The organism is Pseudomonas sp. PICF6 (assembly GCF_009831705.1).
GTDB classification, from domain to species: domain Bacteria; phylum Pseudomonadota; class Gammaproteobacteria; order Pseudomonadales; family Pseudomonadaceae; genus Aquipseudomonas; species Aquipseudomonas rhizophila.
Genome location: NZ_WUUD01000033.1, coordinates 203,147 through 260,817, shown reverse-complemented (window position 1 = coordinate 260,817; position 57,671 = coordinate 203,147). Strand labels below are relative to the sequence as shown.

Here is a 57,671-nt window from a genome sequence, read left to right as displayed (position 1 = left end):
CTGTACCAGGCGATCCGCGCCGAACCGGAAGTGGACTGGGTGCCACGGGTGAAAATCTTCGCTGGCAAGGCCGCCGCCAGTTATCACCAGGCCAAGTTGATCATCAAGCTGACCAACGATATCGCCCGTGTGGTGAACAACGACCCGACCGTGCGTGGCCTGCTCAAAGTGGTGTTCCTGCCCAACTACAACGTCAGCCTGGCCGAGAGCATCATCCCGGCGGCGGACCTTTCCGAGCAGATATCCACGGCCGGTTTTGAAGCGTCAGGCACCAGTAACATGAAGTTCGGTCTTAACGGTGCGCTGACTATCGGCACCATGGACGGCGCCAACGTGGAGATGCATGAGCGCGTGGGCGGTGAGCACATGTTCATTTTCGGCCTGACGGCCGAGCAGGTGGAGGCCCGCAAGCAGAACGGCGAGTTCAGTGCCGCGCCGGACATTGCCGCGTCCCATCGCCTCAACGATGTGTTGCAGGCTATTCGCGGCGGGGTGTTTTCGCCGGACGATCCGATGCGCTACACCGGGCTTGTCGATTCGCTGGTGGATTACGATCGCTTTCTGGTCTGCGCCGACTTCGACTCTTACTGGGATGCCCAGGCCAGGGTCGAAGAACGTTGGCACGACGCCCAGCACTGGTGGCGTTCGGCGGTGCTCAACACCGCGCGCATGGGCTGGTTTTCCTCCGACCGGACCATTCGGGAATACGCCACCGACATCTGGAAAGCCCTGGAGTAGCAGTTGCAGGAAATGTGAGCGAAGCCCAACGGTGGTTGGGCTTGGTCGATATACTACGCGCCAGTTTCGCCGGGCTGTGTGGCCGGTTTAGTGCTTGAGGCGCCAGCAATCCATTGTGGGAGCGAGCCTGCTCGCGATAACGGTGTGTCAGCCAACCTGTTTGGTAACTGACGGACCGCTATCGCGAGCAGGCTCGCTCCCACAAGGTTTGTGTGGTTCCACTAGACTGAACCAGGCACCGCTTCACCCCGGTTACGCCCGCAAAGGGCCGCTTAGGGATATCGACCATGCAATGGATTTTGATGCTGTTGGGCCTGGCATTTGGCTGGGTGGTGGATGAGTCGTTCGCCGATGCGCTGATAGGCGCGTTGCTGGGCCTTGGCATCGTTCAGGGGATTGGTCTGCGTCGCCTCGGTGTCCACGCCGCCGAACAGCAGAACCAGTTGCAAACGGCCCAGCGCACCTTGAGCGCACTGGAGCAGCGGCTGATCGCGCTTGAGCGCAGCACGGTCGCAGCCTCCGAACCGCCGCCATCGCCCGAGATCGTCGTGGCCCAGGCACCGGAATCCGAAATTCCACCTGAACCGGAGCTGGTCTGGGAACTGCCGCCTGACCTTGAAGCCCTTCCGGCGATGACCACACAAGCCAGCCAGCCGTTGCCCGACGACGTATGGAAGTCTGCGCCGGCCGCCCCCAAACCGGTCCAGCCGGAACCGGCTGCCCCTCGTGGTCCGAATCTGTTCGAGCGTGCCGTCGCGGGGGCGCGTAACTGGCTGTTTGGCGGTAATACCGTATTGCGGGTCGGGGTGGTGCTGTTGTTCCTCGGCCTGGCGTTTCTGCTGCGCTATGCCACTGAAGGCATGGTCGTGCCCATCGAGTTGCGTTATGCCGGCGTCGCGGCCAGTGCGTTGGGCCTGTTAGGCCTGGGCTGGTGGCTGCGCCAGCGCAACAGCAACTACGCGCTGATGTTGCAGGGCACCGGGATCGCCGTGCTGTACCTGACCGTGTTCGCCGCCATGCGCCTGCATCCGCTGCTCGACTCGAAAGCGGCCTTGGGCTTGCTGGTGGCGGTCACGGTGTTCTCGGCGATTCTGGCGGTCACCCAAAATGCCCTCGGCCTGGCTGCGGTGGCAGCGTTGGGCGGGTTTGCCGCGCCGATCCTGACGTCCACCGGCAGCGGTAACCATGTCGCGCTGTTCAGCTACTTCATCCTGCTCAATGCCGGCATTCTGGCGATTGCCTGGTTCAAGGCCTGGCGCCTGCTCAACCTGATTGGTTTTGTCGGCACCTTCGGCATCGGTTTCGCCTGGGGCTTGCGCTCTTATGGGCCGGAAGTGCTCTGGAGCACCGAGCCGTTCCTGATTGTTTTCTTCCTGATGTACCTGGCGATCGGCTTGTTGTTTACCCGACGCAAGCTGCTGGAAATGGGCGACGGGCCCGAGGACGAAGGCCGCGATGCGCTATTGCGCTGGTCGGCCCGCAAGGGCGACTACGTGGACGGCACCCTGTTGTTCGGCCCGCCCCTGGTGGGGTTCGGTCTGCAGTTCGCGCTGGTGCAGCATCTGGAGTTCGCCGCAGCGTTCAGCGCCCTGGCCCTGGGCATCATCTACATGGGGCTGGCGCGGGTATTGATGGGGGGGCGCGCCGTCCTGTTGGCCGAAACCTGCCTGGCCTTGGGGGTGATTTTTGCCAGCCTGGCGATTCCCCTGGGCCTCGATGCTCGGTGGACCGCGGCGGCATGGGCCGTGGAAGGGGCGGGGATTTTCTGGCTGGGCCTGCGTCAGCAGCGGCCTTTGGCTCGGGCTTTTGCCTTGCTGCTGCAACTGGGCTCGGCGTTGGCTTTTGTCAGCGAGTTGCGTCAGGGCGACAGCAGCCTGATCGATGGCGCCCCGCTGGGGGCGTTGATGCTGGGTGGCGCCTTGCTGTTCAGTTTCTACCAGTTGCGCAAGACCGCGCCTGAGCACGCCACACGCTGGGAGCGCCAAGGCCTGCCGGTGCTGGCAGTGCTGGGCTTGAGTTTTCTCTATCTGCTGGCGCCGTTGTTCTTCTTCACTCACGGCACTGCCATCGCTTGGGCCTTGGCCGGTCTGGCGACGCTGTTCGCGGGCCTGCGCCTGCAATCGCGCAGCTTCCTGTTTACGGCGTTCGCAGTACAACTGCTGGGTGGCGCGTTGTTTCTGTTGCGTTTGCAGGGGGCCGAAGGGGATTCGACCGCCGTGTTCAGCGCTGGCTGGAGCGGTTTGCTCAGCGCCTCCCTGATCGGCCTGGCGCTGATTGGCGGCATGCTGTTGGCGGCACGCGATGACATGGTGCGCAACGATGTCCGATTGCTGCGCGGGCTGTCGGTGGTGCTGCTGGCTGGGTTGGTGCTGATCAACCTTGCCGTGCTCTTCGTCCTGCCCTGGCAAACGGCGAGCGGTGTATGGGCGGCCAGCGGCCTGCTGATCATCTGGCTGAGCCTGTACCTGAAGCAGCGCGTGAGTTTCGTGTTTGGCCTGTTGTTGCAGTTGATCGGCGGCGCGGCGTTTCTTGCCGCCGGGTCGGCGCTGCTCGGGCCGCTGAGTGCCGAGGATCTGCGGCCCCTGGCCCACAGCGGGTTCTGGACGCCGCTGGTGCTGGGACTGGCGGCACTGGTGGGCGCATGGCGATTGCAGCGCGGCCATCCGTCGGCGGTGTTCCAGGCCTTGAGCTTGCAGCGGTTGTCCGAGTTGCTGCTGGTCTGGGGCGCAGGCTGGTGGGCACTGGCGTGGGGCAGCGAAGTGCTGCGCTTTGCACCGCAGCACCTGCAAGGTCATTTGATGCTGATCGTCGCGGCAATCAGTGTGGCGCTGTGGGCATTGCTGGCCCTGCGTTTGAAATGGCCGGCGATGGGGTTGCTATGCACCTTGCTGATACCTGTGGCCGGCTGTGTGCTGGTCGCGACCGGGCACAGCCGTTATCACCCGGCGGCGGATTTCGGCTGGCTGGCCTGGTTGGCCGTGTTCGCCGTGCATTTGCTTTCCCTGAAACGTCTGGCACCGCTGCTACCGACCCGGGCGCGCAGCACCGCCCATGTGCTCGGTTGCTGGCTGCTGATCGGTGTGCTGGCGCTGGAGGTGCGCTACGGCCTGCTGCTGTTGTCCGAGCAGTACAACGCCTGGCGCTGGCTGGGTTGGGCGATTCTGCCGAGCCTGTACCTGGTGCTGATGGCCGCGCCGCGGGCCTGGCCGTGGCCGGTCTCGGCCCATTCGCGCGAATATCGTGTGTACGCGGCGGCACCCCTGGCCCTGTTGATGCTGGGCTGGTTCTGGCTGGCCAACACCTTCAGCGACGGCAGCGCCGAGCCGTTGCCCTATGTGCCGCTGCTCAACCCGTTGGAGCTGGGCTTGCTGTTCGCCTTGTTTGGCGTCTACGCGTGGGCCCGCAGCGCGGTGGCGCAACTGGCAATCCGGTGGGGTCATGCCGGACACGTCGCCCAGTTGATCGCTGGCGTGTCGCTGTTCGCGTTCTTCACCGCCGTGGTGATGCGCAGTGCCCACCATTGGATCGGCGTGCCGTTCGAGCTGGATGCGTTGCTCGAATCCATGTTCGTGCAGGCCGGGCTGTCCATCGTCTGGACCCTGATTGCCCTGGGCCTGATGATCGGCGGGCATTTGCGCCATCGTCGTGAGGTCTGGCTGATCGGTGCGGCGTTGATCGCCGTGGTGGTGGCCAAGCTGTTCTTTGTCGAATTGAGTAACCGTGGCGGTCTGGCACGGATCGTGTCGTTTATCGGCGTGGGTGTATTGCTGTTGGTGGTGGGCTACTTCGCGCCGCTGCCGCCAAAACGCCCGGAAGGGGGCTCGCGGACCGAGCCGCCAATACCTGTCAGTGAGGGAGTGTCGTCTTGAGTCACAAGTTGAGTCGCATCGGGTTGGGCGTGGTGGGGTTGTGGGTGGCCTTGTCGGTGACGGCCCAGGAACAGCCGGCGGACTTTGCCCATCAGGTGCCATTGGCCTTGAGCGGCGAGGGGCCTTGGTATCGCCTGGCGTTGCCCCTGGAGATTCAGTTGCAAGCGCGCCAGACCGATCTGAGCGACCTGCGGGTGTTCAACGCCGCCGGGCAGGCCCAGGCCTACGCATTGGTTCGCGAGACGGCCCGGAGCCGGGAAAACAGCACCACCGACGTGAAGTGGTTCCCGTTGTACAACGCCGCCGATGACAACGAGCGCGCGCCCAGCGTACGGGTGCAATCGAGCGCCAACGGCACGCTGGTGCAGGTGCAACCGTCCAGCCGGCTCGAGGCGGGGGAGGAGGAACTGCGCGGCTGGCTGCTGGATGCCAGTGCGATCAAGGCGCCCTTGCAGCAGCTGATCCTCGACTGGACCAGCGAGCGCGACGGCTTCCAGCGCTTCACCATCGAAGCCAGTGACGACCTGCAACACTGGCAGGCGTGGGGCGAAGGCCAGGTGGCGCGGCTGACCTTTGCTGATGAGCGGGTGGAGCAGCATGAGGTCAGCTTGCCAGGACAGCCGGCGCGTTATCTGCGGTTGTTGTGGGAATCGCCGTCATCGGCGCCGGTGTTGACCTCGGCCCAGTTGCAGAGCGGCAGTCGCGAAAGCCTGCCGTTGCCGTTGGTCTGGTCGCAGCCTTTGGCCGGTAGCACCACGAAGGCTGGGCAATACACTTGGCAGTTGCCCATGGGGTTGAATGTCGAACAGGTGCAGGTCGAACTGAGCCAGGCCAACAGCCTGGCACCGGTGACCCTGGCCGGACGGCGTGAAAGCAGCCAGCCGTGGCAATCGCTGGGCAGCGGCTTGCTGTATCGCCTGACCCAGAACGGCCAGGATGTGCTGCAAAACCAACTGCAGCTGTCGGGGCAGACCGTGCAGCAATTGAAGCTGACGGTGGACGAGCGAGGCGGCGGCCTCGGTGCCCAAGCGCCAGCCTTGCGTTTTGCCGTGCGCCCGACCCAGGTGGTGTTCCTGGCGCGTGGCGAGGGGCCCTACAGCCTGGCGCTGGGCAATGCGACGGCGAAAGCGGCCAGCCTGCCACTGGCCACGCTGGTGCCCGATTACAAACCGTCACGCCTGGCGACGCTGGGTACGGCGAAGACCGATGGTGTGGCGACCTCGGCATCGGCTGCCGCAACGCCCTCTGCGACCGTCGAGACCAACTGGAAGAAGATCGGCTTGTGGGCGGTGTTGCTGATCAGCGTACTGGTCCTCGCGGGGATGGCATTGAGCTTGCTGCGCAAGCCGCCGGTCAAAAACTGAGGTGCTGCACACCCATCGCGAGCAGGCTCGCTCCCACACTGGATTTATGTCGTATACAAAAACTGTGTCCGCAGAAGATCAAATGTGGGAGCGAGCCTGCTCGCGATAGCGTCCTATCGACAACAGAAATACCCAAGCGAGGCGCGACCCCGTGAACTCAATCCTCCATTCCCCGTCTCATAGGAGGAATTAAGTCCCGACTCGCGCTAAACTGCGCAGGTTTTTCCGCCCCCTATTCTTCGGAGCCGTCCATGTCCCGCGTTACCTTGAGTCGCTATTTGATTGAGCAGACCCGCAGCAACAACACCCCTGCCGATCTGCGCTTTTTGATCGAAGTGGTGGCGCGTGCATGCAAGGAGATCAGCCACGCCGTATCCAAAGGCGCCCTGGGTGGTGTCCTGGGCAGCATGGGCACCGAAAACGTGCAGGGCGAAGTGCAGAAGAAGCTCGACGTGCTCTCTAACGAAATTCTGCTCGAAGCCAACGAATGGGGCGGCCACCTGGCCGGCATGGCGTCCGAGGAAATGGACAACGCCTACCAGATCCCAGGCAAATACCCCAAGGGTGCTTACCTGCTGGTGTTCGACCCACTGGACGGTTCGTCGAACATCGATATCAACGCGCCAGTGGGCACCATCTTCTCGGTATTGCGTTGCCCGAACGAATACCTGAGCCAGAATGAAGCCTTGAATGAAAAGGCGTTCCTGCAGCCAGGCACCGAACAGGTCGCCGCCGGTTATGCCATCTATGGCCCGCAGACCATGCTGGTGCTGACCCTGGGCGACGGCGTCAAAGGCTTCACGCTGGACCGTGAGATGGGCAGCTTCGTTCTGACCCACGAAGACATCACCATTCCTGAAACCACCCAGGAATTCGCCATCAACATGTCCAATCAGCGTCACTGGGAAGCCCCGGTACAACGCTACGTGGGCGAATTGCTGGCCGGTGAAGAAGGTCCGCTGAAAAAGAACTACAACATGCGCTGGGTCGCCGCGATGGTCGCGGACGTACACCGCATCCTGACCCGTGGCGGTCTGTTCATGTACCCGCGCGACAGCCGCGAGCCGTCCAAGCCGGGCAAACTGCGTCTGATGTACGAAGCCAACCCGATGTCGTTCCTGGTGGAACAGGCTGGCGGTGCGTCCACTGACGGTCACCAGCGTATTCTCGACATCCAGCCCGAAGGCCTGCACCAGCGTGTGGCGGTGTTCCTTGGCTCGAAGGAAGAAGTCGCCCGCGCCACGGCCTACCACAAGGAATAAATCATGGCCCAGCCCTGGCAGCCGTTGCTCGATTGGTGGTTTGGCTCAGCCAAATCGCCGGACGAAATAGCCGCTGACAAGGGCAAGCTGTGGTTCGGCAAACGGCATGATCGCCAAGCGCACGAGCGCTTCGGCGATCAGGTCGAGCAGGCACTGGCCGGCGGATTGACCGACTGGGCGCAACGCCCCGAAGGCTGGCTGGCTCTGGTGCTGCTGCTTGATCAGCTCCCGCGGATGATCTTTCGCGATTCCCCCAAGGCTTTTTCCGGTGACCTGCGTGCCCAAGCGCTGGTGGCCCAAGGCATGGCGGCGGGTTTCGACCGGCAACTCGAACCTATCCAGCGGGTGTTCATCTACCTGGTGCTCGAACATTGCGAAAACCTGGCGGTGCAGAATGAAGCGGTGTCCCGTTTCATCGAACTGACCCGCGAGCAGCCCGAGGCGGATCGGGCGGTGTTCGAAGACAACCTGGATTACGCCGAGCGGCATCAGAAGATCATTGCGCAGTTTGGACGTTTCCCCCATCGCAATGCGGTGTTGGGGCGTGAGTCCACGGCTGATGAAATCGAGTTTTTGAACAGGCCTGGGTCCAGGTTCTAGATTGCGTTGCGGCTACTATCGCCATCGCGAGCAGGCTCGCTCCCACAGTTGATCTTTGGTGATCGCGGATTTTGTGTCCGGCAGAGATCGGTGTGGGAGCGAGCCTGCTCGCGATGGGCCCGCCCGGGCACTAGATTCGGAAACTACCCACCAACTGCTTCAACCGCGCCGCTTGCTGTTCAAGGTCGGCACAGGCCCGCAATGTCGCTTGCAGGTTTTCCACGCCTTCCTGGTTCAGCGTGTTGATTTCGGTGATGTCGACGTTGATCGATTCCACCACGGCGGTCTGCTCTTCTGTGGCGGTGGCCACGGACTGGTTCATGCCGTCGATTTCACCGATGCGCTGGGTCACGCTGCCCAGGCGTTCGCCGGCCTGGTTGGCGATGCCGACGCTGCTTTCGCTCTGGCGCTGGCTGTCGGTCATGGTCAGGACCGCTTCCCGGGCGCCGACTTGCAGCTCCTCGATCATCTTCTGCACCTGCTGCGCCGAATCCTGGGTGCGATGAGCCAGGTTGCGCACTTCATCGGCCACCACCGCGAAGCCGCGACCGGCTTCACCGGCCCGGGCGGCTTCGATGGCGGCGTTCAGGGCGAGCAGGTTGGTCTGCTGGGAAATGCTGGTAATCACCTCAAGGATCTGGCCGATGTTCACCGTATTGTTGTTCAGGGTTTCGATGTTGCCGCACGAATCGCTGATCTTGGCGGACAACTGCTGCATGGCGGTGATGGTTTTATCCACCACGTGTTGACCGTCTTCGGCCAGGCTGCGGGCATCGCTGGAATGTTGCGAGGCGAGGGCGGCGTTCTGGGCGATTTCCTGGGCGGCGGCACCGAGCTGGTTGATCGCCGCGGCCACGCTGCTGGTGCGTGAAGCCTGCTGATCGGAATTGACCATCGACGAGTTTGACGCGCTGACCACACGCAGTGCGACTTCGTTGACCAGACCGGTGGCCGAGGCCACTTCGCGGATCGACGTGTGAATACGCTCCACGAAACGGTTGAACGACGTGCCCAGAGCGCCGAATTCGTCCTGGCCGTGGATGGTCAGACGGCGTGTCAGGTCGCCTTCGCCTTCGGCGATGTCATGCATGGCGCGGCCCATGGTCAGCAGCGGTTGCATCAGCACGCGGATCAGCATGCCCAGCAGGGCGATGATGAATACCACGGCAATCACCATGGCGATCAGCGCCGAAGTACGGAACTCGCTGAGCATCGCCAGGGCAGTGTTCTTGTCGAGCACCAGCGCCACGTACCAGTCGGCCCCCGGTACGCCGTTGACCCGCGTGAAGGAGAGGTATTGAGTCTTGCCGTCGAGCTCGACTTCTTTCATGCCTGGGCTGACGTGCAGTGCGCCGTCAGGGTAGGCCTCGGCCAGGGTCTTGAGCACGCGCTTGCTGTCGGGGTGGATGAGGATCTTGCCGTCGGCGCTGACGATGAACGCATGGCCGTGGCCGCCAAAATTCAGCGAGTTGATGATGGCGCTGACGCTGGACAGGTCGATGTCCGCACCGGCCACGCCGATCATCTGGTTCTGATGTTGTACCGGGGTGGCGACGGTTATTACCAGTTTGCCCGACGAGGCGGCGATGTAGGGTTCGGTGACGATGGTTTGTTGGGCGCTGTTGGCGGCCTTGTACCAGCCACGGGCGCGGGGATCGTAGTCGGCCGCACGATTGCCGGCCGGTACCGAGAACATCACGCCGTCGGTGCCACCGAAATAGCTGAGCTGGAAGTTGCCGGTGTAGGCCGGTAGGCCCACGGCGCGCTTGAGACTATCGGCACTGCTGCCGTCCACGGCAATCTGCTGGGCCAACGATTGCAGCAATTGGGTGCGGCCTTCGACCCAGGTTTGAATGTTGCGGCTGGTCAGGCTGCCGAGCTCCTGCATGGAGGTCTCGGTGCTGGCTTGCAAGCCCTGGCGCTGACGGTAGTCGTTGAACAGGATGAAGCAGGCGAATGCAACGGCTACCACGAGCGCAGCAGCCAGCAGGATTTTGTGGCTGAATTTCATGTTTCTGGTCATTAAGAACGCTACCGCAGAGGAGCTGGTCAGGAAGGGGCGTCAATTTGCCATAACACCTGGCATCGCGCTGCTCTTTTTATCGGCTCCAAAGCGCTTTGAATCAGGCGCGTGCAGGCTAATCCCGACGAAATACACGACGGCGTCACAAACGGGTTGATTCATCCATGAAACACCGGCCCAAAGCCCAACAAATACTGGGTCTGTCGGGGAACCAGATAGGGGTTTTCTCTTCTAAGGTTCTGGTTGGCACCCTGCCACCCCCTTCCGTTCCAGGAGTTACACCATGTCGCTGCGATCTATCGCCCTGTTGTCCTTGTGCGTCTTGTTGACGGCATGCAGCAAGGTCAACCAGGAAAACTATTCGAAACTGTCTGCCGGCATGCCCAAGGCCGAAGTCGAAGCGTTGTTGGGGAAACCGACCGATTGTTCGGGCGCGCTCGGCATGTCCAGTTGCACCTGGGGCGACCAGAAGAGCTTTATCAGCGTGCAGTACGCCGGTGACAAAGTGTTGATGTTTTCCGGCCAAGGCCTGAAGTAAACCGGGGCCACCGGCCCGCGGGAGAAAAATAATGATGCGGTTATTGTTAGTGCTTTTTGCCGGCCTGGTATTGGCTGGCTGTGCCACTTCTGGCGAAGACCCGTTGGCGCCAAAGACTGTCAACAGCGTCGACCTCAAGCGTTACCAAGGGACCTGGTACGAGTTGGCCCGTCTACCGATGTACTTCCAGCGCAACTGCGCGCAATCGGAAGCCCACTACACCCTCAAGCCTGACGGCAATGTGGATGTGTTCAACCGCTGCCTGACCTCGGACTGGCAGTGGGAAGAAGCCAGGGGCACTGCAACGCCTCAAGTGCCGGGCAAGACCGACAAGCTCTGGGTCGAGTTTGATAACTGGTTTTCGCGGATCGTGCCGGGTGTGGCGAAGGGGCAATACTGGGTCCTGTATGTCAGCGATGATTACAAGACCGCCATCGTCGGTGACCCGAGTCGTCGCTACATGTGGTTGCTGTCCCGAACCCCGACGGTCAATGGCGTTGTGCGCGAAGAACTGCTGAGTAAGGCGCGCCAGCAGGGTTACGACACAACACGGTTGATCTGGCGTGCCTCGGATCGGCAGATGGCCAAGACTTCGGATTGATAGTCACCGATCAAATGTGGGAGCGAGCCTGCTCGCGATGAGGTCGTCACATTCAACACAGATGTTGACTGATAGACCGCCATCGCGAGCAGGCTCGCTCCCACAGTTTTGTGGTCAACCCAACAGTTCGCGCAAGACTTGAGTAAACGCCCGCGCACTGTCCTCCTCCCCGGCATGATGCCCGTCACGCACGACCCATTGCCCGCCAACCATCACATCCCGCACCTGACGATCTGCGCCGGCAAACAGCCAGCGATTGAGAATCCCATCGCCGTTGGCGCTGGCCAGGTACGGATCGTTGCCATCGAGCACCAGCCAGTCGGCGCGCTTGCCAACTTCGAGGGCGCCGACCGGTTGTCCCAACGCCTGGGCACCCCCTTGCAGCGCGGCATCGAACAAGGTGCGCCCGACCATCGGTTGATCGGCCCGATACAAGCGGTTGCGCCGTTGATCTCGCAGGCGCTGGCCGTATTCCAGCCAACGCAGCTCTTCCACCACGCTCAACGACACATGGCTGTCGGAACCGATCCCAAGACGTCCGCCCTGGGCGAGGAAATCCACGGCCGGGAAAATCCCGTCACCCAGGTTGGCTTCGGTGGTCAGGCACAGGCCGGCAATCGCCTGGCTCCTGGCCATGAGGCTGACTTCGTGAGCATTGGCGTGGGTGGCGTGGACCAGGCACCAGCGCTGATCCACCTCGGTGTTTTCGTACAGCCATTGCAGCGGTCGGGCGCCACTCCAGCTCAGGCAGTCGTCGACTTCCTTTTGCTGCTCGGCAATGTGGATGTGCACCGGGCAATGGCGGTCGCTGGCGGCCAGCACTTCCTGGATTTGCCCGGGGGTCACGGCGCGCAGCGAGTGGAAACACAAACCCAGCGCCTGGGCTGGTTGCCCGGCCAGGATCGGCTGCAAGCGTGACTGAAGTTTCAAGTAGTTTTCGGTGCTGTTGATGAATCGACGTTGCCCGTCATTGGGGGCCTGGCCACCGAAACCGGAATGGCTGTAGAGCACCGGCAGCAGGGTCAGGCCGATGCCGGCGGCGCTGGCGGCCTGGCTGATGCGCAGGGCCAGTTCCGCCGGGTCGGCGTAAGGCGTGCCGTCGGTGTCGTGGTGTACATAATGGAATTCGGCGACCGAGGTGTAACCGGCCTTGAGCATTTCGATGTACAGCTGTCGGGCGATGATGCCGAGCTGATCGGGGCTGATTTTTCCGACGAGGCGGTACATCAGGTCGCGCCAGGTCCAGAAACTGTCGTTGGGGTTGCCCGCCACTTCCGCCAGCCCGGCCATGGCCCGCTGGAAGGCGTGGGAGTGCAGGTTCGGCATGCCAGGCAACAGTGGCCCGCCCAGCCGTTCGGCGCCGTTTGCCTGGGAATCGGCCTGGATATGAGTCAAGACGCCGCTGGCGTCGACTTCAAAACGTACATCATGGGCCCATCCACTAGGCAGCAGCGCGCGTTCGGCAAAGAAGGCGGACATGGTTCAACCTCATCGTGCGTAATTTGTATATACATATACAGACGTTTGCCTGCCCGGTAAACTCCGGCAAGCTAGCACCCTTCTTTTGCAGAACAAGGAACCGCCGTGCCGACTCCGCCTGCCAAACCGCCGCTGGCCGCAAACATGGGCGACAGTCCGGCGCCCTTGTACGCCCGCGTCAAACTGATGATCACCCAGCAGATCGACAGTGGAAACTGGCCGCCGCATTACCGCGTGCCATCGGAAAGCGAACTGGTCAGCCAACTGGGTTTCAGCCGCATGACCATCAACCGTGCCCTGCGTGAGATGACCGCCGACGGCCTGTTGGTGCGCATGCAGGGCGTCGGCACCTTCGTGGCCGAGCCCAAGAGCCAGTCGGCGTTGTTCGAAGTGCATAACATTGCCGACGAGATCGCCTCCCGAGGCCATCGCCATACGTGCAAGGTCATCACACTGGAGGAAGAGGCCGCCGGTTCCGAGCGCGCCCTGGCCCTGGACATGCGCGAAGGCCAGAAGGTATTCCATTCGCTGATCGTTCATTTCGAAAACGACATCCCCGTGCAAATCGAGGACCGTTTCGTCAATGCCCTGGTGGCCCCGGACTACCTCAAGCAGGACTTCACCCTGCAAACGCCCTACGCCTACCTCAATCAGGTTGCGCCGCTGACCGAAGGCGAGCACGTGGTTGAAGCGATTCTCGCTGAGGCGAGCGAGTGCAAGCTGCTGCAGATCGAACGGGGCGAGCCATGCCTGTTGATTCGCCGCCGCACCTGGTCGGGGCGTCAGCCGGTAACCGCCGCGCGCCTGATTCACCCCGGTTCCCGTCATCGTCTGGAAGGACGCTTTCATAAATGATCAAGCAGATGAAAGTTCTGCGCGCCGCCGATTATCCACGCATGCCATGGAAAAACGGCGGCGGCAGCACCGAAGAAATTACCCGTGATGCGGGTACCGGCCTGGACGGTTTCGGCTGGCGCCTGTCGATTGCCGATATTGCTGAGTCGGGTGGCTTTTCCAGCTTCGCCGGTTACGAGCGGGTCATCAGTGTCTTGCAGGGTGACGGCATGACGCTGAACGTCGATGGTCAGGTTACGCGGGCTTTGCATCCGCTGGACCCTTTTGCATTCAACGGCGAGAGCCATGTGCACTGTACGTTGCTGGGCGGGCCGATTCGTGATTTCAACCTGATCTACGCGCCACTGCGTTACCGCGCGCGGTTGCAGTGGATGGGCGGCCAGCAGCGGTTTTTCAGTGAGGCGGGGACGGTGTTGGTGTTCAGTGCGGCTCCGACGCTGAGGGTCAAGATTGATACGGCTGTCGAGGCACTGGGGCTTTACGACTGCCTGCAACTGAGCGGTAACACCGGATTGCTGGAGATATCAACTGCTGGCCAGTGCTGTGTGATCGAGCTGACTGCTCACTGACCTCAGACGTGTAGGCCATTGTGGCGAGGGAGCTTGCTCCCGCTCGACTGCGCAGCAGTCGCAAAAAATATAGGGCTGCTTCGCACCCCAGCGGGAGCAAGCCCCCTCGCCACAAAAAGCCTGATCGTTGTTCCTTCTACTCGCACCAACTTGTTACCGAATGCCCCAGCGTGGCGCAACGCCACGCTTTATTGGCCCTTCCTTCCAGTACCAAAAATCCCCTTCAGAAATTTCATTTTCCGCTAGAGCCCTTTAATTACGGGACTCACAACCATGCTCGTCGTTTTCCTTGGGCACGCATTCATCAAGTTGGCCGCCTGATTGCATATGCTTGTACATACAAGTAAAGACGTATGCGTATGAGTCACCATTGCTCAACGTAACGTGCCTGGAAATCGCGCCCATTGCCTGGGCTGGTCTGGATTGATCGCTGAGGAGTTCTTGCTGTGACCGACGCTACCCGCAAACCCGAAAAATACCGTGACGTTGAAATCCGTGCCCCACGCGGTAACACCCTGACCGCCAAGAGCTGGCTGACCGAAGCGCCGCTGCGCATGTTGATGAACAACCTCGACCCCGAAGTGGCCGAGAACCCTAAGGAACTGGTGGTTTACGGTGGCATCGGCCGTGCGGCGCGTAACTGGGAGTGCTACGACAAGATCGTCGAAAGCCTGACCAACCTCAACGACGACGAAACCCTGCTGGTGCAATCCGGCAAGCCGGTGGGCGTGTTCAAAACCCACAGCAACGCTCCTCGCGTGTTGATCGCCAACTCCAACCTGGTGCCGCACTGGGCCAGTTGGGAACACTTCAACGAACTGGACGCCAAGGGCCTGGCCATGTACGGCCAGATGACCGCCGGCAGCTGGATCTACATCGGCAGCCAGGGCATTGTCCAAGGCACCTACGAGACCTTCGTCGAGGCCGGTCGCCAGCATTACGACGCCAACCTCAAGGGGCGCTGGGTCCTCACGGCCGGCCTGGGCGGCATGGGCGGTGCGCAGCCGTTGGCCGCGACCCTGGCCGGCGCTTGCTCGCTGAACATCGAATGCCAGCAGGTGAGCATCGATTTCCGCCTCAAGACTCGTTATGTCGACGAACAGGCCACTGATCTGGACGACGCGCTGGCCCGTATCGAGAAATACACCGCAGAAGGCAAGGCGATCTCCATCGCGCTCTGTGGCAACGCCGCCGAAATCCTGCCGGAAATGGTCCGTCGCGGTGTGCGCCCGGACATGGTTACCGACCAGACCAGCGCCCACGACCCGCTCAACGGTTACCTGCCGGCCGGCTGGACCTGGGACGAGTACCGCGCCCGCGCCAAGACTGAGCCTGCTGCCGTGGTCAAAGCGGCCAAACAATCGATGGCCGTCCACGTCAAAGCCATGCTGGCCTTCCAGAAAATGGGCGTGCCGACCTTCGACTACGGCAACAACATCCGTCAGATGGCCCAGGAAGAGGGCGTCGAAAATGCCTTCGATTTCCCAGGGTTCGTACCGGCGTATATCCGTCCGCTGTTCTGCCGTGGCATCGGCCCGTTCCGCTGGGCTGCGCTGTCGGGCGACCCGCAGGACATTTACAAGACCGACGCCAAGGTCAAGGAACTGATCCCCGACGACGCCCATCTGCACAACTGGCTGGACATGGCCCGCGAGCGCATCAGCTTCCAGGGTCTGCCGGCGCGTATCTGCTGGGTCGGCCTGGGCCAGCGTGCCAAGCTGGGCCTGGCGTTCAACGAAATGGTGCGCAGCGGCGAATTGTCGGCCCCTATCGTGATCGGTCGCGACCACCTGGACTCCGGTTCCGTGGCCAGCCCCAACCGCGAAACCGAAGCCATGCAGGACGGTTCCGATGCCGTGTCCGATTGGCCGTTGCTCAACGCTTTGCTCAACACCGCCAGCGGCGCGACCTGGGTGTCGCTGCACCATGGCGGCGGCGTCGGCATGGGCTTCTCCCAGCATTCGGGCATGGTCATTGTCTGCGACGGCACCGACGAAGCGGCCGAGCGAATTGCCCGCGTGCTGCACAACGATCCGGGTACTGGGGTGATGCGTCATGCTGATGCTGGCTATCAGATCGCGATTGATTGCGCCAAGGAACAGGGGCTGAACCTGCCGATGATCACCGGCAAGTAACCCCGGAGCCCATGTGGGAGCGAGCTTGCTCGCGATGTGGCCGGCACATTCAACACTTGTGTTGGCTGATAGGCCGCCATCGCGAGCAGGCTCGCTCCCACAAAAAAGCAACGCTCGAACTAGGACAATCCACAGAGGTTGAACCATGGCCGTCACCCGCACACGCGCAAGCAGCAAGCCGTTGATCGAGAGGCGTTCGATCGACTACATACCGGAAGCGGAGAGACACGGCCGATTGTTGAGCCAGTTCACCCTCTGGATGGGTGCCAACCTGCAAATCACTGCCATTGTCACCGGCGCATTGGCGGTGGTGCTGGGTGGTGATGTGTTCTGGTCGTTGATCGGTTTGCTGATCGGCCAACTGCTCGGCGGTGGCGTCATGGCGTTGCATGCCGCGCAAGGGCCCAAGCTTGGCCTGCCGCAGATGATCTCCAGCCGGGTGCAGTTCGGTGTGTACGGCGCGGCCATCCCGATCGTGCTGGTGTGCCTGATGTACCTGGGTTTCACCGCAACCGGAACCGTGCTTTCCGGCCAGGCGCTGGGCCAGTTGTTTGGTGTCAGCGACAGTGTCGGCATCCTCATTTTCGCCAGTACCATCGTGCTGGTCACGGTGCTCGGTTATCGGGTGATTCACTTCATTGGCCGTGTCGCCAGCGTCATTGGTGTGATCGCCTTTGTTTACCTGTTCGCTCGCCTGATGAGCCAGACGGACGTTGGCGCACTCCTGCAAATCCGCCATTTCAGCTGGAGCAGTTTCCTGCTTGCGGTGTCGCTCGCGGCTTCCTGGCAGATCGCCTTCGGCCCCTACGTGGCGGACTATTCGCGTTACCTGCCGAGCAAGACTTCCTCGGTGAAAACCTTTTTTGCCGCAGGCGCAGGTTCAGTCATCGGCGCGCAGGTGGCGATGATCCTTGGCGTGTTTGCCGCCGCCTCGGCCAATGGGCAGTTCGCGGGTCACGAAGTGGCCTACATCGTTGGCCTGGGTGGTACCGGTGCCACCGCTGCGCTGCTGTACTTCAGCATCGCTTTTGGCAAGGTCACTATCTCCACGCTGAACTCCTACGGCAGCTTCATGTGCATTGCGACCATCATCAGTGGTTTTCGGGGTCACCTGAACGTCACGCGCTTGCAGCGTCTAGGCTTCGTGCTGGTCATCGTCGGCGCGGCGACCCTGATCGCGCTGCTCGGTCAGCACTCGTTCCTCGGTGCGTTCAAGTCTTTCATCCTGTTCTTGCTGGCGTTCTTTACGCCTTGGAGCGCGATCAATCTGGTGGACTACTACTGCATCACTCGCGAGCGCTATGACGTGCCGGCGCTGGCCGACCCGAACGGTCGCTACGGTCGTTGGAATGCCCTTGGTATCAGCGTCTATGTCTTCGGTGTACTGGTTCAACTGCCGTTCATCGCCACCAAGTTCTATACCGGTCCGCTGGTGGAAGCCATGGGTGGTGTGGATATTTCCTGGATCATCGGCCTGGTGGTTCCGGCGGTGCTGTATTACCTCGCCGCCAGGAAGTGGCACAGCGCTGTACCCGATCAATTGATCCTGCCGGTCGAGCAGGACGCGGTTGACGCACAACCGAGCAGGGCGGGTCGCATCCAAGCGGCCTGATGGGATGTTGACAGGGCTGGATGCCTCTTGACTGCCGTAAGCCAATTCACTGATTAGGAGCGTCACATAATGAAATCGAACAAGACCCTGCTGACCACATTGCTTTGCATGGGCCTGCTGGCCAGTGCCGGCGCCACGCAAGCGGCGGGTTGGTGCGAGTCGGGCAAGCCGGTGAAATTCGCCGGTCTGAACTGGGAAAGCGGCATGTTGCTGACCGACGTCATGCAAGTGGTGCTGGAAAAAGGCTACGGCTGCAAGACCGACAGTCTGCCAGGCAACTCCATCACCATGGAGAACGCCTTGAGCAGCAACGATATTCAGGTGTTCGCCGAAGAATGGGTCGGTCGCAGTGAAGTCTGGAACAAGGCCGAGAAGGCCGGCAAGGTTGTCGGCGTCGGCGCCCCGGTGGTGGGTGCCATCGAAGGCTGGTACGTGCCGCGCTATGTGATCGAGGGTGACGCCAAGCGTAAGCTTGAAGCCAAGGCGCCGGGCCTGAAGAACATCGCCGACCTGGGCCAGTACGCCGCTGTGTTCAAGGACCAGGAAGAGCCATCCAAGGGCCGCTTCTATAACTGCCCGGCCGGCTGGACCTGTGAGCTGGACAACAGCGAAATGCTGAAAAGCTATGGCCTGGAAAAAACCTACACCAACTTCCGCCCCGGCACCGGTCCGGCCCTGGATGCGGCGGTGCTGTCGAGCTACAAGCGCGGCGAGCCGATCCTGTTCTACTACTGGTCGCCAACCCCGCTCATGGGTCAGGTGGACCTGGTGAAACTGGAAGAAAAACCGGGCGTGGACAAAAGCGTGACCATCAAGGTCGGCCTGTCCAAGACCTTCCACGACGAAGCGCCTGAACTGGTGGCGGTGCTGGAAAAGGTCAATCTGCCCATCGATATCCTGAACCAGAACCTCGGGCGCATGGCCAAGGAGCGGATCGAGTCGCCGAAACTGGCGAAGATCTTCCTGAAGGAACATCCTGAAGTCTGGCACGCCTGGGTCAGTGAAGACGCGGCCAAGAAAATCGACGCGGCTCTGTAGGTCGAATACACCCGGCCAACCCTAGGGCTGGCCGGGACGTTCACTGCATCCACTTGATCGAGAGTCTCTTATGTTTCCCGAAAGCTTTACCTTCTCCATCGCCGACTGGGTCAACAGTTGGGTCGACTCCCTGGTGACCAACTACGGCGATGTGTTCCGGCACATTTCCGACACCTTGCTGTGGGCCATCGTCAACCTCGAAGGCCTGCTGCGCATGGCACCCTGGTGGTTGATGCTGGCCATCGTCGGCGGCATTGCCTGGCACGCCACCCGCAAGGTCGCGACTACGGCGGTGATTGTCGGCCTGCTGTTCCTGGTGGGCGCGGTGGGCCTGTGGGACAAACTGATGCAGACCCTCGCCCTGATGCTGGTGGCGACATTTATTTCGGTGTTGATCGGCATTCCGCTGGGCATCCTCTCGGCCCGCAGCAATCGCCTGCGTTCGGTGTTGATGCCGTTGTTGGACATCATGCAAACCATGCCGAGCTTCGTGTACCTGATTCCGGTATTGATGCTGTTTGGCCTGGGCAAGGTCCCGGCGATTTTCGCCACGGTGATCTACGCCGCGCCGCCATTGATTCGCCTGACCGACCTGGGCATTCGCCAGGTGGACGGCGAAGTGATGGAAGCCATCAATGCGTTCGGCGCCAACCGTTGGCAACAGCTGTTCGGCGTGCAACTGCCCCTGGCCCTGCCAAGCATCATGGCCGGGATCAACCAGACCACCATGATGGCCCTGTCGATGGTCGTAATCGCTTCGATGATCGGCGCCCGTGGCCTGGGCGAAGATGTCCTGGTGGGCATCCAGACCCTCAACGTCGGACGCGGCCTGGAAGCCGGGCTGGCGATCGTGATTCTCGCCGTGGTCATCGACCGCATTACCCAGGCCTATGGTCGTCCTCGGCATGAGGTGAGCAAATGAACAACGCAGCCATCAGCAAGATCGAAGTCAAGAACGTCTTCAAGATTTTCGGCAATCGCTCCAAGGAGGCTTTGGAGCTGATCCGCCAGAACAAGACCAAGGACCAGGTGCTGGCCGAAACCGGTTGCGTGGTCGGTGTGAACGACTTGTCGTTGAGCATTGGCACCGGTGAGATCTTCGTGATCATGGGGCTTTCCGGCTCCGGCAAGTCCACTTTAGTGCGCCACTTCAACCGGCTGATCGATCCTACCAGCGGCGCGATCCTGGTGGACGGCGAAGACATTCTGCAACTGGACATGGAAGCCCTGCGCGAATTTCGCCGGCACAAGATCAGCATGGTGTTCCAGAGCTTCGGCCTGTTGCCCCACAAGAGCGTGCTGGACAACGTCGCCTATGGCTTGAAAGTGCGTGGCGAGAGCAAGCAGGTCTGCACTGAGCGTGCGCTGCACTGGATCAACACCGTGGGCCTGAAGGGCTACGAGAACAAATATCCGCACCAGCTCTCCGGCGGCATGCGCCAGCGCGTGGGCCTGGCCCGTGCCTTGGCGGCGGATACCGACATCATCCTGATGGACGAAGCGTTCAGCGCCCTCGACCCGCTGATCCGCGCGGAAATGCAGGACCAGTTGCTGGAACTGCAAAAGACCCTGCACAAGACCATCGTGTTCATCACCCACGACCTCGACGAAGCCGTGCGCATCGGCAACCGCATCGCGATTCTCAAGGATGGCAAGCTGATCCAGGTCGGCACACCCCGAGAGATCCTGCACTCGCCGGCGGATGAGTATGTTGATCGGTTTGTGCAGCGCAGGGCTGCGGTGGTTTGAGGGATTTGTGGTGGCTGGGCTGCTCCCATCGCGAGCAGGCTCGCTCCCACAATGGGGTCTTTTTTGTTCACCCCATTTTGTGTCCAAAGCAAATCCCTGTGGGAGCGAGCCTGCTCGCGATGGCGCCGGTAAAGCTGCATCAATGTTCAGGTTATAGGCATGAGGTTGAAGATGTCCCAGGCTGAAAAAATCGTAATCGCCGACGCGCCGTTGCGTTGGCAGGATGTGGTCGCCGTCGCCCGCTTCGGTGCCGAGCTTGAGCTGTCGGCCCAGGCCTGGGCGCGGATCGACAATGCCCAGGCCATCGTCCAGCGCATCGTCGAAAGCGGCGAGCGCGCTTATGGCGTCAACACCGGCCTGGGTGCCCTGTGCAATGTCTCGCTCAAGGACGAACAGCTCAGCCAATTGTCGCGCAACACACTGCTCAGCCATGCCTGTGGCGTTGGCGCGCCGCTGGCCGATGAACAGACCCGGGCGATTGTCTGCGCGGCCATCCTCAACTACAGCCAGGGCAAGTCCGGCATTCATCGCCGGGTGGTCGAAGCCCTGCTGGCGCTGCTCAATCGCGGCATCACCCCGCAAGTGCCGTCCCAGGGTTCGGTGGGCTACCTGACCCACATGGCCCATATCAGCATCGCGTTGTTGGGCGTTGGCAATGTCAGCTATCGCGGGCAAATCGTCTCGGCGCAACAGGCTCTGGCCGCAGAGGGCTTGCAACCGGTGCAACTGGGGGCCAAGGACGGTTTGTGCCTGGTCAACGGCACGCCGTGCATGACCGGCTTCAGTTGCCTGGCCCTGGCCGATGCGACGCGGCTGCTGCAATGGGCCGACGTGATCGGCGCCATGAGCTTCGAGGCCCAGCGCGGGCAGATCGCGGCGTTCGATGCCCAGATCATCGCCCTCAAGCCGCACCCTGGCATGCAACAGGTCGGCGTCAACTTGCGAGCACTGTTGGACGGCAGCGAAGTCATCGCTTCGAGCCTGGGCATTCGCACCCAGGATGCGTTGAGCATCCGCTCGATTCCTCAGGTCCACGGTGCCGCTCGCGACCAACTGGCCCATGCCCGGCAACAGATCGAAACCGAACTCAACGCCAGCACCGATAACCCGCTGTTGTTGGGCACGCCCGAGAGCTTCCGGGTCATGTCCCAGGCCAACCCCCACGGTCAGTCGGTGGCTTTGGCGGCGGATCTGCTGGCGATTGCCATGGCCGAAATCGGCTCCATCGCCGAACGTCGTCTCGACCGTTTGATCAACCCCCACGTCAGCGGCCTGCCGGCCTTTCTGGTGGCCAACCCCGGGGTAAATTCGGGGATGATGATCGTGCAATACGTCGCCGCGTCGCTGTGTGCGGAAAATCGCCAGCTGGCCCAGCCGGCGGTGCTCGACAACTTTGTCACCTCGGGCTTGCAGGAAGATCACCTGAGCATGGGCACCAACGCCGCCCTGAAGCTGCACCGGGCGTTGGAAAACTGCACGCAGATCCTCGCCATCGAATACCTGCTGGCCGCCCAGGCTTTTGAGTTTCTCAAGACGCAACGCTTCGGTGCCGGCACTGACGTTGCCTGGAAACTGCTGCGTGAGCATGTGCCGGCCTACGACCAGGACCGCTGGCTGGCGCCGGACATCGCCAGCGCTGCCGCGCTGCTTAAAGATCCAGCCGTGTTGCACAACGCTTTACCGAATTTGAATTGATCAAAAAACCGCCAGCGTGCCAAGGCATCCACCGTCCAAAAGGCGAGGGTGACGGATAACGGAACATTCCGGAGCGACTGGCGGGTGAAAACAAAACTCTCAAAAGGAGCAATACATGACTGCCTTAAACCTGATTCCCGGCCAATTGAGCCTGGCTCAATTGCGTGACATCTATCAGCAACCCGTGACCCTGAGCCTCGACGCCAGCGCGTCGGCGCAGATCGAAGCCAGCGTCGCCTGCGTGGAGCAGATTCTCGCCGAGAATCGCACGGCCTACGGCATCAACACCGGATTTGGTCTGCTGGCCTCGACCCGCATCGCCAGTGAAGACCTGGAAAACCTGCAACGCTCTCTGGTGCTGTCCCATGCCGCTGGCGTGGGCGAGCCGATCAGCGATGCGCTGGTGCGGTTGGTCATGGTGCTCAAGGTCAATAGTCTGAGCCGGGGTTTTTCCGGCATCCGTCGGCAGGTGATCGATGCGCTGATTGCGCTGATCAATGCCGAGGTCTATCCACACATTCCGTTGAAAGGCTCGGTCGGCGCTTCGGGTGATCTGGCGCCGCTGGCCCACATGTCCCTGGTGCTGTTGGGCGAAGGCAAGGCCCGTTACAAAGGTGAATGGTTGCCGGCTGTCGAAGCGCTGAAAGTGGCCGGCCTTGCGCCGCTGACCCTGGCTGCCAAAGAAGGACTGGCGCTGCTCAACGGCACCCAGGTGTCCACGGCGTTTGCCTTGCGTGGCCTGTTCGAAGGCGAAGACCTGTTCGCCGGCGCCCTGGCTCTGGGCAGCTTGACGGTAGAAGCGGTGCTCGGTTCGCGTTCGCCATTCGATGCGCGTATTCACGCCGCGCGCGGCCAGAAAGGCCAGATCGATGCCGCCGCTGCTTATCGCGATCTGCTGGGCGAGCGCAGCGAAGTCTCCGCTTCCCACCAGAATTGCGACAAGGTCCAGGACCCGTATTCCCTGCGCTGCCAGCCACAAGTGATGGGCGCCTGTCTGACCCAGTTCCGCCAGGCCGCTGAGGTGCTGGTGATCGAAGCCAACGCCGTATCGGATAACCCGCTGGTGTTCGCCGCCGAGGGCGACGTGATTTCCGGTGGCAACTTCCACGCCGAGCCGGTGGCAATGGCCGCTGACAACATGGCCCTGGCAATCGCCGAAATCGGTTCGCTGAGTGAGCGGCGTATTTCGCTGATGATGGACAAGCACATGTCGCAACTGCCGCCGTTTCTGGTGGCCAATGGCGGGGTGAACTCCGGCTTCATGATCGCCCAGGTCACCGCTGCTGCCCTGGCCAGCGAAAACAAGGCGTTGTCCCATCCCCATTCGGTGGACAGCCTGCCGACTTCGGCCAACCAGGAAGACCACGTGTCCATGGCCCCCGCCGCCGGTAAGCGGCTGTGGGAAATGGCCGAGAACACCCGGGGGATTCTGGCGGTGGAATGGCTGGCGGCGTGCCAGGGGCTGGATCTGCGCGGCGGTTTGAAGACCTCTGCCAAGCTGGAGCAGGCCCGCGCCCTCTTGCGCGCAGAAGTGCCGTTCTATGAGAAAGACCGGTTCTTCGCGCCGGACATCAATGCGGCGAGCGAGTTGTTGGCCAGTCGTTGCCTGAATGAACTGGTCACGGCGCAGTTGTTGCCGAGCCTGTAAGGACCTCATCGCGAGCAAGCTCGCTCCCACAGGGGGTGGTGTAGAGCCCCGGTACACCAGAAGTCCTTGTGGGAGCGAGCCTGCTCGCGATTCGATCTTCAATAATTCGAGGAAACCGGGATGAAAACCCTCTGGCAAAACTGCCACGCCGCCACCATGGCCCAGGGCGTCTACTCGATCATCGAAGACGCCGCCATCGTCACCCACGGCGAGCTGATTCAATGGATCGGCCCGCGCGCCGAGCTGCCGGCCGGTGACTATCCGGCCGTCAACGACCTCAAGGGCGCCTGGGTCACTCCTGGGCTGATCGACTGTCACACCCACACGGTGTTCGGCGGCAACCGCAGCGGTGAATTCGAACAGCGCCTGCAGGGCGTCAGCTACGCCGAGATCGCAGCGGCCGGCGGGGGCATCGCCAGCACCGTGCGCGCTACCCGGGCCGCCAGCGAAGATGAACTGTTCAACAGCGCCGCCAAACGCCTGAAAAGCCTGATGCGCGATGGCGTGACCACGGTGGAAATCAAATCCGGCTACGGCCTGGACCTGGCCAGCGAACGCAAGATCCTGCGGGTCATCCGTCGCCTGGGTGAACAGCTGCCGGTCAGCGTGCGCAGCACGTGCCTGGCGGCCCACGCCTTGCCACCGGAATACGCTGATCGCGCCGATGACTACATCGAGCACATTTGCACCGAAATGCTCCCGGCCCTCGCCGCCGAAGGGTTGGTGGATGCGGTGGATGCATTTTGCGAGTACCTGGCGTTTTCCCCGGCGCAGGTCGAACGGGTGTTTATCACCGCCCAACAACTGGGCCTGCCGGTGAAGCTGCACGCTGAACAATTGTCGTCGCTGCACGGTTCAAGCCTGGCGGCCCGTTATCAGGCGCTGTCGGCCGATCATCTGGAATTCATGACCGAGGACGACGCCAGGGCCATGGCCGAATCCGGCACGGTGGCGGTGCTGCTGCCGGGGGCATTTTATTTCCTGCGCGAAACCCAGCTGCCGCCCATGGATGCCCTGCGCAAGCACGGCGTGAAGATCGCCGTGGCCAGCGACCTCAACCCCGGCACCTCGCCGGCGCTGTCGTTGCGCTTGATGTTGAACATGGCCTGCACCTGCTTTCGCATGACCCCTGAGGAGGCTCTGGCGGGGGCGACGATTCATGCGGCCCAGGCCTTGGGCATGGCTGCCACTCACGGTTCGCTGGAAGTCGGCAAAGTCGCGGACTTTGTCGCCTGGCACATCGACCGCCCGGCCGACCTGTCGTACTGGCTGGGTGGCGATCTGGATAAACGCGTCGTGCGTCACGGCGTGGAAATCGATTAAGGAGAACGGTTGTGGAGAAGGTCCTGAATTTCAAGCAAGGGCGCGTGCCGCTGTTGATCAGCATGCCCCACGCCGGCCTGCGCCTGACCCCGGCGGTGAAGGCTGGTTTGATCCCTGAGGCCCAGAGCTTGCCGGACACCGACTGGCATATTCCCAAGCTTTACGAGTTCGCCACCGAACTGGGCGCCAGCACCCTGGCCGCTGAATATTCACGGTTTGTGATCGATCTGAACCGCCCCGACGATGACAAGCCGATGTACGTCGGTGCCACCACCGGTTTGTATCCTTCGATCCTGTTCGATGGCGTACCGTTGTTTCGCCAGGGGCTGGAGCCGTCCGCCGCGGAGCGGGCGACTTATCTGCAACAGATCTGGGTGCCTTACCACCAGACCCTGCGGCAGGAACTGGCGCGGCTCAAGGCCGAATTCGGCTATGCCTTGCTGTTCGACGCCCACTCGATCCGTTCGGTGATCCCACACCTGTTCGACGGCAAGTTGCCGGACTTCAACCTCGGCACCTTCAACGGCGCCAGTTGCGCCCCGGCGCTGGCCAGCCAGCTCGAAGCCATCTGCGCCCGCCACGGCGAATTTACCCACGTGCTCAACGGACGTTTCAAGGGCGGACATATCACGCGGCACTACGGCAACCCGGCTGAGGACATCCACGCGGTGCAACTGGAACTGTGCCAGAGCACCTACATGGAAGAGTTCGAGCCGTTCAACTACCGTGCGGATCTGGCGGAACCGACCCAGGTGGTGCTCAGGGAATTGCTGGAAGGCTTGCTGGCGTGGGGGCAGCAGGCCTACAAGAAATAATGCCTGTTTCCTGGGGCTAGGGGGGTGTGGGAGCAAGCCTTGCTCCCACAGATAGATGTGGCCTTGAGCCTCGCAGGGGAACGGTCGCCACCGTGCAAAACCGGGTCGCCACAGTTCATCTTCAGCCCCTCGACGCTGCGTAATGTTCCGGTCACGGTGCACCAAGACACCGACCTACAATAATCGCTGCCGCACGAGACCTTCCCGATGAAAAGACTGTTCAAACGCTGTCTGTCGATCCTCTGCGGTACCGTCATCCTGAGCAGCGGGGCAATGGCCGCCGAGCCGGCGTCCTGCCAGACCGTGCGCATGGGCGTGGTCAACTGGACCGACGTGATCGCCACCAGTGGCATGGCTGATGTGTTGCTCACGGGGCTGGGTTATGAAAGCAAACAGACCAGTGCCGTGCAGCAGATCATCTTCGCCGGCATCCGTGACAAGCGTCTCGATATCTTCCTGGGCTACTGGAAACCGGCGATGGACAACAACATCGCTCCGTTCCTGGCGGCCGACCAGGTGAGAGTCCTGGACCAGCCAAGCCTTGCCGATGCCCAAGCCACGCTGGCGGTGCCGGACTACGTGGCCGCAGCGGGCCTCAAGACTTTCGCCGACATCGCCCGGTTCAAGGAGCAGCTCGGCGGAAAAATCTACGGCATCGAGCCGGGCAGCGGCGCCAACACCACCATCAAGACCATGATTGAAACCAATCACTTTGGCCTCAAGGACTTCAAGCTGATCGAGTCCGGTGAGGCCGGGATGCTGGCGGCGGTGCAGCGGGCGGTGAATCGCAAGGAGTTCGTGGTGTTCGTCGGCTGGACCCCGCACCCGATGAACATCAATATGAACATCACCTACCTGACGGGCAGCGAAGACGTCTACGGCCCGAACGAAGGCGCCGCGACGGTCTCCACCGTCACCGCGCCGGACTACGCCCAGCGTTGTCCGAACGTGAACCGCTTGCTGGAAAACCTCACTTTCACCGCCGCCCAGGAAAGTCAGTTGATGGTGCCGATCATGGCGCGCAAGACACCCCAGGACGTCGCCCGGCAATGGCTGCGTGAGCACCCCGAGGATCTTCAGCGCTGGCTCACCGGGGTGACCAGTTTTGACGGCAAGGATGGCGTGGCGGCGGTGCAGGCCAGTCTCAAGAATTGACGATTAGATGATCGTGGCGAGGGGATTTATCTGTAGGAGCAAGGCTTGCCCGCGACGGCGATATGTCAGTCGACACTGATGTTGAATGTACCGCCGTCATCGCGGGCAAGCCTTGCTCCCACTTAGATCCCCTCGTCTCATAATCAGCGCCCATCCCGATCCTCTATGTTGGCGTCGTTCCATGGCTACTTATCCACTCTCCCAGGCAATGTCCGCCTTCATCGACCAAACCCTGAGCTTCAACGCCCCGGACAACAGCCTCCCTGGTCTGCGCCAGGCCTACAGCCAGATGTGCCGGGCCTTCACCCCGCCATGCCCGCAAGCGCTGGCAGTCGAGGATTTCGAGCTGGCCGGGGTAGCCGTGCGGGCTTACTGTCCTCGAAGCGCGCCGCCGTCCGAAGGGTGGCCATGCATCCTTTATCTGCACGGTGGCGGCTGGGTGGTGGGTGATCTGGACTCCCACGACTTCATCTGCATGGAACTGGCCGCGACCCTTGGCGTGCTGGTGCTGGCGGTGGATTATCGACTGGCGCCGGAGCATCCGTTCCCCGCCGGCTTTGAAGACTGCCTCGCCGTGTGGCATCACCTGGCGGCCACCCCCTTTGCCATCGACCCTCGCCGTCGGCTGGTGGCCGGTGACAGCGCCGGAGGCAATCTCGCCGCCGCGTTATGCCTGGCCTTGCGCGATGCCGGGCAAGCGCTGCCACGGGGTCAGGTGCTGATTTATCCCGCCCTCGGTGGCCCGGCCCATCTGCCCTCGCGGCGCGAATGTGCCGATGCGCCACTGTTGAGCAGCAGCGATCTGGACAGTTATCACGCCCTCTATCTGAGCGACGCTCAACCGTCTTCCCTCGCCATGCCGTTGCTCGCCGATGACCTGAGCGGCCTGCCGCCAGCGCTGGTCGTCGTGGCGCAATGGGACCCGTTGCGCGACGACGGCGTCCTTTATAGCGAGCGGCTGAACAGCGCAGGTGTGGATGCTGTGTTGTATGTCGGGGGAAGATTGGTTCACGGCTGTTTACGTGGCCGGGGCCAAGTGCCGGAGGTCGATCAGATGTATCGCACACTGCTGGCGTATCTGGCTGACACGCTTTGACTGCGCAGGGGACATGCTCATTCGGGTAATTCGGGTTTATGATGCCGGACGGCAGATTAAATAGAAGTCCCCCCAGGGATGACTCGACCCCTTACGGAGCGCGCAATGCAGACTTTGTACCCGCAGATCAAACCTCATGCCCGGCACGATCTGGCTGTCGATGACACCCACACGCTCTATGTCGATGAAAGCGGTTCCCCGGAAGGCCTGCCTGTGGTGTTCATTCACGGTGGCCCGGGTGCCGGTTGCGATGCCCAGAGCCGTCGCTACTTCGATCCGAACCTGTACCGCATCGTTACCTTCGACCAGCGCGGCTGTGGCCGCTCCACCCCTCATGCCAGCCTTGAAAACAACACCACTTGGGATCTGGTCGAAGATCTGGAGCGCATCCGCAAACATTTGGGCATCGAAAAATGGGTGCTGTTTGGCGGCTCCTGGGGCTCGACCCTGGCCTTGGCTTACGCCCAGACCCATCCCGAGCGGGTACACGGCCTGATTCTGCGTGGGATCTTTCTCTGCCGTCCGCAGGAAATCGAGTGGTTCTACCAGGCCGGCGCCAGTCGCCTGTTCCCCGATTACTGGCAGGATTACATCGCACCGATCCCCCTGGACGAGCGCGACGACCTGCTCGCTGCTTTCCACAAACGCCTGACAGGCAATGACCAGATCGCCCAGATGCACGCGGCCAAGGCCTGGTCGACCTGGGAAGGCCGTACGGCGACCCTGCGCCCGAACCCGCTGGTGGTCGATCGCTTCTCCGAGCCGCAGCGCGCGCTGTCGATTGCCCGGATCGAGTGCCACTACTTCACCAATAACGCATTCCTTGAACCCAACCAGTTGATCCGAGACATGGGCAAGATCGCCCATCTACCGGGCGTCATCGTGCACGGGCGCTACGATGTGATCTGCCCGCTGGACAATGCCTGGGAACTGCATCAGAACTGGCCCAACAGCGAACTGCAGGTGATCCGCGACGCCGGTCACGCCGCTTCGGAGCCGGGTATTACCGATGCGTTGGTGCGCGCCGCCGCCCAAATGGCCCGGCGCCTGCTCGACCTGCCGCCCGAAGAAGCATGAAGGGGCTGTTGCAACGGGTCCGCGGCGCTCGGGTCGAGGTCGCAGGGGAAGTCGTTGGCGCGGTGGACCAGGGCCTGCTGGTGCTGGTGGCGGTCGAGCCCGAGGACACCCGGGCCAGCGCCGACAAGTTGCTGCACAAGCTACTGAACTACAGGGTGTTCAGCGACGCTGATGGCAAGATGAACCTGTCCCTGGCAGATGTCGGCGGTGGCTTGCTGTTGGTGTCGCAGTTCACCCTGGCGGCGGACACCAAAAGCGGATTACGCCCGAGCTTTTCGACGGCCGCACCTCCGGCCTTGGGCGAGGAACTCTTTGACTATCTGCTCACCCACGCGAAACAGGTGCATGGCACTGTGGCATCAGGTAGATTCGGCGCCGACATGCAGGTGCATCTGGTTAACGACGGCCCGGTAACCTTCCTGTTACAGGTCTGAAAGTGTTTGAAACATCTTTTCGGTCCTGTTTCGAGGCAAAACAGGGAGTTTTCTCGATAAATACTTTGTTACCCCTGATGCGTTGTCACGCGGGCTACTAGATAATCGCGCGCTACGGGGGACCAGCGTTCGCTGGTCCATTTGACTTAGGTAGAGACTTGTCCTGGGCCGTTTGGGGAATCATTTTGTCCCATCGGAGTCGGAACAATGCTCGCCAACTTGGCAAGAGTGGCCTGCAGGTGCGGATTTCAATGCCGATACCTTGCAGATACTTTATCTGGCCGTTGGTTTTTTGATCTGTTTTCGGCGAGGGTTGCTCGTGATTGTTAGTCCCTGTAATGCACCAAAAATGACTGCCAAACGGTTTAGAAACGCTCTGGTAGCGGGCTCGGCCCTGCTGTGCCTGTTTGGCGCGGGCCAACTGTGGGCATTCAGCCTGGATGATGTATCGGCGAAGGCTCAAGAACTGGCCGGGCAAAAATTCGAAGCCCCGCGCAGCAATCTGCCGAACGAATTCCGCGAAATGAAATTCGCTGACTATCAAAAAATCCGTTTCCGCACCGAAAAAGCCGAGTGGGCAGATCAGAAGACGCCGTTCAGGCTGTCCTTCTATCACCAAGGCATGCATTTCGACACGCCGGTGAAGATCAACGAGATCACCGCGACCACCGTCGATGAAATCAAGTATGACCCGACGCGCTTCGATTTCGGTGACGTCAAGTTCGATCCCAAGTCCACGGAGAAACTGGGCTACGCGGGTTTTCGCGTGCTGTACCCGATCAACAAGGCTGACAAGCAAGACGAAATCATGACCATGCTGGGCGCGAGCTACTTCCGCGTCATCGGCAAGGGCCAGGTTTATGGTTTGTCCGCCCGTGGCCTGGCCATCGATACCGCCCTGCCATCGGGTGAAGAATTCCCGCGCTTTCGCGAGTTCTGGATCCAGCGTCCGAAGCCGACCGATAAGCACCTGGTGATCTTCGCCCTGCTGGATTCGCCACGGGCTACCGGTGCCTATCGCATGATCCTGCGTCCGGGCACCGACACCGTCGTCGACGTGAAGTCGCGCGTGTTCCTGCGAGATCGCGTCACCAAGCTGGGCATTGCTCCGTTGACCAGCATGTTCCTGTTCGGCGCCAACCAGCCGTCCAAGATCCTGAACTACCGTCGAGAGCTGCACGACTCCAGCGGCTTGTCGATCCATGCCGGCAACGGCGAGTGGATCTGGCGCCCGTTGAACAACCCGAAACACCTGGCCGTGAGCAATTTCTCGGTAGAAAACCCGCGTGGTTTCGGCCTGCTGCAACGCGGTCGTGACTTCAGCCACTACGAAGACCTCGATGACCGCTACGACAAGCGTCCAAGTGCCTGGATCGAACCGAAAGGCGATTGGGGCAAGGGCTCCGTCGATCTGGTTGAAATTCCGACCGCTGACGAAACCAACGACAACATCGTGGCGTTCTGGAGCCCGGAAAAGCTGCCTGAGCCAGGTCAGCCGCTGGACTTCGCCTATCGCCTGCACTGGACCCTCGACGAAGCCAACCTGCATTCGCCGGACAGCGCCTGGGTCAAGCAGACCCTGCGTTCGACCGGTGACGTGAAGCAGTCCAACCTGATCCGTCAGCCGGACGGCAGCGTGGCTTATCTGGTGGACTTCGAAGGTCCTTCCCTGCAAGCCCTGCCGGAAGACGCCGAAGTGCGTAGTCAGGTGAGCGTCGGCGAAAACGGCGAGATCGTCGAGAATAACGTGCGCTACAACCCTGAAACCAAGGGCTGGCGCCTGACCCTGCGACTGAAGATCAAAGACCCGAAACAGTCCACTGAATTGCGCGCCGCGCTGGTCCGTCCGTTGGTTCCGGTTGAAGCGCCGGCCGCGTCCCATGCGGTGACCACGACCCTTGCCAAGGCTGACAAGGTCGCCAGGCAGCAGAGCGATAAGGAAACCGCGCAAGAAAAAGAGCAGGAAAAAGAAGCCAAGGCCGACAACGCGTCCACTGCCGCTGAATCGACCCCAACCCCGCAGGAACCGGAACCGACTGAACAAGTCCTGACCGAGACCTGGAGCTATCAGTTGCCAGCCGATGAGTAATACTCCAGTACAGCCAGAGACGCTCAGCGAGTATCTGGCCCATTTGCCCATGACCGATGCGCAGCGTGCCGAGCTGGCGGGCTGCAAGTCTTTCAGCGAGTTGCACGAGCGCCTTTCGTCGTCGACTTTCGATGCACCCACCGAAGCGGCGCAAGCCTCGGTGGGCCGTCGGCTGACCCTGAGCACCGCCGAAGAACTCGAAGACGCCGAAATGCTGGCGCTCGACGCCAGCGGGCGTGTCTGTCTCAAAGCCACGCCGCCGATTCGTCGGACCAAGGTGGTACCGGAGCCGTGGCGCACCAATATCCTGGTGCGCGCCTGGCGTCGCCTGACAGGTCGCACCAACCCGCCGAAGCCACCCAAGGACGAGCGCGTGCTGCCGCACGCACGCTGGCGCACAGTGGGTTCGATCCGTCGCTATATCCTGCTGATCCTGATGCTCGGCCAGACCATCGTCGCCGGCTGGTACATGAAGGGCATCATGCCGTACCAGGGCTGGTCGTTGGTGGACTTGGACGAAGTCCTGCACCAGCCGCTGTTGCAGACCGCTACTCAGGTGCTGCCCTATGCATTGCAGACCAGCATCCTGATTCTGTTCGGGATCCTGTTCTGCTGGGTATCGGCCGGTTTCTGGACGGCGCTGATGGGTTTTCTCGAGTTGCTGACCGGTCACGACAAGTACCGCATCTCCGGTGCCAGTGCTGGCAACGAGCCAATTCCCAAGGACGCCCGCACCGCGCTGGTGATGCCGATCTGCAACGAGGATGTGCCGCGAGTGTTCGCCGGTTTGCGCGCCACGTTCGAGTCGGTTGCGGCCACCGGGGACCTGGATCGTTTCGACTTCTTCGTACTCAGTGACAGTAACGAAACCGATATCTGTGTCGCCGAGCAGCAAGCCTGGCTGGACGTCTGCCGTGAAGCCGGGGGCTTTGGCAAGATTTTCTATCGCCGCCGTCGTCGTCGCGTCAAGCGCAAGAGCGGTAACCTCGACGACTTCTGCCGTCGCTGGGGCAGTGACTACAAGTACATGGTCGTGCTCGACGCCGACAGCGTGATGAGCGGCGAGTGCCTGACCAGCCTGGTGCGCCTGATGGAAGCCACGCCGGATGCTGGCATCATCCAGACCGCGCCACGCGCCTCGGGCATGGACACGCTGTATGCGCGCATGCAGCAATTCGCCACTCGGGTGTACGGTCCGTTGTTCACCGCCGGCCTGCACTTCTGGCAGTTGGGGGAATCCCACTACTGGGGTCACAACGCGATCATCCGCATGAAGCCGTTCATCGAGCACTGCGCCCTGGCGCCGTTGCCTGGTAAAGGGGCGTTCGCCGGGGCCATCCTGTCCCACGACTTCGTTGAAGCAGCGCTGATGCGCCGTGCCGGCTGGGGCGTCTGGATTGCCTATGACTTGCCGGGCAGCTATGAAGAGTTGCCGCCGAACCTGCTGGACGAACTCAAGCGTGACCGTCGCTGGTGCCACGGTAACCTGATGAACTTCCGGCTGTTTCTGGTCAAGGGCATGCACCCGGTGCATCGCGCGGTATTCCTGACCGGCGTGATGTCCTATCTGTCCGCACCGCTGTGGTTCTTCTTCCTGGTGCTATCCACCGCGCTGCTGGCGGTGAACACGCTGATGGAGCCGCAATACTTCCTCGAGCCACGCCAGTTGTACCCGTTGTGGCCGCAGTGGCATCCGGAAAAAGCCATCGCGCTGTTCTCCACCACCATCGTGTTGCTGTTCCTGCCCAAGCTGCTGAGCATCATCCTGATCTGGGCCAAGGGCGCGAAAGAGTTTGGTGGCAAGTTCAAGGTAACGATGTCGATGCTGCTGGAGATGTTGTTCTCCATGCTGCTGGCGCCGGTGCGGATGATTTTCCACACCCGCTTCGTGCTCGCCGCCTTCCTGGGTTGGGCCGCTACCTGGAACTCGCCCAAACGTGACGACGACTCCACGCCCTGGAGCGAAGCCGTCAAACGCCACGGCCCGCAAACCCTGCTGGGCTTCTTCTGGGCCTTGCTGGTGATCTGGCTGAACCCGAGCTTTTTGTGGTGGTTGGTGCCGATCGTCGGTTCGCTGATGCTGTCGATTCCGGTGTCGGTGATCTCCAGCCGAGTGGGCCTTGGCTTGAAGTCCCGTGATGAAAGCCTGTTCCTGATCCCCGAGGAATACGCACCGCCACAGGAACTGCTGTCGACTGACCAGTACACTCATGAAAACCGTTGGCATGCGCTGAACGATGGTTTCATCCGCGCAGTGGTCGATCCGCAACAGAACGCCCTGGCCTTTGCGCTGGCCACCTCGCGTCACGGCCAGGCCGAGCCGATCGAATGGCTGCGGATCGAACGGGTTCGTCATGCCCTCAAGGTTGGCCCGGCGGGCCTGAACAACAGCGAGCGACTGGCGCTGCTGAGCGACCCGGTGGCCCTGTCCCGCCTGCATGAGCAGGTCTGGAGCGAGGGGCATACCGAATGGCTGTCGGCGTGGCGTGCATCGGTCAAGGCCGATCCCCACGCTCCGTTACTGCCGCTTCAGCCCATGAGCGCACAGCCTCAACTGGCCTGATACGCAAAAAGCCCCGCTTCTGAAAGGAAGCGGGGCTTTTGTTGGGGGCTGTTTGAGTATGTGAATACCGCCCGAATGGACCCTATGCGCAGACCATTACCCTAACCGTAACAGTTCGCCACTTAGCTTGATTGATGCCCTCGCCACAACACTCCTAATGTGGCCTCCACGACAGCGAACCCGTGGAGTGGTCATGACAACAACAATATCCCCCGACTCGCGCTGGACGCGGCGGCGTTGCGAAAAACAGCGGCGTCTCGAGCTGGTGAAGGGGCTTGCCGACGGTGTGGTGTTGCCCACCGACAAGATCGTTGCGGCGCTGGAGGCGTTGATCCTTCCGGGCGATCGCGTGGTGCTGGAAGGCAATAACCAGAAGCAGGCGGATTTCCTGTCACGCTCTCTGGCCAAAGTCGACCCGGCGAAGCTGCACGACCTGCACATGATCATGCCCAGCGTCGGTCGCTCCGAACACCTGGACCTGTTCGAACGCGGCATTGCCCGCAAGCTGGATTTTTCCTTCGCCGGAACCCAGAGCCTGCGCATCAGCCAGTTGCTCGAAGACGGTCTGCTGGAAGTCGGCGCGATCCACACCTACATCGAGCTCTATGCCCGGTTGGTGGTGGACCTGATTCCCAACGTGGTGCTCTCGGCCGGGTTCATGGCCGACCGTGCCGGCAATATCTACACCGGCCCCAGCACCGAAGATACTCCCGCGCTGATCGAGCCGGCGGCCTTCAGCGATGGCATCGTCATCGTCCAGGTCAACCAATTGGTGGACGATGTCAGCGACCTGCCACGGGTTGATATCCCGGCGTCCTGGGTCGATTTCGTGGTGGTGGCCGACAAGCCGTTCTACATCGAACCGTTGTTCACTCGCGACCCGCGCCACATCAAGCCGGTGCATGTGTTGATGGCGATGATGGCCATCCGCGGGATCTACGAAAAACACAATGTCCAGTCCCTCAATCACGGCATCGGGTTCAACACCGCCGCCATCGAGCTGATCCTGCCGACCTACGGCGAGTCCCTCGGCCTGAAGGGCAAGATCTGCCGTAACTGGACCCTCAATCCCCATCCAACCCTGATTCCGGCCATCGAAAGCGGCTGGGTCGAAAGCGTGCATTGCTTTGGCACCGAACTGGGCATGGAAAACTACATCGCCGCGCGGCCGGACGTGTTCTTCACCGGTCATGACGGCTCGCTGCGCTCCAACCGCATGGTCTGCCAACTGGCCGGGCAATACGCGGTGGACCTGTTCATCGGCGCCACTTTGCAGGTGGACGGTGACGGACATTCTTCGACGGTGACCCGTGGCCGACTGGCCGGTTTCGGCGGTGCGCCGAACATGGGCCACGACCCGCGGGGGCGCCGTCACGGCACGCCGGCCTGGCTCGACATGCGCCACGGCGATGGTGAGGCGCCGCTGCTTGAGCGCGGCAAAAAACTGGTGGTGCAGATGGTCGAGACCTTCCAGGAGGGCGGCAAACCCACCTTCGTCGAAACCCTCGACGCGGTGGAGGTGGCGAAAAAAGCCGGCATGCCCCTGGCACCGATCATGATCTACGGCGACGACGTCACCCATTTGCTCACCGAAGAAGGCATCGCCTACCTGTACAAGGCCCGCTCGCTGGAAGAGCGTCAGGCAATGATCGCGGCCGTGGCCGGGGTCACTGCCATCGGTTTGCGCCATAACCCGAAAGACACTGCCCGTATGCGCCGCGAAGGCTTGATTGCCCTGCCTGAAGACCTCGGCATTCGTCGCACCGATGCCACCCGCGAGTTGCTCGCCGCCAAGAGCGTGGCCGATCTGGTGGAGTGGTCCGGTGGTCTCTACAACCCGCCCGCCAAGTTCAGGAGTTGGTAAATGCACGCCTTCAACCTGCAACCGAAAAAATTGTCCTTGGCCGAGCGCTTGGCGGATATGGCCGTGGACGCGCTGATCGACGAAGCCGACCTGTCACCCAAACCGGCCCTGGTGGATCGGCGCGGCAATGGCGCCCACACTGATCTGCACTTGGGGCTGATGCACGCTTCGGCGCTGTCGCTGTGGCCGGCATTCAAGGAAATGGCCGACGCCGCCCTTGAATGCGGCGAGATCGGCCTGCCGTTGCGCGAAGCCCTTGGGCGGATCGGCCGTGAGGGGGAAGCGGCGATGCTCGCCACCACCGATGGTGTGAACACCCACCGCGGCGCGATCTGGGCGTTGGGGTTGTTGGTGGCTGCGGCCGCACTGGAACCTGAATCCAGCGTCGCCAGCGCCGTCACCTTACGTGCCGCCCGCCTGGCCTTGCTCAACGATCGCTACGCCCCCAAACCTTTCAGCCATGGCGCTCAAGTGGCCCAACGCTACGGCGTGCGCGGTGCCCGGGAAGAAGCGCAACTGGCATTCCCGGCCGTCACCGGCCTGGGCCTGCCACAACTCAAGCGCAGTCGCGCGGCGGGGGCGGGAGAACAGAACGCCCGGCTCGATGCCTTGTTGGCGATCATGACGACGTTGGCCGACACCTGCGTGCTCTACCGCGCCGGTGAGCCAGGTTTGCAGGCCATGCAGCACGGTGCCAGAGCGGTGCTCGACGCCGGTGGCAGTGCCAGCCTGGGCGGTCGTCGCCAGTTGCATGCGCTGGACCAACAACTGATTGCCATGAACGCCTCGCCCGGCGGCGCTGCTGACTTGCTCGCCGCCTGCCTGTTCCTCGACCGTATCGAGCGCGGCGATGGCCTCTTCCCAGGAGTGTGCTGATGCAAACCTTATCCTTTGAATTTCCCGCCGGGCAGCCGCCACGGGGCCGGGCGCTGGTGGGCTGTGTCGGCTCGGGCGACCTGGAAGTGCTGATCGAGCCGGGCCTGGCGGGCAAGTTGACCATTCAGGTGCAGACCTCGGTCAACGGCAGTGAACAACGCTGGCAACACCTGTTCGCCCGCATGTTCGACGGCCAGATGCCGCCGGCCCTGGCGATCGACATCCACGATTTCGGCGCCACCCCCGGGGTGGTGCGTTTGCGCCTGGAACAGGGCTTCGAGGAGATCGGCCATGACTGACAGCGCCGCGTTGCTCAACAAACACAGCTTCGTCGAGCTGGGTGCCCGGCAACGGGCCAAGGCCTTGCTGGATAACGGTTCATTCCGTGAACTGCTCGACCCCTTTCAGCGAGTCATGTCGCCGTGGCTGCTGCGCCAGGGCGTGGTGCCGCAAAGCGACGACGGTGTGGTGATCGCCAAGGGTTTGCTGGATGGCCTGCCGGTGGTGATCGCGGCCATCGAAGGCGCGTTCCAGGGCGGCAGCCTTGGCGAAGTCGGCGGGGCGAAGATCGCCGGCGCGCTGGAGCTGGCCGCTGAAGACAACCGCAAGGGCATCCCGACCCGCGCCGTGTTACTGCTGGAAACCGGCGGCGTGCGTCTGCAAGAGGCCAATCTGGGGCTGGCGGCGATTGCCGAGATTCATTCTGCGATTGTCGACTTGCGCCAGTACCAGCCCGTCATCGGCGTGGTGGCCGGCAGCGTCGGTTGTTTTGGCGGCATGTCCATCGCCGCTGGGCTGTGCAGCTATCTGCTGGTGACCCAGGAAGCGCGACTGGGCCTGAACGGTCCGCAAGTGATCGAGCAGGAAGCCGGGATCGACGAATACGATTCCCGTGATCGGCCGTTCATCTGGAGCCTGACCGGCGGTGAGCAACGCTTCGCCACCGGGTTGGTGGACCGCTATGTGGCTGATGACGTGGCGCAGATCCGCGAGCAAGTCAGCCAGTTGTTGCAGTTGGGTGTACCCGCCGAGCACCGCAGCGGTCAGGCCGAGGTGTTCCTGCAACGTTTGGCCCGACTGGACACTGAAGTGCAAATCGAACCGGCCGCGGTTCGCCAGCTGTATCAGGGAGAACGCCCATGAATTCGTATTCGTTGAGAGGCTTGCGCTGGTTCGCGGCTCTGAGCGACGGCGCCACGCCGTTGGCAGGATTGCCCGCTTCTCTGAAAGTGGCCGACGTCACGCTGGGCGAGCAGAACGTGCGGCTGTTGGCCGTCGTGGCCGATCCCGATAGCCGTTTCCCTCGTGCCCGCAACGGCGAAGTCGGTTTGCTGGAAGGCTGGGGCTTGGCCAAAGCCGTGGATGAGGCTATTGACGCCGACCGTGATGCGTCCAGCAAGCGCGCGCTGATTGCCATCGTCGATGTGCCGAGCCAGGCCTACGGTCGTCGCGAAGAAGCCCTCGGCATTCATCAGGCCCTGGCCGGTGCCGCAGACAGTTATGCCCGAGCGCGGCTGGCCGGGCATCCGGTGATCGGTTTGCTGGTGGGCAAGGCGATGTCCGGGGCGTTCCTGGCCCACGGTTATCAGGCCAACCGGTTGATCGCCTTGCGTGATCCGGGCGTGATGGTCCACGCCATGGGCAAGGCCTCGGCGGCGCGGGTGACCCTGCGCAGTGTCGAAGAGCTTGAGGCCCTGGCCGCCAGCGTGCCGCCGATGGCCTACGACATCGACAGTTTCGCCAGCCTCGGTTTGCTCTGGGAAACCCTGTCGGTGGTGGTGCGGCGAGCGATCACCGCGCCGGGACAAATTGCCGTAGGCGTGCGAGGCGTCTCGCGGGAACAGCGTTACGCCACGTCGATGCCGGTGGCGGCGATCCAGCGCCGGGTGCGCCCGGAGGACCTTTGCCATGTCGCATTGCGCCGTGACTTGCCGGCGTTGCAGGCGCTCGCTCAAGTTCGGCCAATGCTGGATGCCAGCGGCTGGATCTGGGGCGTCAGCGGCAGCGCCGGATTTGAACTGGCCAGTGGCATCGAGGTGCTGCATGCACGCAGCGATCTGGACTTGATCCTGCGCACACCGGATCCGCTGGATCGTATTCAGGCCAGGGATTTGTTGGCGCAACTGGACGGTTCGACGTGCGCCGTAGACATGCAACTGCAAACCCCCTTCGGCGCTGTCGCCCTGCGCGAGTGGGCAGGCTCGGCGCGGCGGGTGTTGCTCAAGGATAATCTTCAGGCGCGTCTGGTGACCGATCCATGGCAACCGGCGCTGGAGCAAGTGGCGTGAGCAGCCTTTTGGTATTCCCCGGCCAGGGTGCGCAGCGAGCGGGCATGCTCCAGGGCGTGTCGCCGCAACTGCTGGAACTGGCCTGTGAAGTGCTGGGCGAAAACGTACGACAGCTGGACAGCACCGAGGCGTTGCAATCGACCCGAGCCGTACAACTGTGTCTGTTGATCGCGGGTGTCGCGGCGGCCCGGCAATTGTTGGAACAAGCACCTGTGCCGGATTACGTCGCGGGCCTGTCCATCGGCGCGTACCCGGCGGCGGTGGTGGCTGGTGCGCTGGGGTTCGATGATGCATTGCGCCTGGTCAGCCTGCGTGGCGAACTGATGCAGCAGGCGTATCCGCGAGGCTACGGCATGACGGCGATCATCGGCCTTGATCTGGCGACAGTGGAGGAGTTGCTCGCGCAGGTACACAGCGCCATGACGCCGGTTTACCTGGCCAACATCAATGCCGATAACCAGGTGGTCATCGCTGGCAGTGACGAGGCCATGGCCAGCGTTGCCGAGAGAGCACGCCGCCAGGGCGCCGCGAAAGCGTGTCGGCTGGCGGTGAGCGTACCGTCCCACTGCCCGTTGCTGGAGGTCCCGGCCCGGGCGTTGGCCCAGGTGTTTGCCGACGTGTCGTTGAAAGCGCCCGCTTTGGGTTATCTGAGCGGCAGTCGTGCCCGGCCCGTGGTGAACACCGACGCCTTGCGTGAGGACCTGGCCTTCAACATGTGCCGCGTGGTGGATTGGCGCGGCACCGTGCAAAGCGCCTACGAGCGAGGCGTGCGGTTACAGATCGAACTGCCACCCGGTGCGGTTTTGACGGGACTGGCGCGTCGGGTGTTCGAGCAGGGCACCGTCATTGCCTTCGACGGTGCGCGCCTGGACACCTTGCAGACGCTGCTCAGAGAGGAGGGACGCCGCCGACCCTAAACCACCGACTCAAGCTGGCGAAGCACAAAAACAACAACTTCGACGATGCACTTTGAGGACTACAACAATGATTATTTACGGTGTGGCGTTTTTGGCCTTTTGTACCCTGGCGGGTATTTTCATCGGTGAGCTGCTGGGCAAACTGATCGGCGTGCCGGCCAACGTCGGCGGTGTCGGCATTGCGATGCTGCTGTTGATCGGCCTGGGCAGTTACCTGAGCAAACGCGGCCTGTTCAAGGGCAAATCCGAAGCCGGCGTGGAATTCTGGAGTGCGATCTACATTCCTATCGTGGTCGCGATGGCGGCCCAGCAAAACGTCTATGGCGCGCTCAAGGGCGGGCCAATGGCGATTCTGGCTGGGACCCTGGCGGTGGTGATTGCCTTTGCGATGGTGCCGGTGCTGGTGCGCATCGGCAACAAAGGGCCTGAAACCGATGTTTCCGCCAAGACAGTCGGGTGATTGCCATGTACGAATCAATGATGAAAGTGATCACCGGCTACGGTCTGCTCAGTGGCTTTGCGATTGTCGGCATCACCATGTGGGTGTCGTACTGGATCAGCGACACGTTCACCAAGGGCCGCCTGCACGGTTCGGCCATCGCGATTCTCCTGGGGTTGGTGCTGTCGTACATCGGCGGTGCGATGACCGGCGGGCAGAAGGGTGTAGTAGACATTCCGCTGCTCTCGGGCATCGGCCTGCTGGGCGGCGCCATGCTGCGTGACTTCGCCATTGTCGCCACGGCGTTTGGGGTGAGTGTCGAGGAGCTCAAGCGCGCTGGTTTCGTCGGGGTGCTGGCGTTGTTCGTCGGGGTGGCCACCTCGTTCATCGCCGGTGTCGGAGTGGCGATGGCCTTCGGTTACACCGACGCGGTGAGCCTGACCACCATCGGCGCCGGAGCGGTGACCTACATCGTCGGGCCGGTCACTGGCGCGGCGATCGGTGCCAGTTCCGAGGTGATGGCGCTGTCCATCGCCGCCGGTTTGATCAAGGCGATCCTGGTGATGGTGGCGACGCCGTTCGTGGCACCCTTTATTGGCCTTAACAATCCGCGCAGTGCGGTGATCTTTGGCGGGTTGATGGGCACTTCCAGCGGCGTGGCCGGCGGCCTGGCGGCCACCGATCCGAAACTGGTGCCGTATGGTTGCCTGACGGCGGCGTTCTACACGGCGCTCGGGTGCTTGCTCGGGCCTTCGCTGTTGTATCTGATCATGCGGGGGTTGTTGGGCTAAGGCTTTGAATTTTCGCTGAGCGGGCTGTCCTCATCGCGAGCAGGCTCGCTCCCACATTGGATCGGTGTTCACCATCCTGTGTGGGAGCGAGGCTGCTCGCGATGAAGGTGACTGGGTCTCAAGTCTGGCGATTGGCATACATACGGCACTCCGCCAGCAACGCCAGCAAATTCGGATCGCGCTCCTTGGCCTTCAGGAATACCACGCCGATGTGCTGCTGCAGCCGATACTTTTCCTGCAACGGGATCAGTTTCACCCGGTTTTCATACACCGCCGCAATCCGTCCCGGCAGCAAGGCATAACCGACCCCGGAGCTGACCATGCTCAGCAGGGTGAAGATGTCGTTGACCTGCATCGCCACCTTCGGCTCGAACCCCGCCTGCTTGAACACTCGATTACCATCCTGATGGGTGGCGAAGCCCTGGGTGAGGGTGATGAAGGTTTCGTTGCACACTTCGGCCAGGTCCACTTCACTGCGTTGGGCGAAGGCGGAATCGGCTGGCGTGGCGAGAAAAATGTCGTCTGAAAACAGCTCGATATGCTCGCAGTCCGGATCGTTCACGCTGTCGTCCAGGGAGATCAGGATGGCGTCCACCTCCATGTTCTTGAGCTTGTACAGCAGGTCGATGTTCGAGCCCAGGATCAGGTCGATGTTCAGTTCGCTGCGGCGAATTTTCAGGCCCATGATCAACTGCGGCACGGTCTTGACCGTCAGTGAATACAGCGAGCCGAGCTTGAACCGCTCCGCGGAAAACCCGGCGGCTTCACGGGTCAGGCGCACGCTTTCGATCACGTCCTGAATCAGCTTCTGTGTGCGTTCTTCCAGCACGTAAGCGCTTTCCAGGGGGGTTAGGTTGCGGCCCTCGTGCTTGAACAACGGGCAACGCAAGGCGCTTTCCAACGAGTGAATGGCCCGGTGTACGCTGACGTTGCTGGTCTGCAACTCGGCCGCCGCCCGCGCAAGATTGCCGGTGCGCATGAACGCCAGGAACACCTCGAGTTTTTTCAGGGTCAATTCTTCGTCGATCAGCATGGGGTGGACTCTTATTCGTATCGCCCGATTGTGCCCCAATCGGTAGGAGGATGTTGATCTGTGGGAGCAAAGCTTGCTCGCGATGCAGGCGACTAGGCTCCTGAGGCACCGCGTTATCTTCATCGCGGGCAAGCCTTGCTCCCACAGAGAGCTAAACATTGCACTTTGTAGCGCCAAGCCTGAGCCTTGGCGTCTGTTTTGGAATGTGAGGTGGGACTGGATGTATCACGGAGAGCGACTCAACGCCTGGACCCACCTGGTCGGGGCGGTGGCGGCTTTTATCGGGGCGGTGTGGTTGCTGGTAATTGCCGGGATGACGGGCGATGCGTGGAAAATCGTCAGCGTGGCGATCTACGGTTTCACCTTGCTGGTGCTGTACAGCGCTTCGACGGTTTACCACAGTGTGCGCGGGCGCAAGAAAGCAATCATGCAGAAGGTCGATCACTTTTCGATCTATCTGCTGATCGCCGGCAGCTATACGCCGTTCTGCCTGGTCACCCTGCGCGGGCCGTGGGGCTGGACCTTGTTCGGGATTGTCTGGGGGCTGGCGCTGATCGGGATCTTGCAGGAGATCAAGCCGCGCTCTGAAGCACGAATCCTGTCGATCGTGATCTACGCGGTGATGGGCTGGATCGTGCTGGTGGCGGTCAAACCGTTATTGGCCGCCTTGGGCAGCGCCGGCTTTGCCTGGCTGGCTTCGGGTGGTGTGTTGTACACCGTCGGCATTGTCTTTTTCGCGCTGGACCATCGGTTGCGGCACGCCCATGGCATCTGGCATCTGTTCGTGATCGCCGGCAGTTTGCTGCATTTTGTGGCGATCTTGTTCTATGTGCTCTAGCTCATAACCACCGCTGGTCCTGTGGGAGGGAGCAGGCTCGCTCCCACACGGCTTCTTCATTCGACTTTAGAAATCCCCCCACAGCTGCTGTGCCACGGCCAGTGCCACCACCGGTGCGGTTTCAGTGCGCAGCACGCGCGGGCCGAGGCGGGCGGCGTGGTAGCCGGCGGTCCCGGCTTGTGCCACTTCGGCATCCGACAAACCGCCTTCGGGGCCGATCAGGAAGGCCAGGCTCGACGGTCTGGCATGGCTGACCAGCGGCTCGGCCACCGGGTGCAGCACCAGTTTCAGTTCGGCGTCGGTTTGCTTCAGCCAGTCGGCCAGTAGCAGCGGCGGGTGGATCACCGGCACGGTGGAGCGCCCGCACTGCTCGCAAGCGCTGATCGCCACCTGGCGCCAGTGCAACAGGCGTTTGTCGGCGCGTTCGTCCTTGAGGCGCACTTCGCAGCGCTCGCTGAAAATCGGCGTGATCTCGTTGACGCCCAGTTCGGTAGCTTTCTGGATCGCCCAGTCCATGCGCTCGCCCCGGGACAGGCCCTGACCGAGGTGGATGCGCAAGGGCGATTCAACCTGCCCGGCGAATTGTTCGTTCAACTGCACAAGCACGCGTTTTTTGCCGACTTCGGCCAGGGTGCCGCGAAACTCCTGGCCAGAGCCGTCGAACACCTGCACCGCATCGCCCTCGGCCATGCGCAGCACCCGACCGATGTAGTGGGCCTGGGCTTCGGGCAGTTCGTGAGCGCCGAGGCTGAGGGGGGCGTCGATGAAGAAGCGGGACAGTCTCATTTCGAATCTCTGAAAAAGTTAAACCTGTGGCGAGGGGATTTAGCGAAACGTCGCACCGCCCCGCTGGGCTGCGAAGCAACCCCAAATGCTTACAACGCGATTTGCCTGAAGTATCGGAGTGTCCGGTTTTAGGGCTGCTGCGCAGCCCAGCGGGGATAAATCCCCTCGCCACAACAGTATTCCAACAAGAACACCGGGGTTTAACCCGGATCACGGAATCCTGGATGAAAATCCTTCGGCACCGCCACGCTGACCTTGTCCCGGGTGGCGATGTCGATGCCCTCGCTGGCCACTTCAGCCAGGAAGTCGATTTGCTCGGGGGTGATGACATACGGCGGCAGGAAATACACCACGCTGCCCAGCGGCCGCAGCAATGCGCCGCGCTCCAGAGCATGCTGGAACACCGTCAGGCCGCGACGTTCCTGCCATGGGTAAGCGGTCTTGCTCGCCTTGTCCTTGACCATCTCGATGGCCAGGACCATGCCGGTCTGGCGCACTTCGGCCACATTCGGGTGATCGGCCAGGTGCGCGGTGGCGCTTGCCATGCGTTGGGCCAGGGCCTTGTTGTTTTCGATGACGTTGTCTTCTTCGAAGATATCCAGCGTCGCCAGGGCCGCCGCGCAGGCCAACGGGTTGCCCGTGTAGCTGTGGGAATGCAGGAAGGCGCGCAGGGTCGGGTAGTCGTCGTAGAACGCGCTGTAGACCTCATCGGTCGTCACGCACGCCGCCAGCGGCAGGTAGCCGCCGGTCAGGGCCTTGGATAGGCAGAGGAAGTCCGGGGTGATACCGGCCTGTTCACAGGCGAACATCGTGCCGGTGCGGCCGAAGCCGACGGCGATTTCGTCATGGATCAGGTGCACGCCATAGCGATCACACGCCTCGCGCAGCAGCTTCAGGTACACCGGGTGATACATGCGCATGCCGCCGGCGCCCTGGATCAGCGGCTCGACGATTACGGCGGCCACGGTGTCGTGGTGTTCGGCCAAGGTCTGTTCCATGGCCGCGAACAGATTGCGCGAATGCTCTTCCCAGCTCATGCCTTCGGGGCGGAGGTAGCAATCGGGGCTCGGCACTTTGATCGTGTCCAGCAGCAACGCCTTGTAGGTTTCGGTGAACAGCGGCACGTCGCCCACCGACATCGCTGCGATGGTTTCGCCGTGGTAGCTGTTGCTCAGGGTGACGAAGCGCTTCTTGGCCGGCTGGCCACGATTGATCCAGTAGTGAAAGCTCATCTTCATCGCCACTTCGATGCAGGACGAGCCGTTATCGGCGTAGAAACACCGGGTCAGGCCTTCAGGTGTCATCTTCACCAGGCGCTCGGACAGTTCGATCACCGGCTGGTGACTGAAGCCGGCGAGGATCACATGCTCCAGTTGATCGACCTGGTCCTTGATGCGCTGGTTGATCCGCGGGTTGGCATGGCCGAACACGTTGACCCACCAGGAACTGACGGCATCGAGGTAGCGCTTGCCTTCGAAGTCTTCCAGCCACACGCCTTCACCGCGCTTGATCGGGATCAGCGGCAGCTTTTCGTGGTCTTTCATCTGGGTGCAGGGATGCCATAGCACCGCGAGGTCGCGTTGCATCCACTGGTTATTCAGGCCCATATACAGTCTCCTCGAGGCGGCTCGCGGCGGGCGCGGGCAAAACAATCGGGCAAGCCTATGCAATGGCAGCCCCGGGGACAACCCATTGTGTCATTCCTGCTACCTTGAGTAAGGCGATAGACGCCGCTGGCGGCGCTGGGGTGGCTGACGTATTCTTCGCCGTTCTCTGAGCCGTCTGGCTCGAAAAACTGATCGTTCCTGCGTTTTATTCCGGAGTTCGCTGAATGTCTGCTGGTTGGCTGCGCGCCTGTGCGCTGGTGGTGATAGGGCTGTTCAGCGTGTGTGCGCTGGCCAAGGACAAGCAACCGACGGTGATCGTCATCGGCGGCGGCCTGGCGGGGCTCACGGCGGCCTACGAGCTGCAGAACAAAGGCTGGCAGGTAACCCTGCTGGAAGCCAAGCCAAGCCTGGGCGGTCGTTCGGGCATGGCCACCAGTGAATGGATCGGCAACGAAAAAACTCAGCCGGTACTGAACAAGTACATCTCGACCTTCAAGTTGAGCACCACACCGGCCCCGGAGTTCGTGCGCACCCCCAGCTATTTGATCGACGGCACCTACCTCACCGCCGCTGACCTGGCGACCAAGCAACCGGCCACGGCTGAGGCCCTCAAACGTTACGAAACCACCCTGGACGACCTGGCCCGTTCCATTGAAGACCCACAGAACCCGTCGGCCAACAACACGTTGCACGCACTGGACCAGATCAGTGTCTCCAACTGGCTCGACCGTCTGCAATTGCCGACCACCGCGCGGCAGTTGGTGAACCAGCAGATCCGCACCCGCTATGACGAGCCGTCGCGACTGTCGTTGCTGTATTTTGCCCAGCAGACCCGGGTCTACCGTGGTGTGTCCGACCGTGACCTGCGCGCCGCGCGCCTGCTGGGTGGCAGCCCTGTGTTGGCCCAGGCCTTCGTCAAGCAACTGAAAACCATCAAGACCAGCTCGCCCGTCTCGGCCATCTCCCAGGACAAGGACGGCGTTACCGTCAAGGTTGGCAGCGTCGGCTATCAAGCTGACTACGTAGTGCTGGCGGTGCCGTTGCGAGCCCTGAACAAAATCCAGCTGACCCCGGCCCTGGACGCCCGGCATCAGGGCGCGATCAAGGGCACCAACTACGGCTGGCGCGACCAGATCATGCTCAAGTTCAAGACCCCGGTCTGGGACAGCAAGGCGCGCATGTCGGGTGAGATCTACAGCAACACCGGTCTGGGCATGATGTGGATCGAGCCGGCCATGAAGGGCGGCGCCAATGTGGTCATCAATCTGTCCGGCGACAACGCCCGGGTGATGCAGGCCTTTGGTGACAAGCAGATGGCCGATCAGGTGCTGATTCGCTTGCACGCGTTTTACCCGCAGGCCCGGGGTGCTTTCACCGGTTATGAAATTCGCCGCTACAGCACCGACCCGTCCATGGGCGGCGCGTACTTGGCCTTTGGGCCGGGCCAGATCAGCAAGTACTGGCGCCTGTGGGAAATGCCGTTGCAGCGCGTAGCCTTTGCCGGCGAACACACCGATACCTTGTATCCGGGCACCCTGGAGGGCGCGTTGCGTAGCGGTCAGCGGGCAGCCAGCCAGGTTGAAGACCTGGCGGCGGGCAAATCGTTTGAACCGGCCAAGGTCGTGCCGGTGGCAGCGGCAGCAGCTGCCGGTGCGGTGGCGGCGAAGAAGGGTAATTTTTTCTCCAACCTGTTTGGTGGCTCGGATGACGACAAGAAGCCGGAGCCGGTCAAGGCTCCGGAGCCGGTAGCGCCTGCTCCAGTGCCGGCACCCGCCCCAGCGCCTGCACCGGTGGCACCATCCGCGCCAGCCCCGGCGAAAGTTGAGCCCGCCAAGAAAGCAACCACCAAACCAGCGGTGAAAAAACCAGCCGCCAAGACCCCGGCCAAAAAAGCCCCGGCCAAGGCTCCGGTGAAAAAGGCCCCGCCGGCGAAGAAGCCGGCAGTCAAACCGACGACGACTACTGAAACCAAGGCTCAGTAACGATCAGGTGGAAAGAACGCGGCTCAAGGGCCGCGTTTTTTATCCAGTATCAAGCGTACCGGCGGCGCCACTCAAAGCCCGGCGTCGCTTAATAAGCGCTACGTCCTACACGCCTTGGCGATATATCGGAAACTTCCCACCCTTTAACCAGAAGCAGGCTATAGCGCTTACCAAGCCATAAGTCTAGGCTCCTCGAAAAACAGGAGCGCGTATGAAAATACTAATGGCAGTGGTTGTATTGGTTTCGATATATGGATGTGTGTATGGCGAATGCCGGGATCCTTTGACAATTCCGATGATTCCAAAAAGAGATCCGCAGTTAGCACACAAATGCTCCATCGATCCATATAAGCCTGAGTGTTCGGTAAACTAATTCTTCAAGTTTCAGGCTCGTAAACTGGAGCGACCATGAAACCGATAGAAGCTTTGATGTTCTTTATAATGCTCGCCAGTAGAGGCTTTACTGACGGTCGTATGACGCTTAAAAAATACGACCCTCAATTGGCGTACAGATGCGATATGGATCCACAGGTCCGAGTACCCCATTAAGTAACATTACCTAAGAGAATTTTTAGAGGGGGGGTAACGAAAATGACCACGTATGAATTGGCACGTCCTCAAACAGGATCCTGACCCGCTTCGGCTTCGACATACGTCCCGGAACGAAGCCAAAGCGGGCCCAGCAGAGGTTGCCTGTTCGCATGTCAAAAATGACTAGGTTTCCATCGTCCTGCATGGTCATACAAGTGTTATACCAAAGTGACTTATCAGTACTGTGGGTGCTTTCGGCGATCCACAATCGCCGTCTGGACGGATCATAAAGAAAGCCGCTGTTGCTGACGACGAATTGTAGAGGTTCACGCATTCTCCTTGGATACAACGTGACGCTGTGAGGTTGTTTATCACCAGCGGTCCAGATAATTGCCTCGCGGTCCTTGATTACCAAGTTTCCATCGGCCTGCAATATCAATCGGAACCGCCCATTACTGGATTTTAGGTATTGCCCCGGGGACATCGTTTGATTAGGGGGTAATTGCGGCGAGCCGTTAGCTTTAAAATGGGTATAACGAACAGCCATTTTGTTCACCTTGTTCAATGAGTTGTGGAGCGCTCATTTGATCAAGGGTGAAAGTGAAAATGGCGATAGATATATATTGAATGGAACAAATAGTTGGACGGCGGTGACGGCTCCGGTGCGGTCCCCTGTGGGAGCGAACCTGCTCGTGATGAGGTCCATACAGGCCCCAAAGGCTGCCTGATCGCCTCGCCATCACCCGCCGTTTCCCCTTTAATCTTTCCTTAACCCACCCCCTCCAGACTGATGATCGTATTTCTCGATATTTCAAAGCAAAATTTTCCGCTTTAAATCGATAGATAACTCGCTAGTCTTGGTCGCAGTTTTCACAGGATATGAGCAATGCAGCTACGCAACTCTTCTTCTCGCTATGGCTGGGTCAGCATCGTTTTGCACTGGGGCATTGCACTGGTGGTGTACGGGCTGTTCGCGCTGGGGCTGTGGATGGTCGGCTTGGATTACTACAGCACTTGGCGTAAAGACGCGCCGGACCTGCACAAGAGCATTGGCTTGGTGCTGCTGGCGGTCATGTTGCTGCGGGTGATCTGGCGGGTTGTCAGTCCGCCACCACCGACCTTGTCAACCTATGGCCGCCTGACCCGCGTCGGCGCCAAGCTTGGCCATAGCGCACTGTATCTCGGGTTGTTCGCCGTGATGATTGCCGGTTACCTGATTTCCACCGCAGACGGTGTCGGGATTCCGGTGTTTGGTCTGTTTGAAGTACCCGCGCTGGTGTCCGGACTGCCCGATCAGGCAGACGTTGCCGGCCAGATTCACTTCTACCTGGCATGGGCGCTGGTAATTTTCTCCGGCCTCCATGCGTTGGCAGCATTGAAACACCACTTTATCGATCGTGACGCGACCCTCAAGCGCATGCTGGGACGCCAAGCCTGATGTTCAACCTCGACTCCAAAGGAATAGAAAGCATGTTGAAAAAAACGCTCGCCGCCCTGGCAATCGGTTCTGCCCTGCTGTCGGCCGGTCAGGCCATGGCTGCCGACTACGTGGTCGACAAGGAAGGCCAACACGCCTTCGTCGACTTCAAGATCAGCCACCTGGGCTATAGCTACATCACCGGTACCTTCAAGGACATCGACGGCAAGTTCAGCTTCGACGCCGCCAAGCCTGAAGACAGCAAGATCGAGTTCAACGTGAACACCGCCAGCGTGTTCACCAACCACGCCGAGCGCGACAAGCACATCGCCAGTGCTGACTTCCTGAACGCGAGCAAATTTGCCAAGGCCACCTTCGTGTCCACCAGCGTCAAATCCACCGGCAAGAACGCTGATGGCAAGGAAACCGCCGACGTGGCTGGTGACCTGACCCTGCTGGGCGTGACCAAGCCTGTCGTGGTCAAAGCCACCTTCCTGGGTGAAGGCAAGGACCCGTGGGGCGGCTACCGTGCCGGCTTCGAAGGGACCACCAGCATCAAGCGTTCCGATTTCGGCAAGCAGAAAGACCTGGGCCCAACGTCCGACGTGGTCGAGCTGTACGTTTCGTTTGAAGGTGTCAAAGCGAAATAACATTCGCGCCTGACAAAAAACGCCCCTGATCTTGGATCAGGGGCGTTTTTTATTGCCGCATGGAATCTTGTGAACCGCACATGACCCCTTGTGGGAGCGAGCCTGCTCGCGATTGCCATGGGTCAGTCAACCTCTGTACTGGCTGAACCACCGCAATCGCGAGCAGGCTCGCTCCCACGGGGTGAAGTTGGCGTTACTCAAAAAAAATGCCCCTGATCGCGAGATCAGGGGCATTTTTACGGCTTGGAGAAACTCAGCGATTGCGGGTCAGCAGTGCCGGCTTCTCGCCCCGTGGACGGCTTGGCAGTTGATCCAGCTGTTCAGGCGTCGGGAATCGATCGATCTTCGACTCCTTGTGCATGATCTTCGGCTGGTTACCACGAGGGGCTTGCACGGCAGGTTCCTGACGAGGCTGCTCGTCACGTGCCGGGGTACCTTCGCGAGGCTTGTGCTCGCGAGCCGGGCGTTCGCCGCGACTGGTGCTGGCCGATTTTTCCTTGCCCTTGTCCTTGCCTTTGTCTTTACGGCCGCCGCCACCACCGCCGCCGCCATTTGGACCGTCACCGCGAGGGCCACGGGCATTGCGTGGGTTGCGCACGTCCGGACGTTCACGCACTTCAGGCTTCTCGGCCTCGATGGTGCTGGCATCGAAGCCCATCAGGTCGCCATCGGCGATTTTCTGCTTGGTCATGCGCTCGATGCTTTTGAGCAGTTTCTCTTCGTCCGGCGCGACCAGCGAGATCGCTTCGCCCGAACGGCCGGCCCGGCCAGTACGACCGATACGGTGTACGTAGTCTTCATCGACGTTCGGCAACTCGAAGTTGACCACGTGGGGCAACTGGTCGATGTCCAGACCGCGAGCGGCGATGTCGGTGGCAACCAGAATGCGCACTTCGCCGGCCTTGAAGTCGGCCAAGGCCTTGGTGCGGGCGTTCTGGCTCTTGTTACCGTGGATCGCCACGGCCGGCAGGCCATGTTTGTCCAGGTACTCGGCCAGACGGTTGGCGCCGTGCTTGGTGCGGGTGAACACCAGGACCTGTTCCCAGGCGCCGGCGGTAATCAGGTGCGCCAACAGGGCACGCTTGTGGCTGGCCGCCAGGCGGAACACACGTTGTTCGATGCGCTCGACCGTGGTGTTTGGCGGTGTGACTTCAATGCGTTCCGGGTTGTGCAACAGCTTGCCGGCCAGGTCGGTGATGTCCTTGGAGAACGTCGCCGAGAACAGCAGGTTCTGACGCTTGGCGGGCAGGCGGGCCAGCACTTTCTTCACGTCATGGACAAAGCCCATGTCGAGCATGCGGTCGGCTTCGTCCAGCACGAGGATTTCCACGTGGGACAGATCGACGCTGCCCTGGCCGGCCAGGTCGAGCAAACGACCCGGACAGGCCACCAGCACGTCGACGCCACGGGCCATGGCCTGGACCTGAGGGTTCATGCCAACGCCGCCGAAAATGCAGGCACTGACGAATTTCAGGTCGCGAGCATAGATCTTGAAGCTCTCGTGTACCTGGGCCGCCAGTTCGCGGGTAGGGGTCAGGACCAGGACGCGCGGTTGGCGCGGGCCGTGACGCTGGGATTTGTCTGGGTGACCGTTGGGGAAAAGCCGCTCCAGGATAGGGAGGGCAAAACCACCGGTTTTACCAGTGCCTGTCTGCGCCGCGACCATCAGATCGCGACCTTGCAACACGGCGGGGATGGCCCGCTGTTGCACCGGGGTAGGCTGGGTGTAGCCGGCAGCCTCGATGGCGCGGACTAAAGCCTCGGAGAGACCGAGGGAAGCAAAGGACATGAGTAATCCTGTTTTAGTGAGGGCCTGGCCCAATGGGATAGTCTTGCCGGGCGCGAATGACGTTCAACAAAAAGACGTCATCCCGTCCGGTCCTGCCGAGTCTGGAAGGCAGGTCCGGACAGGGCTCGCGCGGGCTGGAAGCTGCGCTGTAGCGGTGTCGGGATGCCTTTTGCAAGACCGGGCGTCCGGGCGTGAGCCTGGCGGGAAGGCCGGAGTATAACAGAGCAAACGCCGTGCGCCGCTTTCCTGCTGCTCAACGGTTTATTTCAACGCTGCACCGGGCTGGACGGTTTGGTCCTGGCAGACGGAACGGCGCCATAGCGGGCGATCAGCTCGGCATAGGCCGGTTCGCGCTTGAAGCGCTTGAGCTCGGCGCTGAAGCGCTGCACCAGCAGATCCATCCCGGCGTTGCGCCGCACCGCCAGGTATTGGCTTTGACGGCTCACAACCACGGGGTTTTCGGTGATCTGGTCGCCCAGTTGCATTTGCTTGAGTACGTGCCGACCCACCCGGCGGTCGGTGATGAGCAGGTCAATCCGGCCCAGTTGCAACTTGCCAAAGTTGGCTTCATGGGTGGGTGCCGTCTCACGTTTGAACAGGGGCGATTCTCTGAAGGCCTGGCTGTACAGATAACCGGGCGAGGTGCCCACGGTCAGGCCGACCAAGTCATCGAGCGTGCGAAAGGGATGGGGGCGGGCGTTGGCGTAGAACATCACGAACTCCACGTCCGAGAGCGGTTCGCTGGGGTAAAGCAGCATGGCGTCGCGTTCGTTGCTGTGGAAAATGTCCAGCGCACCGTCCGCCAGGCCCTGCTCAAGCATCGCCAGGCAACGTTTCCACGGCAGCAGTTGCCATTGCACATCAATGCCCAGGCGCTTGAACACAATGGCGGTGGTTTCGTAGTCGAGTCCCAGGACCTGGCCGTTCTCTTCGTAGACATAAGGCGCCCAGGGTTCGGTGACAATGCGCAACTTCTCGGCCCGGGCATCCATGCTCAGGTACAGGAGGACAAAGGTGGTCAGTAACCGGGTGATGAAGGGCATGGCCTGAGGTTACGACGAGAGCTCATCAAATAGCTAGAGCCCTCTGGCCCGCGGCTTAATTGCCTTTTGCCTGCATTAGGTGCCGATAGATGGCTTCGCGGCGCTCGCCCAGCACCCAGCGAATCAGTGGGTGGTTGAGCCATCGTTTGAGTTCATGGTCTTTCAATGGCTCTTTCAGGCGATTTTCAACGTTCTCCCTGGCCTTTTCCCACCAGACCGGCGCGCAGGCCTGGTCGAACGGGTTGGTGTGACGGTAGCAGCCGTAGAGAATTTCGCGCATGAATTGCCGTTTATGGCTGGGTAACGCCACGGTAATCAATTTATAAGCCAGACGTTGCAATGTGGGCGGTCGGGGTAACGTCGCGGTGACTTGTCGGGTTTCATCCAGGGCCGATTGGCACATGGGCGCGGCATGATGTTTGTCGAGCCAAGCCTTGGTTTTGGCGCGGAACAGCTGTTTGCGGCTCCAGTAATGGTGAATCAGGTCCGGACATTCGCGCACGTGTACCGAACGATAGGCCGCCACCGAAAGGCAAAACTCTTCCAGCGTGTAGGCTCCGTTCGCCATGGGATAAAACTCGTCCATCAGGGCAATCGAGCGATCCAGAACTGATGCGTCGGTCCAATGAAGACCAATCACGCCCGAGTTCAACTGCGGCATGTTGTCATCCGCCAGTTGCCGTCGTTGCAGGGCTTGCGCCAGCGTTACGTAAAGTACGGCATCCTTGTTGGCGCCATAGTTCAGATCTACCGCGTTGCAGAGCAACGTGCCGGGCTGAATGCGCCGAAACAGCTCCAGAGGAGAGCAGTGGAAGAAGGTGTCGGTGTCGATCAGCAGTGCCAGCTCGACTTCCTCAAGCACCTTTTGCATGACTACATGCTTTGCGCGAAAGTGATAGCCATGCGGCTCGATCCAGGTCTGACGGGTTTCGTTGTCGAGGTGGCGTACGCGCACCGGGAGTCCAGCGTAGGGCATGGGATTGTCGGTAAATACTTGGATGTCCAATGCCTCACCCGGGCTCTCGCGCAGTCCGGCCAAGGCGCTGGCAATGCTGAACACGGCTTCTTGATGATAGGTCTCGGCCCCGTAGACCAGATAAATGAGTTGTGGGGTCGTTAACCTTTGACCAATAGGCATCTACTGCATCCCTCCAGATATTTCGGGTAGAAAAAAGGCCTTGGGTTTTCGCCAAGGCCTCTTTGTACCGCCCAATTAAGACATTAACGCGGCAGCTTGAGGTTATTCCATACTGCGAGGCTGGGCTCGGCCTGGTTCAGGGTATAGAAATGCAGCCCCGGTGCCCCGCCCTGTAACAAACGTTCACACATTTGTGTGATGACTTGCTCTCCGAAGCTTTGGATGCTGGATGTGTCGTCGCCGTAGGCTTCCAGCTGCTTGCGGATCCAGCGTGGGATTTCTGCCCCGCAGGCGTCGGAAAAACGCGCGAGTTTGCTGTAGTTGGTGATCGGCATGATCCCCGGCACGACAGGAATGTCGACGCCCATCTTGCGTACGCGGTCGACAAAGTAGAAGTAGCTGTCAGCGTTGAAGAAGTACTGGGTGATCGCGCTGTTGGCGCCGGCGTTGGCCTTGCGTACGAAGTTGAGCAGGTCGTCTTCGAAATTGCGTGCCTGGGGGTGCATCTCTGGGTAGGCCGCCACTTCGATATGGAAGTGCTCACCGGTTTCTTCACGAATGAATTCAACCAGGTCGTTGGCGTGGCGCAGTTCACCGCTCGCCATGCCCATACCCGAGGGCAGGTCACCGCGCAGGGCCACGATACGGGTGATGCCGGCAGCCTTGTACTGGCTCAATAGGCTGCGCAGATCGGCTTTGCTGTCACCCACGCAGGACAGGTGCGGGGCGGCGGGGATTTTGACTTCACTTTCGAGCTGCAACACGGTGTTGATCGTGCGGTCACGGGTCGAACCGCCAGCGCCATAGGTGCAGGAGAAGAAGTCGGGGTTGTAGCTCGCCAACTGACGGGCAGTGGCGATCAGTTTTTCATGCCCAGCATCGGTCTTCGTCGGGAAGAACTCGAAGCTGTAGCGACGGTCTTGGGACATGGTCATATCCTTGGAAACTCGTAGGCCGGTGAGGCTTGCATATCCCTTGCGGGAGCGGACTCATGTGGGAGCGAGCCTGCTCGCGATTGGCATCACCTCGGTCTGACAGTCAGATCGAGGTGCCTGCATCGCGAGCAGGCTCGCTCCCACAGGTCCGCTCCACCAAGGAGGCAGCGCCGATCAGTACCGGTAGGCGTGCGGCTTGAACGGGCCTTCGACGGTCACGCCGATGTAGTCAGCCTGTTGCTTGGTCAGTTTGGTGACCACGCCGCCGAAACCGCGGACCATTTCCAGGGCCACTTCTTCGTCGAGTTTCTTGGGCAGCACTTCCACGGTCAGGCGCTCGGCTTTCTGGGCTGGCGACAGGTCGGCGTATTTCTGGCCGAACAGGAAAATCTGCGCCAGGACCTGGTTGGCAAACGAGCCGTCCATGATGCGGCTTGGGTGGCCGGTGGCGTTGCCCAGGTTCACCAGGCGGCCTTCGGCCAGCAGGATCAGGTAGTCATCGTTCTGTGGGTCAAAGCTGCCGGCGCCGGTGCGATGCACCTTGTGGACCTGTGGCTTCACTTCTTCCCATGCCCAGTTCTTGCGCATGAAAGCGGTGTCGATTTCATTGTCGAAGTGGCCGATGTTGCAGACCACGGCGCGCTTTTTCAGGGCTTTGAGCATGTTCGCGTCGCAGACATTGACGTTACCGGTGGTGGTCACGATCAAGTCGATCTTGCCCAGCAGCGCTTTGTCGATGCTTGCTTCGGTGCCATCGTTGTTACCGTCGATGAACGGCGAAACCAGCTCGAAGCCGTCCATGCAGGCCTGCATGGCGCAGATCGGGTCAACTTCGGACACTTTGACGATCATGCCTTCCTGGCGCAGGGACTGAGCCGAGCCCTTGCCCACGTCACCGTAGCCGATCACCAGCGCCTGCTTGCCCGACAGCAGGTGGTCGGTACCGCGCTTGATGGCGTCGTTGAGGCTGTGACGGCAGCCGTACTTGTTGTCGTTCTTGCTCTTGGTCACCGAGTCGTTGACGTTGATGGCCGGGATTTTCAGTTCGCCCTTGGCCAGCATGTCCAGCAGGCGGTGTACGCCGGTGGTGGTCTCTTCGGTCACGCCGTGGACGTTGTCCAGTACGGCTGGGTATTTCTTGTGCAGCAGTTCGGTCAGGTCGCCGCCGTCGTCAAGAATCATGTTGGTGGCCCATGGCTGGCCATCCTTGAGGATGGTCTGCTCCAGGCACCATTCGTATTCCTCTTCGGTCTCGCCCTTCCAGGCAAATACCGGGATACCGGCAGCGGCAATGGCGGCAGCGGCCTGGTCCTGGGTCGAGAAGATGTTGCAGGACGACCAGCGCACTTCCGCACCCAGGGCAACCAGGGTTTCGATCAGCACGGCGGTCTGAATGGTCATGTGGATGCAGCCGAGGATCTTCGCGCCCTTGAGCGGTTGCTCGCCGGCGTATTTGCGACGCAGACCCATCAGGGCTGGCATTTCGGATTCGGCGATGATGATTTCGCGACGACCCCAGGCAGCCAGGGACATGTCAGCGACTTTGTAATCGGTAAAATCTGCAGGCGTGATAACAGCGCTCATGAAGAGCCTCCATTCGTAATGTATGCGAATGGGCGCCGTTGTGCGTTTAGTGTCCGTGCGGGGAGCCCCGTACAAACAACGCCCCATCCGAGCCTGACAGGTCGAACCTGCTGCAGCGCCCCTCGGACAGGTGGCGGGAACGGTCCAAAGCGAGGACCGAGGTAAAGCGGTGGCGATTATAACGGGCTAATCGGATCTTCCAAAGGGTTTCTGTCGGCAAATCAAAATTGCCGATGATCGTTATTGGGACCCCGACATAGAGCCACGCTGCCCGGTCTGCCATGATGCAGGCATCCATCGGCCAGACGCTCAGGAGTGAACATGAATTTCCACACCCGCAAGTGGGTCAAGCCCGAAGACCTCAACCCCAACGGCACGCTGTTTGGCGGCAGTCTGTTGCGCTGGATCGACGAGGAAGCGGCGATCTATGCCATTGTCCAGCTCGGCAACCAGCGTGTGGTTACCAAATACATCTCCGAAATCAACTTCGTCAGCGCTTCGCGCCAGGGCGACATCATCGAACTGGGCATCACCGCCACCGAATTCGGCCGCACCTCGATCACCCTGACCTGCGAAGTGCGCAACAAGATCACCCGTAAAAGCATCCTCACCGTGGAGAAGATGGTCTTCGTCAATCTTGGGGAAGATGGCCTGCCGGCGCCGCACGGCCGGACCGAGATCAAGTACGTCAAGGATCAGTTCCAGGACGATATTGCCAGTGCATGAGATCGGCGGCGTCGCCAATCGCGCGCAGGCTCGCTCTCACATGGACTTGCGGTCGGTCGCAGCATTGTTGTCTACCACCCATCCCTTGTGAGAGCGAGCCTGCTCGCGAC

At 61.3% G+C, this 57,671-nt stretch carries 47 protein-coding genes, 2 pseudogenes and 1 riboswitch (1 of these 50 cut by a window edge); of the genes and pseudogenes, 38 read left to right on the top strand and 11 right to left on the bottom strand.

The genetic code is table 11. From position 1 onward, the window contains the following. The 5 genes from GSM73_RS23885 to GSM73_RS23865 all read left to right on the top strand — a co-directional run. Positions 1-738, top strand: partial view of a glycogen/starch/alpha-glucan phosphorylase gene (locus tag GSM73_RS23885; RefSeq protein ID WP_076383354.1) — the final stretch only. Its footprint begins 1,713 nt before the window's first position; only the last 738 of its 2,451 coding nucleotides appear in the window; the start codon falls outside the window, past its left edge; it ends in the stop codon at positions 736-738. 287 nt (positions 739-1,025) lie between these two features. Further along, entirely contained in the window at positions 1,026-4,607 is a 3,582-nt protein-coding gene (locus GSM73_RS23880) for a DUF2339 domain-containing protein (protein WP_160894000.1), read from the top strand. Next, a complete protein-coding gene (locus GSM73_RS23875) occupies positions 4,604-5,971 on the top strand; it encodes a DUF3999 domain-containing protein (protein WP_160893998.1) in 1,368 nt (455 codons plus the stop codon). The genes GSM73_RS23880 and GSM73_RS23875 overlap by 4 nt, the downstream gene beginning before the upstream one ends. A gap of 251 nt (positions 5,972-6,222) precedes the next feature. After that, positions 6,223-7,233, top strand: a complete 1,011-nt coding sequence (locus GSM73_RS23870; protein WP_047226923.1) for a class 1 fructose-bisphosphatase — start codon at positions 6,223-6,225, stop codon at positions 7,231-7,233. Between the two features lie 3 nt (positions 7,234-7,236). Continuing rightward, a complete protein-coding gene (locus GSM73_RS23865; RefSeq protein ID WP_160893996.1) occupies positions 7,237-7,833 on the top strand; it encodes a DUF924 family protein in 597 nt (198 codons plus the stop codon). Positions 7,834-7,963: 130 nt separating this feature from the next. On the opposite strand, the gene GSM73_RS23860 is transcribed toward GSM73_RS23865, so the two are convergent. After that, the gene (locus GSM73_RS23860; protein WP_197685214.1) at positions 7,964-9,856 is read right to left on the bottom strand and encodes a methyl-accepting chemotaxis protein; all 1,893 of its coding nucleotides are present in this window, start codon (positions 9,854-9,856) and stop codon (positions 7,964-7,966) included. Positions 9,857-10,139: 283 nt separating this feature from the next. Here GSM73_RS23860 and GSM73_RS23855 point away from each other — a divergent pair, with 283 nt between their 5' ends. Together GSM73_RS23855 and GSM73_RS23850 are read left to right on the top strand one after the other, a co-directional pair. After that, positions 10,140-10,394: a lipoprotein gene (locus GSM73_RS23855; RefSeq protein ID WP_047226926.1), complete on the top strand. Its 255-nt coding sequence runs from the start codon at positions 10,140-10,142 to the stop codon at positions 10,392-10,394. Positions 10,395-10,425: 31 nt separating this feature from the next. Continuing rightward, on the top strand, positions 10,426-10,995 hold the full coding sequence (locus tag GSM73_RS23850) for a lipocalin family protein (RefSeq protein WP_047226927.1): 570 nt from the start codon (positions 10,426-10,428) through the stop codon (positions 10,993-10,995). A 114-nt stretch (positions 10,996-11,109) separates the two neighbouring features. Here GSM73_RS23850 and GSM73_RS23845 read toward each other — a convergent pair whose 3' ends face one another. Then, entirely contained in the window at positions 11,110-12,474 is a 1,365-nt protein-coding gene (locus GSM73_RS23845) for a formimidoylglutamate deiminase (RefSeq protein WP_160893994.1), read from the bottom strand. A gap of 144 nt (positions 12,475-12,618) precedes the next feature. Between GSM73_RS23845 and hutC the strand changes: the two genes are divergently transcribed. From hutC to madM, 26 genes and pseudogenes are all read left to right on the top strand, one after another. Beyond that, positions 12,619-13,329, top strand: coding sequence for a histidine utilization repressor (gene hutC / locus GSM73_RS23840; protein WP_178129683.1), 711 nt, complete (start codon positions 12,619-12,621; stop codon positions 13,327-13,329). Then, the gene (locus GSM73_RS23835; protein ID WP_107323306.1) at positions 13,329-13,898 is read left to right on the top strand and encodes a HutD family protein; all 570 of its coding nucleotides are present in this window, start codon (positions 13,329-13,331) and stop codon (positions 13,896-13,898) included. Before hutC ends, GSM73_RS23835 begins: the two co-directional genes overlap by 1 nt. Positions 13,899-14,344: 446 nt before the next feature. Further along, positions 14,345-16,033: a urocanate hydratase gene (hutU, locus tag GSM73_RS23830; protein WP_047226931.1), complete on the top strand. Its 1,689-nt coding sequence runs from the start codon at positions 14,345-14,347 to the stop codon at positions 16,031-16,033. Between the two features lie 145 nt (positions 16,034-16,178). Then, positions 16,179-17,645 carry a cytosine permease gene (locus tag GSM73_RS23825; protein WP_076383360.1) on the top strand — a complete coding sequence of 489 codons (1,467 nt, stop codon included), beginning with the start codon at positions 16,179-16,181 and terminating at the stop codon, positions 17,643-17,645. Positions 17,646-17,714: 69 nt separating this feature from the next. Then, positions 17,715-18,683, top strand: a complete 969-nt coding sequence (locus GSM73_RS23820; protein WP_047226933.1) for an ABC transporter substrate-binding protein — start codon at positions 17,715-17,717, stop codon at positions 18,681-18,683. Positions 18,684-18,753: 70 nt separating this feature from the next. Continuing rightward, positions 18,754-19,605, top strand: a complete 852-nt coding sequence (locus tag GSM73_RS23815; RefSeq protein WP_047226934.1) for a proline/glycine betaine ABC transporter permease — start codon at positions 18,754-18,756, stop codon at positions 19,603-19,605. Next, complete coding sequence (locus GSM73_RS23810; protein ID WP_052915294.1) at positions 19,602-20,432, top strand: glycine betaine/L-proline ABC transporter ATP-binding protein; 831 nt, start codon at positions 19,602-19,604, stop codon at positions 20,430-20,432. The genes GSM73_RS23815 and GSM73_RS23810 overlap by 4 nt, the downstream gene beginning before the upstream one ends. Positions 20,433-20,603: 171 nt before the next feature. Next, positions 20,604-22,127 carry a histidine ammonia-lyase gene (gene hutH, locus GSM73_RS23805; protein ID WP_160894084.1) on the top strand — a complete coding sequence of 508 codons (1,524 nt, stop codon included), beginning with the start codon at positions 20,604-20,606 and terminating at the stop codon, positions 22,125-22,127. 115 nt (positions 22,128-22,242) lie between these two features. Further along, positions 22,243-23,775 (top strand): histidine ammonia-lyase, encoded by a 1,533-nt coding sequence (hutH, locus tag GSM73_RS23800; RefSeq protein WP_047226936.1) that lies wholly within the window; start codon positions 22,243-22,245, stop codon positions 23,773-23,775. Positions 23,776-23,895: 120 nt separating this feature from the next. Continuing rightward, complete coding sequence (gene hutI / locus GSM73_RS23795; protein ID WP_160893990.1) at positions 23,896-25,098, top strand: imidazolonepropionase; 1,203 nt, start codon at positions 23,896-23,898, stop codon at positions 25,096-25,098. An 11-nt stretch (positions 25,099-25,109) separates the two neighbouring features. Beyond that, positions 25,110-25,913 carry an N-formylglutamate deformylase gene (gene hutG / locus GSM73_RS23790; RefSeq protein ID WP_160893988.1) on the top strand — a complete coding sequence of 268 codons (804 nt, stop codon included), beginning with the start codon at positions 25,110-25,112 and terminating at the stop codon, positions 25,911-25,913. A 207-nt stretch (positions 25,914-26,120) separates the two neighbouring features. After that, on the top strand, positions 26,121-27,068 hold the full coding sequence (locus GSM73_RS23785; protein ID WP_160893986.1) for a choline ABC transporter substrate-binding protein: 948 nt from the start codon (positions 26,121-26,123) through the stop codon (positions 27,066-27,068). Between the two features lie 181 nt (positions 27,069-27,249). After that, the gene (locus tag GSM73_RS23780; protein ID WP_160893984.1) at positions 27,250-28,164 is read left to right on the top strand and encodes an alpha/beta hydrolase; all 915 of its coding nucleotides are present in this window, start codon (positions 27,250-27,252) and stop codon (positions 28,162-28,164) included. Between the two features lie 105 nt (positions 28,165-28,269). Continuing rightward, on the top strand, positions 28,270-29,241 hold the full coding sequence (gene pip, locus GSM73_RS23775) for a prolyl aminopeptidase (protein ID WP_047226941.1): 972 nt from the start codon (positions 28,270-28,272) through the stop codon (positions 29,239-29,241). Then, positions 29,238-29,675 carry a D-aminoacyl-tRNA deacylase gene (dtd, locus tag GSM73_RS23770; RefSeq protein WP_076383364.1) on the top strand — a complete coding sequence of 146 codons (438 nt, stop codon included), beginning with the start codon at positions 29,238-29,240 and terminating at the stop codon, positions 29,673-29,675. The genes pip and dtd overlap by 4 nt, the downstream gene beginning before the upstream one ends. Positions 29,676-30,024: 349 nt before the next feature. Continuing rightward, entirely contained in the window at positions 30,025-31,764 is a 1,740-nt protein-coding gene (locus GSM73_RS23765; protein WP_218277732.1) for a glucan biosynthesis protein G, read from the top strand. After that, positions 31,757-34,327, top strand: a complete 2,571-nt coding sequence (gene mdoH / locus GSM73_RS23760) for a glucans biosynthesis glucosyltransferase MdoH (protein ID WP_047226943.1) — start codon at positions 31,757-31,759, stop codon at positions 34,325-34,327. Before GSM73_RS23765 ends, mdoH begins: the two co-directional genes overlap by 8 nt. A gap of 193 nt (positions 34,328-34,520) precedes the next feature. Continuing rightward, positions 34,521-36,191 carry a malonate decarboxylase subunit alpha gene (gene mdcA, locus GSM73_RS23755; RefSeq protein WP_047226944.1) on the top strand — a complete coding sequence of 557 codons (1,671 nt, stop codon included), beginning with the start codon at positions 34,521-34,523 and terminating at the stop codon, positions 36,189-36,191. Further along, the gene (locus GSM73_RS23750) at positions 36,192-37,067 is read left to right on the top strand and encodes a triphosphoribosyl-dephospho-CoA synthase (RefSeq protein WP_047226945.1); all 876 of its coding nucleotides are present in this window, start codon (positions 36,192-36,194) and stop codon (positions 37,065-37,067) included. Further along, positions 37,067-37,366 carry a malonate decarboxylase subunit delta gene (locus GSM73_RS23745; RefSeq protein ID WP_047226946.1) on the top strand — a complete coding sequence of 100 codons (300 nt, stop codon included), beginning with the start codon at positions 37,067-37,069 and terminating at the stop codon, positions 37,364-37,366. Before GSM73_RS23750 ends, GSM73_RS23745 begins: the two co-directional genes overlap by 1 nt. Continuing rightward, on the top strand, positions 37,359-38,210 hold the full coding sequence (locus GSM73_RS23740) for a biotin-independent malonate decarboxylase subunit beta (protein WP_047226947.1): 852 nt from the start codon (positions 37,359-37,361) through the stop codon (positions 38,208-38,210). Before GSM73_RS23745 ends, GSM73_RS23740 begins: the two co-directional genes overlap by 8 nt. Further along, positions 38,207-38,842: pseudogene (gene mdcE / locus GSM73_RS27905) on the top strand (biotin-independent malonate decarboxylase subunit gamma); the annotation flags it as partial. The gene GSM73_RS23740 and the pseudogene mdcE, both read left to right, overlap by 4 nt. Further along, a pseudogene (locus GSM73_RS27900) lies at positions 38,840-39,355 on the top strand (malonate decarboxylase holo-ACP synthase); the annotation flags it as partial. The pseudogenes mdcE and GSM73_RS27900, both read left to right, overlap by 3 nt. Further along, positions 39,352-40,272, top strand: coding sequence for a malonate decarboxylase subunit epsilon (gene mdcH / locus GSM73_RS23730; protein ID WP_160893979.1), 921 nt, complete (start codon positions 39,352-39,354; stop codon positions 40,270-40,272). The pseudogene GSM73_RS27900 and the gene mdcH, both read left to right, overlap by 4 nt. Before the next feature lie 67 nt (positions 40,273-40,339). After that, positions 40,340-40,732: a malonate transporter subunit MadL gene (gene madL, locus GSM73_RS23725; RefSeq protein WP_047226951.1), complete on the top strand. Its 393-nt coding sequence runs from the start codon at positions 40,340-40,342 to the stop codon at positions 40,730-40,732. 5 nt (positions 40,733-40,737) lie between these two features. After that, positions 40,738-41,502 (top strand): malonate transporter subunit MadM, encoded by a 765-nt coding sequence (gene madM, locus GSM73_RS23720; RefSeq protein WP_076386537.1) that lies wholly within the window; start codon positions 40,738-40,740, stop codon positions 41,500-41,502. Between the two features lie 118 nt (positions 41,503-41,620). Here madM and GSM73_RS23715 read toward each other — a convergent pair whose 3' ends face one another. Continuing rightward, positions 41,621-42,535: a LysR substrate-binding domain-containing protein gene (locus GSM73_RS23715; protein WP_076383368.1), complete on the bottom strand. Its 915-nt coding sequence runs from the start codon at positions 42,533-42,535 to the stop codon at positions 41,621-41,623. Positions 42,536-42,755: 220 nt separating this feature from the next. Here GSM73_RS23715 and GSM73_RS23710 point away from each other — a divergent pair, with 220 nt between their 5' ends. Next, complete coding sequence (locus tag GSM73_RS23710; protein WP_047226953.1) at positions 42,756-43,373, top strand: hemolysin III family protein; 618 nt, start codon at positions 42,756-42,758, stop codon at positions 43,371-43,373. 66 nt (positions 43,374-43,439) lie between these two features. On the opposite strand, the gene GSM73_RS23705 is transcribed toward GSM73_RS23710, so the two are convergent. Both GSM73_RS23705 and GSM73_RS23700 read right to left on the bottom strand, forming a co-directional pair. After that, positions 43,440-44,159, bottom strand: coding sequence for a 16S rRNA (uracil(1498)-N(3))-methyltransferase (locus tag GSM73_RS23705; RefSeq protein WP_047226954.1), 720 nt, complete (start codon positions 44,157-44,159; stop codon positions 43,440-43,442). A gap of 200 nt (positions 44,160-44,359) precedes the next feature. Continuing rightward, the gene (locus tag GSM73_RS23700) at positions 44,360-45,766 is read right to left on the bottom strand and encodes an adenosylmethionine--8-amino-7-oxononanoate transaminase (protein WP_076383370.1); all 1,407 of its coding nucleotides are present in this window, start codon (positions 45,764-45,766) and stop codon (positions 44,360-44,362) included. Positions 45,767-45,990: 224 nt separating this feature from the next. Here GSM73_RS23700 and GSM73_RS23695 point away from each other — a divergent pair, with 224 nt between their 5' ends. After that, entirely contained in the window at positions 45,991-47,748 is a 1,758-nt protein-coding gene (locus GSM73_RS23695) for a flavin monoamine oxidase family protein (RefSeq protein ID WP_107323036.1), read from the top strand. A 571-nt stretch (positions 47,749-48,319) separates the two neighbouring features. Here the strand turns inward: GSM73_RS23695 and GSM73_RS23690 are convergent. Continuing rightward, entirely contained in the window at positions 48,320-48,826 is a 507-nt protein-coding gene (locus GSM73_RS23690) for a hypothetical protein (protein WP_047226957.1), read from the bottom strand. A 339-nt stretch (positions 48,827-49,165) separates the two neighbouring features. Between GSM73_RS23690 and GSM73_RS23685 the strand changes: the two genes are divergently transcribed. Next, positions 49,166-49,717 (top strand): cytochrome b, encoded by a 552-nt coding sequence (locus tag GSM73_RS23685; protein ID WP_047226958.1) that lies wholly within the window; start codon positions 49,166-49,168, stop codon positions 49,715-49,717. A 32-nt stretch (positions 49,718-49,749) separates the two neighbouring features. Then, positions 49,750-50,346, top strand: a complete 597-nt coding sequence (locus GSM73_RS23680; RefSeq protein WP_047226959.1) for a YceI family protein — start codon at positions 49,750-49,752, stop codon at positions 50,344-50,346. Positions 50,347-50,599: 253 nt separating this feature from the next. Here the strand turns inward: GSM73_RS23680 and GSM73_RS23675 are convergent, their stop codons facing one another. The 5 genes from GSM73_RS23675 to ahcY form a co-directional block, all read right to left on the bottom strand. Further along, positions 50,600-52,135, bottom strand: coding sequence for a DEAD/DEAH box helicase (locus tag GSM73_RS23675; protein WP_160893977.1), 1,536 nt, complete (start codon positions 52,133-52,135; stop codon positions 50,600-50,602). 266 nt (positions 52,136-52,401) lie between these two features. Next, positions 52,402-53,178, bottom strand: coding sequence for a transporter substrate-binding domain-containing protein (locus tag GSM73_RS23670; RefSeq protein ID WP_107323034.1), 777 nt, complete (start codon positions 53,176-53,178; stop codon positions 52,402-52,404). Positions 53,179-53,233: 55 nt separating this feature from the next. Beyond that, positions 53,234-54,316: a hypothetical protein gene (locus GSM73_RS23665; protein ID WP_047230427.1), complete on the bottom strand. Its 1,083-nt coding sequence runs from the start codon at positions 54,314-54,316 to the stop codon at positions 53,234-53,236. A gap of 83 nt (positions 54,317-54,399) precedes the next feature. Beyond that, a complete protein-coding gene (metF, locus tag GSM73_RS23660; protein ID WP_047230426.1) occupies positions 54,400-55,245 on the bottom strand; it encodes a methylenetetrahydrofolate reductase [NAD(P)H] in 846 nt (281 codons plus the stop codon). A gap of 180 nt (positions 55,246-55,425) precedes the next feature. Continuing rightward, positions 55,426-56,835: an adenosylhomocysteinase gene (gene ahcY / locus GSM73_RS23655; protein WP_076383373.1), complete on the bottom strand. Its 1,410-nt coding sequence runs from the start codon at positions 56,833-56,835 to the stop codon at positions 55,426-55,428. A gap of 23 nt (positions 56,836-56,858) precedes the next feature. After that, positions 56,859-56,965, bottom strand: a riboswitch (S-adenosyl-L-homocysteine riboswitch). Positions 56,966-57,156: 191 nt separating this feature from the next. Between ahcY and GSM73_RS23650 the strand changes: the two genes are divergently transcribed. Continuing rightward, a complete protein-coding gene (locus tag GSM73_RS23650; protein ID WP_047230424.1) occupies positions 57,157-57,561 on the top strand; it encodes an acyl-CoA thioesterase in 405 nt (134 codons plus the stop codon). Positions 57,562-57,671 lie beyond the last annotated feature (110 nt).

Coding starts and splice junctions, on each gene's coding strand:
- GSM73_RS23845 (WP_160893994.1), bottom strand. CDS start 12,474: ATGTCCGCCTTCTTTGCCGAACGCGCGCTGCTGCCTAGTGGATGGGCC.
- GSM73_RS23750 (WP_047226945.1), top strand. CDS start 36,192: ATGCACGCCTTCAACCTGCAACCGAAAAAATTGTCCTTGGCCGAGCGC.
- GSM73_RS23815 (WP_047226934.1), top strand. CDS start 18,754: ATGTTTCCCGAAAGCTTTACCTTCTCCATCGCCGACTGGGTCAACAGT.
- mdcA (WP_047226944.1), top strand. CDS start 34,521: ATGACAACAACAATATCCCCCGACTCGCGCTGGACGCGGCGGCGTTGC.
- GSM73_RS23855 (WP_047226926.1), top strand. CDS start 10,140: ATGTCGCTGCGATCTATCGCCCTGTTGTCCTTGTGCGTCTTGTTGACG.
- GSM73_RS23670 (WP_107323034.1), bottom strand. CDS start 53,178: ATGCCCTTCATCACCCGGTTACTGACCACCTTTGTCCTCCTGTACCTG.
- pip (WP_047226941.1), top strand. CDS start 28,270: ATGCAGACTTTGTACCCGCAGATCAAACCTCATGCCCGGCACGATCTG.
- GSM73_RS23650 (WP_047230424.1), top strand. CDS start 57,157: ATGAATTTCCACACCCGCAAGTGGGTCAAGCCCGAAGACCTCAACCCC.
- GSM73_RS23705 (WP_047226954.1), bottom strand. CDS start 44,159: ATGAGACTGTCCCGCTTCTTCATCGACGCCCCCCTCAGCCTCGGCGCT.
- GSM73_RS23880 (WP_160894000.1), top strand. CDS start 1,026: ATGCAATGGATTTTGATGCTGTTGGGCCTGGCATTTGGCTGGGTGGTG.
- hutH (WP_160894084.1), top strand. CDS start 20,604: ATGTCCCAGGCTGAAAAAATCGTAATCGCCGACGCGCCGTTGCGTTGG.
- GSM73_RS23710 (WP_047226953.1), top strand. CDS start 42,756: ATGTATCACGGAGAGCGACTCAACGCCTGGACCCACCTGGTCGGGGCG.
- hutC (WP_178129683.1), top strand. CDS start 12,619: ATGGGCGACAGTCCGGCGCCCTTGTACGCCCGCGTCAAACTGATGATC.
- dtd (WP_076383364.1), top strand. CDS start 29,238: ATGAAGGGGCTGTTGCAACGGGTCCGCGGCGCTCGGGTCGAGGTCGCA.
- ahcY (WP_076383373.1), bottom strand. CDS start 56,835: ATGAGCGCTGTTATCACGCCTGCAGATTTTACCGATTACAAAGTCGCT.
- GSM73_RS23825 (WP_076383360.1), top strand. CDS start 16,179: ATGGCCGTCACCCGCACACGCGCAAGCAGCAAGCCGTTGATCGAGAGG.
- GSM73_RS23870 (WP_047226923.1), top strand. CDS start 6,223: ATGTCCCGCGTTACCTTGAGTCGCTATTTGATTGAGCAGACCCGCAGC.
- GSM73_RS23820 (WP_047226933.1), top strand. CDS start 17,715: ATGAAATCGAACAAGACCCTGCTGACCACATTGCTTTGCATGGGCCTG.
- madL (WP_047226951.1), top strand. CDS start 40,340: ATGATTATTTACGGTGTGGCGTTTTTGGCCTTTTGTACCCTGGCGGGT.
- GSM73_RS23680 (WP_047226959.1), top strand. CDS start 49,750: ATGTTGAAAAAAACGCTCGCCGCCCTGGCAATCGGTTCTGCCCTGCTG.
- GSM73_RS23690 (WP_047226957.1), bottom strand. CDS start 48,826: ATGGCTGTTCGTTATACCCATTTTAAAGCTAACGGCTCGCCGCAATTA.
- GSM73_RS23865 (WP_160893996.1), top strand. CDS start 7,237: ATGGCCCAGCCCTGGCAGCCGTTGCTCGATTGGTGGTTTGGCTCAGCC.
- GSM73_RS23700 (WP_076383370.1), bottom strand. CDS start 45,766: ATGGGCCTGAATAACCAGTGGATGCAACGCGACCTCGCGGTGCTATGG.
- GSM73_RS23745 (WP_047226946.1), top strand. CDS start 37,067: ATGCAAACCTTATCCTTTGAATTTCCCGCCGGGCAGCCGCCACGGGGC.
- GSM73_RS23765 (WP_218277732.1), top strand. CDS start 30,025: ATGACTGCCAAACGGTTTAGAAACGCTCTGGTAGCGGGCTCGGCCCTG.
- metF (WP_047230426.1), bottom strand. CDS start 55,245: ATGTCCCAAGACCGTCGCTACAGCTTCGAGTTCTTCCCGACGAAGACC.
- GSM73_RS23850 (WP_047226927.1), top strand. CDS start 10,426: ATGATGCGGTTATTGTTAGTGCTTTTTGCCGGCCTGGTATTGGCTGGC.
- GSM73_RS23715 (WP_076383368.1), bottom strand. CDS start 42,535: ATGCTGATCGACGAAGAATTGACCCTGAAAAAACTCGAGGTGTTCCTG.
- GSM73_RS23675 (WP_160893977.1), bottom strand. CDS start 52,135: ATGTCCTTTGCTTCCCTCGGTCTCTCCGAGGCTTTAGTCCGCGCCATC.
- GSM73_RS23695 (WP_107323036.1), top strand. CDS start 45,991: ATGTCTGCTGGTTGGCTGCGCGCCTGTGCGCTGGTGGTGATAGGGCTG.
- mdoH (WP_047226943.1), top strand. CDS start 31,757: ATGAGTAATACTCCAGTACAGCCAGAGACGCTCAGCGAGTATCTGGCC.
- GSM73_RS23860 (WP_197685214.1), bottom strand. CDS start 9,856: ATGACCAGAAACATGAAATTCAGCCACAAAATCCTGCTGGCTGCTGCG.
- GSM73_RS23785 (WP_160893986.1), top strand. CDS start 26,121: ATGAAAAGACTGTTCAAACGCTGTCTGTCGATCCTCTGCGGTACCGTC.
- hutI (WP_160893990.1), top strand. CDS start 23,896: ATGAAAACCCTCTGGCAAAACTGCCACGCCGCCACCATGGCCCAGGGC.
- GSM73_RS23685 (WP_047226958.1), top strand. CDS start 49,166: ATGCAGCTACGCAACTCTTCTTCTCGCTATGGCTGGGTCAGCATCGTT.
- GSM73_RS23780 (WP_160893984.1), top strand. CDS start 27,250: ATGGCTACTTATCCACTCTCCCAGGCAATGTCCGCCTTCATCGACCAA.
- GSM73_RS23740 (WP_047226947.1), top strand. CDS start 37,359: ATGACTGACAGCGCCGCGTTGCTCAACAAACACAGCTTCGTCGAGCTG.
- GSM73_RS23810 (WP_052915294.1), top strand. CDS start 19,602: ATGAACAACGCAGCCATCAGCAAGATCGAAGTCAAGAACGTCTTCAAG.
- madM (WP_076386537.1), top strand. CDS start 40,738: ATGTACGAATCAATGATGAAAGTGATCACCGGCTACGGTCTGCTCAGT.
- GSM73_RS23665 (WP_047230427.1), bottom strand. CDS start 54,316: ATGCCTATTGGTCAAAGGTTAACGACCCCACAACTCATTTATCTGGTC.
- hutH (WP_047226936.1), top strand. CDS start 22,243: ATGACTGCCTTAAACCTGATTCCCGGCCAATTGAGCCTGGCTCAATTG.